Source organism: Micromonospora sp. NPDC049645, from assembly GCF_040675155.1.
Taxonomy (GTDB): domain Bacteria; phylum Actinomycetota; class Actinomycetes; order Mycobacteriales; family Micromonosporaceae; genus Micromonospora.
In genome coordinates this window covers 56,835-114,505 of sequence record NZ_JBFAOI010000008.1, presented here as the reverse complement: position 1 = coordinate 114,505, position 57,671 = coordinate 56,835, and the positions used below count along the sequence as shown (strand labels likewise).

Here is a 57,671-nt window from a genome sequence, read left to right as displayed (position 1 = left end):
TACGTGGAGCAGGGACGGGTGGTCGCCCGGGGGACCCACAGCGAGTTGTTGGCCACCGTGCCCGGCTACGTCGACCTGGTCACCGCGTACGAGCAGGCCGAGGTCGAGCGCGCGCAGGAGAGTTCGTACGGCGACGACGTGGCGCCGCTGCCGTCGGGCCTGGAAATCGAGGTGGACCGGTGAGCGCGAGGAGTGCAGCGAAGCGGAGCCCCGCAGTCGCGAACGGAAGGCAAGACCGGTGAGCGCGAGGAGTGCAGCGAAGCGGAGCCCCGCAGTCGCGAACGGAGATGGACCGGTGACGTCAACCGTTGACAGAGACGAGCAGGAGGGCCGGGAGGAGACGACCTGGCAGACCCTGCGTCGGGGTCTGGCGCTCTCGCCGGAGCTGCGGACCGGTCTGGCCGGCACGTTGGCCCTGGCGTTGGTCTACATGGTCGGTCGGGTCGCCGTGCCGGTCGCCGTGCAGCAGGGCATCGACCGGGGCATCGTCGGTGGTCTGAATCTGCACGTGGTCTGGACGGTGGTGGCGATCACCGCGGCGATCCTGACGGTCACCACGATCTGCGGCTACCTGATGATGCGCCGGCTGTTCACGGTCAGCGAGACGGCGTTGGCCAACGTCCGGACGCGGGCGTTCCGACACGTGCACGACCTGTCGATGTTGCACCAGCAGTCCGAGCGGCGCGGTTCGCTGGTCTCGCGGGTGACCAGCGACGTCGACCAGATCACCCAGTTCCTCCAGTGGGGCGGGGTGATCCTGCTGGTCAATCTGGGTCAGTTGGTGGTCACCACCGCCGTCATGTTGGCGTACTCCTGGCAGTTGACCCTTGTGGTGTTGGCCGCGTTCCTGCCGGCGGTGTTCGTCATCCGGCAGTTGCAGCGCCGCCTCGGCTCGGCGTACGCGACGGTGCGCCAACGCACCGGGACTCTGCTCGGCGCTATCGGCGAGAGCGTGGTGGGCGCGCCGGTGATCCGGGCGTACGGGATCGCGGGGCGCACGTCGCGGCGGCTGGACGAGGCGATCGACGGGCAGCGCCTGGCGCAGCAACGGGCGATCCGGATCAGCATCGTGGGCAGCTCGGTGGGGGAGTTGGCGGCGGGGCTGGCACTGGCCGGCGTGGTGGTGCTCGGGGTGGTGCTGGGCGTGGACGGCACGCTGTCGATCGGGCAGCTGACCGCGTTCCTCTTCCTGGTGACGCTCTTCATCCAGCCGGTGCAGATCGCCACCGAGGTGCTCAACGAGGCGCAGAACGCGATCGCCGGCTGGCGTCGGGTGCTGGACGTGCTGGATGTCGCCCCGGACGTGGCCGACCCGGGGGAGCAGGGGCGGCGATTGCCGGGCGGTCCGTTGGACATCCGGTTTTCCGGTGTGCGGTTCGCCTACCCGGGTGGGCCACCGGTGCTGCACGACATCGACCTGGAGATCCCGGCGAAGAGCCGGGTGGCGGTGGTCGGGGAGACCGGCAGCGGCAAGACCACGTTCGCCAAGTTGCTGACCCGGCTGATGGACCCGTCGGCCGGGGCGGTGTTGTTGTCCGGGGTGCCGCTGACCGATGTCCGGTTCGACTCGCTGCGCTCCCGCGTGGTGATGGTGCCGCAGGACGGGTTCCTCTTCGACGCGACGGTGGGGGACAACGTTCGGTTCGCCCGGCCGGAGCTGACCGACGAGCAGCTGAGTGCCGCCTTCACCGAGCTGGGCCTGTCGGACTGGCTGGAGGGGCTGCCGGCGGGCCTGGACACGCCCGTCGGGGAGCGGGGCGAGGCGCTCAGCGTCGGGGAGCGGCAGTTGGTCGCGTTGGCCCGCGCGTACGTGGCCGACCCGGATCTGCTGGTGCTCGACGAGGCGACCAGCGCGGTGGACCCGGCGACCGAGGTGCGGTTGCAACGCACCCTGGACGCGGTCACCAGAGGTCGGACCACCCTCGCGATCGCGCACCGGCTCTCCACGGCCCAGGCGGCCGACGAGGTGATCGTGGTGGACCGGGGTCGGGTGGTGCAGCGCGGCCCGCACGACGAGCTGGTCCGCGACGCGGACTCGGTCTACGGCCTGCTCTACGCCTCCTGGCTGGAGCAGACCCGGTGAGCGCCGCCAACGGTTGAATCTGTCAGTGGTGCCACCTGTGTCAACGAGTCTCGCAGTTCCGTCACCTCTGTCGGACTGTTCGTTGCGTCCCTGGTGCCCATGGTGGCCGCCCCTGTTCATGGCCGGGGCAGCCCTCGGGCCGCCCCGGCCGGTGACGGGTCAGACGGGGTCGATCGCCAGGTCGGTGACCCGGTCGTCCTTGATATCGAACACGAACGCGAAGGACAACGGCCCGCCGGGGAAATCACCGTCGCCGGAGGCCACCAGCCGGTCGCCCGCGAACGAGGTCGGCGTGATCACGATCTTGGGGTTGATCAGGTGCCGCTGGATCCAGTCGCGGATCTCGGCCTCGCCGGCGTAGGTCGTTCCGTCATCGCGCACGGTGGCCCCGTCGCCGAAGACCGCGGCCAGCGCATCCGCGTCGTGCGCGTTGGTGGCCGCGATGAACTTCCCGACAGCTTCGGGAAGGGTGGTCTGGTCCATTTGCTCTCCGGTCTTTTCGGGGCCAGGACGCGGGCGCGTCCTGGCACGTCCCTGCGGCAGCAGGCTCAGAAGTCCGCCGCGCGCGAGAGCTGCTCGTGCGCGCGCAGCTCCGCGAGTGCGTTCTCGTGCATTGCAACAACGACGTCGTAGCCAGAGCTGCCGAGCACGATCCGCCGCGGCGCAACGGGCGCGTTCATCGCGCTGAGCACGGCCTGCACTCCGCGTTCAGGGTCGCCCTCTTGCTTGCCGTCATGGTCCACGAACGCCGCCTTGACGCCCTCGACCAGTGGCACGTACGCGTCGACGCTCTCGTTGACGGGCTCGTTCCGGAAGCCGGCGTACGCCTTGGTGCGGAACGCTCCCGGCTCTACGACGAGCACGCGCACACCGAACGGCTCAACTTCATGGCGCAGTGTCTCCGACAGTCCTTCGAGCGCGAACTTCGCCGCCGAGTAGTAGCCGAATCCCTTGGCGCCGACGAGGCCCGCCACCGACGACATGTTCACGATCCAGCCGTCACCGCGTGCCCGCATACCTGGCAGGACCGCCCGCATCACCTCGACCACGGCGAACAGGTTGAGGTCGAATGTGCGGCGGATCGTCTCGTCGGGGGCCCCCTCGACCGAGCCGAACCAGCCACGGCCCGCATTGTTGACGAGCACGTCGATCCCACCGAACCGCTCCTCTGCCGTCTTGACCGCCGTACGCACCTGCTCGGCATCGGTGACGTCGACCTGGAGGACCAGCACGCGGTCGCCGTGCGGTTCAGCCCATTCCCGCAGCTCAGAGGGCCGACGAGTGGTCACCACCACCTGATCGCCCTGTTTCAGCGCAGCCTCGGCGTAGGTCAGGCCGAACCCTCCGGGCGTCCCACCGGTGATGAACCAAGTCCGCATGAGTTTCTCCTATCGCTATAGCAGCCAATGTAGCGCTACATGAGCTAATGTAGCAGACATGCAGAACGCACGGGATCGACTCCTGCTCGCCGCGGCGGAGTTGCTGGAGGGTGGCGGCACGGTGTCCACGAGGGCGGTGTGCGAACGTGCCGGGGTGCAGGCCCCGACGCTGTACCACCACTTCGGCAGCAAACAGGGCCTGATCGACGCCGTGGTGAACCACGGCTTCACCCAGTACACGGCGGTCGAGAGCTCTGGCGACCCGCTGAACGACCTGCGCGAGGGCTGGGACAGGCACGTACGGTTCGGGTTGGAGCACCCGTCGTTCTACGGGTTGCTCTACGGCCGCGCCGAGCCGGGAAAGCCCTGCGCCATCACCGCTCCCGCGCACGCCGCGCTTCGCGAGCGGCTCACCGGCGCCGCCGCCCAGGGCCTGCTCAAGGTGCCGGCGGAAGACGCCGCCGAACAGCTGCTCGCCGCCAACGTCGGCATCACGCTCACCCTGATCAGCCAGCCGGAGCCGGACTTCGGGCTGTCCGGACGCGTCCGTGAAGCCGCGATGGCCGGAGTCCTGCACACGCCCTCTGCCGACGCCCCCGCGACCCGTGCGAGCGCGGCACTGACCTTGCGTGCGCTGGTCGCCAACGACCCGGCCGGCCTCACCCCTGGCGAACGCGCGCTGCTCGGCGAGTTGCTGGACCGACTGGCCCGCTAGCCGCGACGGCCGGTGCCGCCCCGGGTGGGTGCGGCTGAGGTCCACCCGTCGTGGGTGGGGCGTCGGGTCAGGTTGGTAGCGGGCCGGTGAGGTACTGCTGGATCGTGGGGCCGATCATGGCCACCAGGGTTTCCGGGTCCGCCGAGGCGACGGGCTCCAGGCGTACCACGTGCCGCACCATGGCCAGGCCGATCATCTGGGTCGCCACCAGGGAACCCCGCAGCGGCAGCTCGGCCGGATCGACGTCGAGATTCTCCAGCACCCGGCGCAGCAGCTGGGTGGTGACGAACTCACGCAGCAGTCGCGCGGTCCACTCGTTGCTCACCGCCGAGCGCAGCAGCGCCTGGGCGGCGCTGCCGGTCGGGGAGTCCCAGATGCCGAGGAAGATGCGCACCATCCGCTCCCCGGCGGCGTCGCGGCCACCGGCGAGCACCTTCGGCACCAGCTGACCGGGGTCGACGGGAAAGTTCATCGCGGCCAGGAAGAGCTGGTCCTTGCTGCCGAAATAGTGGTGCACCAGCGCCGGATCGACCTCCGCGGTGCCGGCGATGGCCCGGATCGACGCGGCGTCGAAGCCACGCTCGGCGAACGCCGTCCGCGCCGCGTCGAGAATCGCCTCCCGGGTGCCCGGTTTGCCGGGTCGCCGGCCGGTCCGCCGCGTCATCGCCACCCTTCGTTCGTCCGCCTGGGCTCGTCGTGGGCCGGCCCGGCCCACGACGAGGTCAGCTGCCGCGCTGGCCACCGCCCCCGGCGCTGGCGGTCAGCCGCTGCGCCGACGCAGGGTGGCCGCCGCGAGCACCAGCGCCAGCACCACCGCGCCGAGCACCACCACCACGTCCCGCCACATCCGGCCGGTCGGCTCGGCGTGGGCGCCGACCTCCTGCAACGCCTCGATGGCGTACGACAGGGGGAAGGCGTCGCTGAGCGCCTGGAGCCAGCCGGCCATCTGGTCGCGGGCCACGAACAACCCGCAGAGCAGCAGTTGAGGGACGACCACGACTGGCAGGAACTGTACTGCCTGGAACTCGGTGCGCGCGAAGGCGCTGCACAGCAGCCCGAGGGCGACGCCGAGCACCGCGTCGAGCACGGCGATCCCGATCACCAACCCGATGCTGCCGGCGGTCTCCAGACCGAAGATCCAGTACGCCACGGTGGCGGCGACGGCGGCCTGGACGGCGGCGGCCAGCCCGAAGGCGATGCCGTAGCCGAAGAGCAGATCGAGCTTGCCCAGCGGTGTGGTGAGCAGCCGCTCCAGCGTGCCGGAGGTGCGTTCCCGGAGCATGGCGATGCTGGTGACCAGAAACATGATCACGAAGGGGAAGATGCCGAGCATCACCAGCGCGATGCGGTCGAAGGTGGTCGGTTGACCGGGCGGGGTCGGCTGGTCGTCGTACATGAAGTAGACCAGGGTGAGCAGGACGGCCGGCACCAGCACGAGCAGCGCGATGGTCCGCCGGTCGTGCCGGAGTTGACGCAGGATGCGGCCGGTGGTGGCGGCGAGGATTCGCGGGTTCATGCTGTCTCCCGTGCGGCTGTCGCGTCGGTGCTGGTGGGGGCCTCGCCGGCCCGGATGAGGCGCAGGAACGCCTCGTCGAGGTCGTCCACCCCGGCGGCGGCGCGGATCGCGGCGGGGCTGTCGTCGGCGATCAGCCGCCCCTGACGGATCAGCAGCAGTCGGTCGCAGCGCGCCGCCTCGTCCATGACGTGACTGGACACCAGCAGCGTGGTGCCGGCGGCGGCCATCGCGTGGAACCGGGCCCACAGGTCGGCCCGCAGCACCGGGTCCTGACCGACGGTCGGTTCGTCGAGGATGACCAGCTCCGGCTCCCCGACCAGGGCGCAGGCCAGTGAGGCGCGGCTGCGCTGACCGCCGGAGAGGGTGGCGACCAGTTGACCGGCCGCCTCGGCCAGCCCGACGTCGCGGATCGCCCGGTCGGCCTCCGCGCGCCCGCGCCCGTACAGGGCCGCGAAGTAGCGGGCGTTCTCCCGGACGGTCAGGTCGGCGTAGACGCTCGGCGCCTGGGTCAGGTAGCCCACCCGGTGTCGCAGCGCGGGGGTGCCCGCCGGTTGGCCGAGCACGGTGACCGTGCCGGCTCTGACCACCTGCACCCCGACCACCGCCCGCATGAACGTGGTCTTGCCGCTGCCGCTCGGGCCGAGCAGCCCGGTGACGGCGCCACGAGGAACCTGGCAGCTGATGCCGTCCAGCACCCGCCGTCCGCCCCGGTCGACGACCAGGTCGCGGACGGCTATCGCATCGTCCATCATGCACCTCCACAAAAACTCATCATCCGTTGAACTCAACGGTAGATGAAATACTGTTCCGGGCGCAACGGCGGTGGGCGCGGGCCGCCCGCCGACCGTGGCACGGAGCGCAAGAACGGGCAGTAGGCTCCGGACCGGACACGAAGTCCGCCAACGGGCATTGCGTACCGATCGGACGTGCGGCACGATTGCGCGGTGGGTCACGCTCCGTTACCGGATAGCGGTTTTCTCGAGGATTGGGCCGCGCGGTTGCGGCAGGCCGCCGAGCGGCCGGTCGTCGGCATCCTGTTGCGCGGCAGCCACGCCCGCCGCGCCGCCACCGCACACAGCGACGTCGACCTCGACGTGTTGGTCGGCGGCGCCCCGTACGCGGCCCGACGTGCGTACCTCGCCGAGTCGGCGGGCCAGGTCACCCACGTTTCGGTGGCCGCCCGGGACGTCCGGTCCTGGGTGCACCGACTCGGCGAACCGGCCGACTGGGCGTTCGGGCTGCCGGTCACCGCGCCGGCCCGGCTGTTGTGGGCCGACCCGCACTGGCGACCCCGAATCGACCTGCCGGTGCTCTGTCAGCCCGCCGAACCACCCCGACTCGAAGAGATGATCGCCACGCTGGGTAAGGCCGCCGCCGCCCGCGCCGCCAACGACCGACTCGGGGTCCGGCTCGCCGTCGCCGACCTGGCCCGGCTCTGCCCCTCGGTGCTGCGGCCGGCCAACCCCTCCGTGCGGGTCCACTCCCGCCGGGCGGCCTTCGCGGCGGCCCTGGAACTGCCGGTGGCCCCACCCGGCTACCGGACGGACATGCTGCTCTGCCTCGGGCTACGTCCGGGCGCCACCGGGCAGCTCTGGGCCGCCGCCGTCCGGCTGGCCGCCGGCACGTTGCCGTTGATCCGGCCGTACGCCGAGGAGATCGCCGACACGGCCGGAGCGGACCTGGCCGCCGCCCTGGTCGACGGCCGGCTGGACCGCTACGTCGCTCAGTTGGCCCGGCCGGCCCGGCCCTCGCCGCGCCCCCGGCCCTCGGAGCCACCGCAGCCCTGGGCCGCGGGTCCCGCGCCGCAGCCCTGGGCCGCGGGTCCCGCGCCGCAGACGTGGGCCGCGGGGCCTGCGCAGCAGGCGTGGGCCGCGGGTCCCGTACCGCAGACGTGGCTTGCGGGGCCCGCGCCGCAGCCCGGGCGGGAGCGGTCGGCGGTGCCCGCGCCGCGTGCGGGAGAATTGGTGACTGTGCCCGTACCTGACCCGCCGGTGACCGGCGTCCCCAGCGATCCGAACGAGCTGGCCGCGCCCGCGCCGGCCCGCCCCTCCCGGCTCGACCCGGCCATCGCGGCCCGGCTGCGCCGCACCGCCGACGGTCTGGTCGCCGCCGTGGTCCGCGCGCACGACTCCGGTGAGGTGCTGATGGTCGCCTGGATGGACGACGAGGCGTTGCACCGCACCCTCACCACCGGCCGGGCCACCTACTGGTCGCGCAGCCGACGCGAATACTGGGTCAAGGGCGCCACCTCGGGGCACCACCAGTACGTCCGGTCGGTCGCCCTGGACTGCGACGGCGACGCGCTGCTGGTCAGCGTGGACCAGGTCGGCGCCGCCTGCCACACCGGCCACCGGACGTGCTTCTTCACCGAACTGCCCGTCACCGGAACGAAAGGCGGGAACGGCCATGACTGACGGCGCCCTCAGCCCCGACCTGGCCACGTTCACCGAGCTGGCGGCCGACTGGCGGGTGGTGCCGGTGACCCGGCGGCTGCTGGCCGACGCGGAGACGCCGGTCGGCGTCTACCGGAAGCTGGCCGGCGGGCCGGGCACGTTCCTGCTGGAATCGGCCGAGCAGGGTGTCGGCTCGGCGGGCATGGCCTGGTCGCGGTACTCGTTCATCGGCGTGCGTAGCAGCGCGACCCTCATCGAGCGCGACGGTGTGGCGACCTGGCTCGGCCAGCCGCCGACCGGGCTGCCCGCCGAGGGTGACCCGGTGCGGATGCTGCGGGAGACGGTGGCGGCGCTGGCCGGCCCGGTCGGGGACCCGTCCGACGGGTTGCCCCCGTTGACCGGGGGCATGGTCGGTTTCCTCGGCTACGACCTGATCCGGCGGTTCGAGCGGCTGCCCGACCTGACCGAGGACGACCTGGGCGTTCCGGAGCTGGGCATGATGCTCGCCACCGATCTGGTGGTGCTCGACCACTACGACGGTTCGGCGATCCTGGTCGCCAACGCGGTGCTGCCGCCGATGGACGCCCCGGACCGCGCCCCGCAGGTCGCCGCCGCGTACCACCACGCGGTGGGCCGGTTGGACGCGATGACCACGGCGTTGTCCCGGCCCATCCCGCCGATGATCTCCACCGTCGAGCGTCCGCCGACGGGCGAGGTGCTCTGCCGTACGCCCGAGGGCGGCTATCCGAAGGCGGTGGAGGCTGCCAAGGAGGCGATCCGGGCCGGCGAGTGCTTCCAGATCGTTCTCTCCCAGCGGTTCGAGCGGTCGACCCACGCCGACCCGCTGGACGTCTACCGGGTGCTGCGTACCAGCAATCCCAGCCCGTACATGTACCTGCTGCGCTTCGACGGGTTCGACATCGTCGGCTCGTCCCCGGAGGCGCACCTGAAGGTCACCGGGGCGGCGGACGGGCGGCGTCGGGCGTTGCTGCACCCGATCGCCGGCACCCGGCCGCGGGGCGGCACCCCCGCCGCGGACGCCGCGCTCGCCGCCGAGCTGCTCGCCGACCCGAAGGAACGGGCCGAGCACGTGATGCTCGTCGACCTTGGCCGCAACGACCTTGGTCGGGTCTGTCAGCCCGGCAGCGTGGAGGTGCCCGAGTTCGCCACGATCGAGCGGTACAGCCACGTCATGCACATCGTCTCCACCGTCACCGGCACGCTGCGTGACGACCAGACCGCCTTCGACGCGCTCGCCGCGACCTTCCCGGCCGGCACGCTCTCCGGCGCGCCCAAGGTGCGCGCCATGGAGATCATCGAGGAGTTGGAGCCGGTCCGACGTGGCCTCTACGGCGGCACGGTCGGCTACTTCGGTTTCGGTGGCGACCTGGACATGGCGATCGCCATCCGGACCGCGCTCATGCGCGAGGGTCGTGCCTACGTACAGGCCGGGGCGGGCGTGGTGGCCGACTCGGACCCGGCCGCCGAGGACCAGGAGACGCGGAACAAGGCCGCGGCCGTGTTGGCCGCGATCGCGGCCGCCGAAACGCTCCGGCCGGCTCGGTGAGCGCGAGGAGTGCAGCGCAGCGGAGCCCCGCAGTCGCGAACGGAAGGGCAGTTCGGTGAGCGCGAGGAGTGCAGCGCAGCGGAGCCTCGCAGTCGCGAACGAAGGGTGCGGTCGGTGAGCGGCGGGGAGCGGTCCGTGGTCGGCCGGCGCGCGTTGGCGTACGCCGTGGTGCTCTGCCTGGCCGGCGCGGGTCTGGCGCTGTGGGCGGCGACGCGCGACTGGTCGGTGGAGTTGACGCTACGTCCGGCGCCGCTGCCGCCGGTGCGCGACGCCCGCAGCGGCGCGAGCCTGCTGCCCTGGCTGCCGGCGTTGGCCCTGGTGAGTTTGGCCGGGGGCGGTGCGGTGTTGGCGACCCGGGGCCGGGTGCGGCGGGTGCTCGGTGTGCTGCTCGGCGCGCTCGGTCTGGCTGTGGCGGCCGGTGGCGGGTATGGGCTGGTCGCCGAGGTGAGCGGCTCGGTGAGCCGGCAGTGGCCGGCGTTGTGCCTGCTCGGTGGTGTGCTGGCCGCGCTGGGCGGCTGGTGGACGGCGTGGCGCGGCGGCGACTGGCCGGCGATGGGCGCACGGTACGAGCGTCCGGCGCGCACTGCTCCACAGGCCCCGTCGGCCCAGGACGGCCCGGCCGGAGCGCCGACGCCGTTGGCGGGGCGGCGGACCACCGAGGCGTGGGACGCGCTGGATCGGGGCGAGGACCCGACGGCCGACTGACGCGCTCGCCGTGCCCGGCGCGGTGTCAGCCGACCGGTTGGCGATCCCGTTGGGCGCGGCGACTCGCGGCGCGGGCGGCGGTCAGCTCGGCCACCAGGCGGTTCAGCTCGGCGCGCTGGTCGGCGCGGGCCCGGTCGGCGCAGACCGCCTCCCAGGCGTTGCCCCGCGCGGTTCGCACCCGTCCCTCACCCACCACGGCCCGTTCCACGGTGTGCACCACTCCGACGGCGAGCGACGCCACCGTCCGCGAGATGGTGGTCAGTCCGATGGTCGGGTGCGGCTCGGAAATGCTCATGGTCACCTCGCACGAGGAGTTGCGACGGTCGGGGCAGGCGCGTCATCGAGTCTGCCCGAGGACGATGCTCGCCGGCCGACGTTTCGCCGCGGTGACCGCCCGGTCAACTGTCTCGCCTCGGCCGTGACCAGGGGCCGTCCGTTCGGCCTTGAGCTTGCTCACAACATCGACCGGTGTCGTTGGCGCCGGGCGCGGAGCGGCAAGTGGTGGCATGATCGATGGATCGGCCCGGTCTGACCGGGGCCGTCAGGCGCCATACCGCGTGACGGTGGTCGATACCGGAGGTGGCGCTGCGTGACAACCCGTTCACGGCAAGTCGGCCATTATGCCGCAGCCCTTTTCGTGAGCCGCGCCATACCCCCGGCATTCGGCGTCGGTCGGCTGCCCCTAGCATCGGCCCATGACGCCCGGAGAGGGGAGTCCGTTGGTGACTGCTGAGCATGCGCACGCGGAGGGGGACGACGCCGGCCAGGCAGCGTCCGTAAGCGTGCTCGACGAGATCCTGGCTGGGGTCCGTGAGGACGTGGCCCGCCGCCAGGAGCAGGTTCCGCTGGAGCGGATCCGTGAACTGGCAGCGGCGGCGCCGCCGCCCATGGACGCGTACGCGGCACTGCGCAAGCCTGGCGTGGCCGTGATCGCCGAGGTGAAGCGCTCGTCGCCGTCCAAGGGTCGGTTGGCCGAGATCGCCGACCCGGCCGACCTCGCGGTCGACTACGCGGCCGGCGGGGCGCGGGCGATCAGCGTGCTGACCGAGGGGCGCTGGTTCGGCGGGTCGCTTGACGACCTGGCGGCCGTCCGGGCCGCGGTCACCGTGCCGGTGCTGCGCAAGGACTTCGTGGTCTCCAGCTACCAGATCCACGAGGCGCGCGCGCACGGCGCCGACCTGGTTCTGCTGATCGTCGCCGCACTCGAACAGAACGTCCTGATGGGCCTGCTGGAGCGGATCGAGTCGCTGGGCATGACCGCTCTGGTCGAGGTGCACGACGAGGAAGAGGCCGACCGTGCGTTGGAGGCCGGCGCGCAGGTGATCGGGGTCAACGCCCGTGACCTGCGTACCCTGGAGGTCGACCGGTCGGTGTTCGAGCGGATCGCGCCCGGCCTGCCCAGCAGCGTCGTCAAGATCGCCGAGTCTGGCGTTCGCGGTCCGCACGACCTGATCCGGTACGCCTCCGCGGGCGCCGACGCGGTCCTCGTGGGCGAGGGCCTGGTCACCCAGAAGAGCCCCCGCGAGGCGGTCGCCGAGTTGGTCAACGCCGGCAACCACCCGGCAACGCCCCGGCCGGTGCGCTGACTCCGCGCCCGGTCCGACGTCTCCACCGAGAGGATTTCCGATGAGCGCCGACGCGCTGGCCCCGGTGGCCGGCCCGCAGCCCGACTCCGCCGGCCACTTCGGCCGCTTCGGCGGTCGGTTCGTTCCCGAGGCCCTGGTGGCCGCGCTGGACGAGCTCGACGGGGCCTGGCGCACGGCGATCGCGGACGAGTCCTTCCGGGCCGAGTTCGGTGCGCTGCTACGTGACTACGCCGGCACGCCGTCGTTGCTCTACGAGGCCCGGCGGTTCTCCGCGAAGGTCGGGGCGCGGGTGCTGCTGAAGCGGGAGGACCTCAACCACACGGGTGCGCACAAGGTACGCAACGTGCTGGGCCAGGCGCTGCTCACCAAGCGGATGGGCAAGACCCGGGTGATCGCCGAGACCGGTGCCGGCCAGCACGGTGTGGCCACCGCGACCGCCGCCGCCCTGTTCGACCTGGAGTGCGTGGTCTACATGGGCCAGGTCGACACGGAGCGGCAGGCGCTCAACGTGGCCCGGATGCGGATGCTCGGCGCCACCGTCGTCCCGGTCACCAACGGTTCGCGCACGCTCAAGGACGCGATGAACGAGGCGATGCGCGACTGGGTGGCCAACGTCGACGAGACGCACTACCTGATCGGCACGGCCGCCGGCCCGCACCCGTTCCCGGCGATGGTCCGCGACTTCGTTCGGGGCATCGGTGACGAGGCCCGCCAGCAGTGCCTGGACCTCACCGGCGAGCTGCCGGACGCGGTCACCGCCTGCGTCGGCGGTGGCTCCAACGCGCTCGGCATCTTCCACGCGTTCGTGGGTGACGAGACCGTGCGGCTGTACGGCTTCGAGGCCGGCGGCGACGGGGTGGCCACCGGTCGGCACGCGGCGAGCATCACCGGCGGGTCCACCGGGGTGCTGCACGGCACCCGCACCTTCGTGTTGCAGGACGCCGACGGGCAGACCCTGGAGTCGCACTCGATCTCCGCCGGCCTGGACTACCCGGGCGTCGGGCCGGAGCACGCGTGGCTGCACGACACCGGCCGGGCGAGCTACCTGCCGGTCACCGACGACGAGGCGATGGCCGCGTTCGAGCTGCTCTGCCGCACCGAGGGCATCATCCCGGCGATCGAGAGCGCACACGCGCTGGCCGGCACCGTCGCGCTGGCCCCGAAGCTCGCCGCGGAGCTGGGCCGGGAGCCCACCATCGTGGTCAACCTCTCCGGGCGGGGCGACAAGGACGTGCACACCGCCGGCGACTACTTCGGCATCCTCGACAAGGAGCGGTGAGATGAGCCGGATCGGGGTGGCCTTCGACAAGGCCCGCGCCGACGGACGGGCCCTGCTGGTCGGTTGCATGCCGGCCGGTTTCCCCACCGTCGAGGGCAGCATCGCCGCGATGACCGCCATGGTCGAAGCCGGCGTCGACGTCATCGAGGTGGAGATCCCCTACTCCGACCCGGTGATGGACGGGCCGGTGATCCAGCAGGCCAGTGACATCGCGCTGGCCGGGGGCGTACGCACCGCGGACACGATGCGCATCATCGAGGCGGTGGCGGCCACCGGCGCGCCGGTGGTCACCATGACCTACTGGAACCCGGTCGAGCGGTACGGCGTGGACGTGTTCGCCCGTGACCTCGCCTCCGCCGGTGGCACCGGCCTGATCACCCCGGACCTCATTCCGGACGAGGCCGACGAGTGGCTGGCCGCCTCGGACGCGCACGGGCTGGACCGCACCTTCCTGGTCTCGCCGTCGTCCACCGACGCCCGGCTGGCGATGACGGTGCGGCACTGCCGAGGTTTCGTCTACGCGACCGCGGTGATGGGGGTGACCGGTGCCCGGGCGCGTACCTCCGACGCCGCCCCGACGTTGGTCTCCCGGGCCCGCGCGGTCACCGACCTGCCGATCGGTGTGGGACTCGGCGTGGGCACCGGGGCGCAGGCCGGCACCGTCGCCGGCTACGCCGACGGTGTGATCGTGGGCAGCGCGCTGGTCCGGTGCGTGCTCGACGCGCCCACCGAGGCCGACGGGCTGGCCGCCCTGCGTACGCTCAGCGCCGAGCTGGCCGAGGGCGTCCGCAACCCCGTCCGCTGAGCCCGTCCCGCCGGCCCCTCGGCACTTACGCCGCGGTGCTCGGGGCATGTGTGTCTGTTGAGCGGTATACCTGTGGGTCATATATATGACCCACAGGTATACCGCTCACACGCACGTGTGACCTCGCGACCGAGGGTGCCCGCGGCCGTCGGCGGAGGTCGGGACCGTTCACCGCCTGCGTCAGGGGTGCAGGGACGTCTCCGCGGCCTCGCCGCGTTGCTCCGGTGGCTGCCCCGCCCCCGGGAGCAGCGGCACGCTGTCGACGGTGGTGGGCGTCCGGCGCACCTCCAGGAGGACGCCGGAACGGCTGGCGCGGGCGTCGGCGACGGCGGCCCGGGTGAGCGGGGTGACCGCCTCGGGCAGCGCGTCGGGGGCGTGCCAGGACAACCGGCAGTTCGGCGGTGGGTCGGCGGCGGGCCGAACCCCGACCCCGCGGGCCCGGAACACGTGTACGAGCACGTCCGGCAGCGGCCCGGCGCGGCCGGCCGGGGTTTCCCCCACAGGGCCGGTCAGGTGGTAGACGCCGACCAGGTCGACCACCTCGATGTCCCAGCCGGTCTCCGCGCGGATGTCCCGTAGGGCCGCCCGCACCGGGCTCTCCGCCGGGCGCAGCCGCCCGCCGGGCAACGCGTACCGGCGCGGACCCCGGCCCTGCTGGCAGAGCAGCACCCGACCGGAGTCGTCGCTGACGACGGCGGCGACCGCCCAGGTGAGCGCGCTCATGGACAAAGAGCCTACGGCGGTGCAAACCAGAAGTCATCGAGAAGCGGACTCCAACGGCCCGGGGTGCCGCTGCGGGGGTGTGCAGCGGTAGCGTGTGCACCCGTGACCCTCGCCTCGCTGTCCCCCCAGGCGGCCCTGCCCAGTCCCAGCACCGCGGTCTGGCAGCTCGGGCCGGTGCCGATCCGGGCGTACGCGCTCTGCATCATCGCCGGCATCGTGCTGGCCTGCTGGGTGACGGAGCGTCGGCTGCGGCAACGCGGCGTCGCGCCCGGCGCGACGCTCGACATCGCCGTCTGGGCGGTGCCCGCGGGCATCATCGGCGCCCGGATCTACCACGTGGTGACCTCGCCGGAGAAATACTTCGGCGCCGGCGGGGACCCGATGAAGGCGTTCGCGATCTGGGAGGGCGGCCTCGGCATCTGGGGCGCGGTCGCCGGTGGCGCAGTCGGCGCCTGGATCGCCGCCCGTCAGCTCGGCATTCCGTTGAGCGTGGTGGCCGACGCGCTGGCCCCCGGGCTGCCGCTGGCCCAGGCGGTCGGCCGGATCGGCAACTGGTTCAACAACGAGCTCTTCGGTGGCCGGACCACCCTGCCGTGGGGTCTGGAGATCCATCGGATGGACCCGGACAACCCCGGGCACGCGCTCCGCGACGACGCCGGACAGCCGATTCTCGAGCCGGGTCTCTACCAGCCGACCTTCCTCTACGAGGCGCTGTGGAACCTCGGCGTCGTCGCCCTGGTCCTCGTCCTCGACCGCCGATTCAAGCTGGGCCGGGGCCGGGCGTTCGCGCTCTACGTCATGGGCTACACCGCCGGCCGGTTCTGGATCGAGCTGATGCGCACCGACGAGGCCAACCAGATCCTCGGCGTCCGGCTCAACGTCTGGACCGCTGCCCTGGTCTTCCTCGGCGCGCTGATCTACTTCGTGCGGGTGCGTGGCCCTCGGGACTACCTGATCCCACTCGGCGCGGCGGCGACGACCCCGCCTCCCGCGTCCGACCTGTCCCAGGTCGACCTCTCCGAGCGGGAGACCCCCACGCGGGCGGCCGCGCCGGAGGGCTACCGGGTGGTCAGTGAGGAGCAGTACGCCGCCTGGCAGGACACCGGCGTCGTACCGCCGGAGCCGGCGACCGACGAGGACACCCGACCCGATGACGGCGAGCCGTCCGAGGCCGTGGCGCCCGTCGACCCCGGGTCACGCGACGACGACGAGCCGGCGGAGCAGGCATCCGCCTCCCGCACCGACCGGGCCGACGCCACGGGCGCGCGTCCCGCCGACCGGGACAGCTGAGCGGAGGCGGCACCGATGCGAAGCGCGGTGGTGGTCGGCGCAGGGGTCGGTGGCCTCGCGGTGGCCGGCGCGCTGGCCCGGTCCGGTTGGCAGGTCACCCTGTTGGAACGCGCCGAACGGGTCCGTCCCGAGCCGACCGCCGTGGTGCTCTGGCCCAACGGCGTCCGCGCGTTACAGGCCCTGGGTCTCGGCGCGGGCCTGGCCGCCATCGCCACTCCGCTGCCCGACGGCGGGGTCCGTCGTCCGGACGGGCACTGGCTCGTACAGCCCCGACCTGTTCCGGCCGACCGGATGCCGGTGGTGGTGCACCGTGAGGATCTGCACGACGCGCTGATCGCCGGCCTCGGCGACCGGGTCGAACTGCGTACCGGAGTGACCGTGCGCCACGTCCGCGTCGAGCCGGGCGAGCGGCCGGGAGTCAGCGACGGACGGCACACCATCGAGGCCGATCTGGTGGTCGCGGCCGACGGCACGGACAGCGGCATCCGCCGCCAACTCGCACCCGAGTCCCGGGTGGTCAGCTCCGGGTGCGCCGCCTGGCGGGCCGTCATTCCCTGGTACCAGGCGCCCCGACTACCGGACGACCAGCCGCTGGCCGGTGAGATCCTCGGCGCCGGCTACCGGTTCGTGGCCGCCTCGCTGGGCGAACGCGGTTCCTCGGGCGGGTCCACCCGGGGTGGCATCTACTGGGTGGCCACCGCGGCCGGCGCGCCGCGCCCGGAACCACCGGAGACGCAGCTTGCCCTGCTGCGCCGCTGGTACGCGGGTTGGCCCTCACCGATCGGCGCGCTGCTCGACGCCACCGACCCAACCGACCTGGTGCAACAGGAGGTCCGCGAGCTGCGCCCGCTGCCCCGCGCGTACGGCTTCCCGGTCGGGCCCGGCGGGGTGGTGCTGCTCGGCGACGCGGCGCACGCCATGCCGCCGCACCTCGGGCAGGGCGCCTGCCTCGCGTTCGAGGACGCCGCCACCCTCGCGTCCCTGCTCCGGGAGGCCCGGCTGCCCGACGCCGTTCAGGCGTACGACCGGGTGCGCCGCCCCCGGGCCGCGACCGTGGTCCGGCAGACCCGGCGGATGTCGGCGGTGCTGCAGACCCGGGGCCGGTTGGCGCTGCGTGCCCGCGACGCCGCACTGGGCACGATCAACGCGCGCCTGCTCTCCAGCGCCGCGGCCTCCGCCGCCCAGTGGCGCCCCCCAACCTGACCCGGGTCGGCGGACAGGTCAGGGGATGAGGGCTGCGGGTTCAGCTATGCAGGCGGTGCCGATTCGGCGGAAGCCGACCCGCAGGTAGACCCGGGCGATCTCCTCGCTGCCGGCGGAGAGGAAGACCAGGTCGGTGCCGGCCGCCAGCAGTTCCCGGGCGAGAGTGGCGGTGAGCGCGGCGCCCAGCCCGCGCCGCCGGGCGGACGGCAGCGTGGCCACGCCGGCGATCTCGGCAACGTCGTCCACCCGCATCGCCATGCCGCTGGCCAGCGCGCCCTCGGTCGGGGTGCCGGCCAGCGCGGAGATGCGTCGACCGTCGGCGATCCGGGCGCGCTCCTCGTCGAGCGCGGCCAGTTCGAGTTCGGTGACGGCGGCGTCGCGTTCGGCGGGGCCGGCCTCGCCGGGCGCGGTGCCGGCCGCGGCGAACGACACCGCCGCGACCGCCCGCCGGGCCGCCACGTCCGCGGCGAAGTCGGGGGAGTCCGCCGTCAGCACCCGCACCGCCGCGTCGGACAGCGTCGCCGGGTCGGGCAGCGCGTTCGGGTCGAGCACCATCAGCGGTGCCTCCAGCACGCTCAGCCCCGCCGAACGGGCCACCGCCAGTAGCTCGGGGGTGGTCTCGTGCACCCACTCCAAGGCTTCCGGCAGGCCCAGCTTCCGCTGCCGCTCGCGTACCGAGGTCACGTCGGCCAGCGACGGCGGCTCGGTGGCGCCGATCAGCGGACGGGCGTAGAACGGCCAGCCGACACCCTCGCGGACGAACAGCACCAGACCGCCATGCTCCTCCGCGGTGGCGCCGTCGCGGGGCACCGCGTCGTAGAAGCGTTCCAACCGGTCGAAGATGTCCTTGTTTAGCGGATCCACCGCGCGAGACTACACGTCCCAACCTGTGGACGGTGTGATCAATCTCGGGTGGCCGTGCGACCGCAGCCCTAACGTAGACTCAATAGACCCACGGGCCGACGTCGTCCCCACCATGATCCAACCTGAGTGACGACAGGAGGCCCGGTGGCTCAGCCGTACGCGGACAAGACACAGCCGTACCCGCACAGCCCACAGGCGTCCCCGACGCCCGACCCCCGCCCGTCCGCCCAGGGCCTCTACGACCCCGCGCAGGAGCACGACGCCTGTGGCGTGGCCTTCGTGGCGGACCTGCACGGCCGGCGTTCACACTCGGTCGTCGCCAATGGGCTCGGCGCGCTCTGCCGGCTGGACCACCGGGGCGCCCGCGGCGCGGAGCCGAACACCGGCGACGGCGCGGGCATCATGATCCAGGTGCCCGACGCGTTCCTGCGCGCGGTGGCCGGCGTGGCGCTTCCCCCGGCCGGTGAGTACGCCACCGGGCTGGTCTTCCTGCCCGACGACGATGCCGCGGAGGCGCGTGCCCGTCGGGTGGTCGAGAAGTACGCGCTGGTCGAGGGCGCCGATCTGCTCGGCTGGCGGGACGTGCCGATCGACCCCAGCGAGTTGGGCGAGACCGCCCTGGCGGCGATGCCCCGGGTCCGGCAGGTCTTCCTGGCCGCGCACCGACTGACCGACGCACCCGGCGGGCCGGCCGGTTCCCCGCTGCGCGGTCTCGAGCTGGACCGGGTGGCGTTCTGCCTGCGTAAGCAGGCCGAGCGGGAGACCGCCGAGCGGGGCGTGCCCGCGTACTTCCCGTCGCTGTCCAGCCGCACCATGGTCTACAAGGGCATGCTCACGCCCGACCAGTTGCCGGCGTTCTACCCGGACCTGCGCGACGAGCGGGTGGACAGCGCGATCGCGCTGGTGCACTCCCGCTTCTCCACCAACACCTTCCCGTCCTGGCCGCTGGCGCACCCGTACCGGTTCATCGCCCACAACGGCGAGATCAACACGATCCGGGGCAACCGCAACTGGATGCAGGCCCGCGAGGCGCTGCTGCGCTCGCCGAACGTGCCGGGCAACATCCGGCGGGTCTTCCCGGTCTGCACCCCGGCCGCCTCCGACTCGGCGAACTTCGACGAGGTCCTGGAGTTGCTGCACCTGGCCGGGCGGAGCCTGCCGCACGCGGTGCTCATGATGATCCCCGAGGCGTGGGAGAACGATCCCGCGATGGATCCGGCCAAGCGTGCCTTCTACCGTTTCCACGCCAGCCTGATGGAGCCGTGGGACGGTCCGGCGTCGGTGGCCTTCACCGACGGCGAGATCGTCGGCGCGGTGCTGGACCGCAACGGGCTGCGTCCGGGGCGCTGGTGGCAGACCGACGACGGGCTCGTGGTGCTCGGCTCCGAGGCGGGCGTGCTCGACCTCGACCCGGCCCACGTGGTCGCGAAGGGGCGGCTCCAGCCGGGCAAGATGTTCCTGGTCGACACCGTCGCGGGCCGGATCGTCCACGACGAGGAGATCAAGTCCGAGTTGGCCGCCGCCCAGCCGTACGGCGAGTGGCTGCACGCCGGCCTGATCGAGCTGAACGACCTGCCGGCCCGCGAGCACACCGTCTACACGCACGACTCGGTACGTCGCCGGCAGCAGACCTTCGGCTACACCGAGGAGGAGCTGAAGATCCTGCTCGCGCCGATGGCCCGTACCGGCGCCGAGCCGCTCGGCTCGATGGGCACGGACACCCCGATCGCCCCGCTGTCCACCCGGCCACGGCTGCTCTACGACTACTTCCACCAGCTCTTCGCCCAGGTCACCAACCCGCCGTTGGACGCCATCCGCGAGGAGCTGGTGACCAGCCTGGCGTCGACCATCGGCCCGGAGGGCAACCTGCTCGACCCGGGCGCCGCGAGCTGCCGACAGATCGTGCTCCCGCACCCGATCATCGACAACGACGAGCTGGCGAAGATCCTCTCCATCGACGAGGACGGCGACCTGCCCGGCTTCAAGGCGGTGCGGGTCTCCGGGCTGTACCGGATCCGGGAGGGCGCCGCCGGGATCAAGGCACGACTGACCGAGATCTGCCGGCACGTCTCCGAGGCGATCGAGGACGGCGTCCGCATCCTGGTGCTCTCCGACCGGGACTCCAACGCCGACCTGGCGCCGATCCCGTCGCTGCTGCTCACCGCCGCCGTGCACCAGCACCTCGTCCGCGAGCAGACACGTACCCAGGCGGCGCTGATCGTCGAGTCCGGCGACTGCCGGGAGGTGCACCACGCGGCGGTGCTGATCGGCTACGGCGCGGCGGCGGTCAACCCGTACCTGGCGTTCGAGTCGGTGGAGGACATGGTCGCCACGGGCGCGCTGGTGGGTGTGGAGCCGGCCGCCGCCGTGCGCAACTACGCGAAGGCGCTCGGCAAGGGCGTCCTGAAGATCATGTCCAAGATGGGCATCTCGACGGTCTCCTCGTACTGCGGAGCGCAGGTCTTCGAGGCGGTCGGCTTGGACACCCGGCTGGTCGAGCGCTACTTCCGGGGCACCCCCAGCCGGATCGGCGGAGTGGGTCTCGCGGGCGTGCACACCGAGGTGGCCGCCCGGCACGCGCTGGCCTGGCCCCCGGCCGGCACCGCCACCTCCGCCCGGTTGGAGGTCGGTGGCGAGTACCAGTGGCGCCGCGAGGGTGAGCTGCACCTGTTCAACCCGGAGACGGTCTTCCTGCTGCAACACGCGACCCGCACCCGCCAGTACGACGTCTTCCGGCAGTACACGGCCAAGGTCGACGCGCTCGCCGCGCAGGCCGGCTCGCTGCGGGGGTTGTTCACGCTGCGCACCGGGCTCCGCCCGGCGGTGCCGATCGAGGAGGTCGAGCCGGCCACCGAGATCGTCAAGCGGTTCGCCACCGGCGCCATGTCGTACGGGTCGATCTCGGCGGAGGCGCACGAGACGCTCGCCATCGCCATGAACCGTCTCGGCGGGAAGTCCAACACCGGTGAGGGTGGCGAGGACGTCGAGCGGCTGCACGACCCGGCCCGCCGTTCGGCGGTCAAGCAGATCGCCAGCGGACGGTTCGGGGTGACCAGCGAATACCTGGTCAACGCCGACGACCTCCAGATCAAGATGGCCCAGGGCGCCAAACCGGGCGAGGGTGGTCAGCTGCCCGGCAACAAGGTGTGGCCGTGGATCGCCCGGACCCGGCACGCCACCCCCGGCGTGGGTCTGATCTCGCCGCCGCCGCACCACGACATCTACTCCATCGAGGACCTCGCCCAGCTGGTGCACGACCTGAAGTGCGTCAACCCGGCGGCCCGGGTGCACGTCAAGCTGGTCAGCGAGGTCGGCGTCGGCACCGTCGCCGCCGGGGTGGCGAAGCTCAAGGCGGACGTCATCCTGATCTCCGGCCACGACGGTGGGACGGGCGCCTCCCCGATGAACTCGCTCAAGCACGCCGGCACCCCGTGGGAGCTGGGGCTGGCCGAGGCGCAGCAGACGCTGTTGCTCAACAAGCTGCGCGACCGGGTCACCGTGCAGGTCGACGGCCAGCTCAAGACCGGCCGGGACGTGCTGATCGCGGCGCTGCTCGGCGCGGAGGAGTTCGGCTTCGCGACCGCGCCGCTGATCGTCGAGGGCTGCGTGATGATGCGGGTCTGCCACCTGGACACCTGCCCGGTCGGCATCGCCACCCAGAACCCGGTGCTGCGGGAGCGTTTCACCGGCAAGCCGGAGTTCGTGGAGAACTTCTTCCTGTTCCTCGCCGAGGAGGTCCGGGGCTACCTGGCCGAGTTGGGCTTCCGGTCGATCGAGGAGGCGATCGGGCAGTCCGAGCTGCTCGACGTGGCCCCGGCGGTGACGCACTGGAAGGCGCACGGGCTGGACCTGGCGCCCGTCCTGCACCTGCCGGAGCTGCCCGCCGGCGCGGCGCGACGCGGCGTCCGCGCGCAGGATCACGGCCTGGAGCAGGCACTCGACAACGAGCTGATCGCGCTGGCCCGTCCGGCTTTATTGGACGGTGCGCCGGTGCGGGTCGAGGTGGCGGTGCGCAACGAGCACCGCAGCGTCGGCGCGATGCTCGGCGGTGAGGTGACCCGTCGCTTCGGTGGCGCCGGCCTTCCCGAGGACACCATCGAGTTCGTGCTGCACGGCACGGCTGGGCAGTCGTTCGGCGCGTTCCTGCCGCGCGGGGTGACCCTGCGCCTGCACGGCGACGCCAACGACTACGTGGGCAAGGGCCTCTCCGGCGGGCGGCTCATCGTCCGTCCGGACGCCGCCGCGCCGTTCCTCGACCCCGACGCCGAACCGGGGCAGCGGGCCGAGGATCAGATCATCGCCGGCAACACCATCCTGTACGGGGCCACGGCGGGCGAGGTCTTCCTGCGCGGCCGGGTGGGGGAGCGGTTCGCGGTCCGCAACTCCGGCGCGGTCGCCGTGGTCGAGGGCGTGGGTGACCACGGCTGCGAGTACATGACCGGCGGCACGGTGGTGGTGCTCGGCGCGACCGGCCGCAACTTCGCGGCCGGCATGTCCGGTGGCACGGCGTTCGTGCACCACCTGGACCGGGGCCGGGTCAACGCGGAGCTGGTCGACCTGGTGCCGCTGGGCGAGCAGGAGCAGTCCCTGCTGCACGAGCTGGTCCAACGGCACGTGGCCGAGACCGGGTCGGCGGTCGCCGAGGAGCTGCTCAAGCGGTGGCCGGAGGCGGTGGCCGAGTTCACCGCGGTGGTGCCCCGCGACTACCGCCGGGTGCTGGAGATCATGCGGGCCGCCGAAGCAGCCGGCCGCGACGTCGATGACGCGGTCATGACCGAACTGACCGCACCCGCTGTGCCGGCGATGCCGGTGCCGCCCGCCCCGCGGGTGGCTGCCCAGGAGGTGGCACGTGCCTGACCCGAACGGTTTCCTGCGCTACGACCGGCGGCTGCCGGCCCGCCGCCCGGTGCCGGTGCGGATCAGCGACTGGCGGGAGGTGTACCCGCCGGCCGGCGAGGAGCTCATCCGTGAGCAGGCCACCCGATGCATGGACTGCGGCATCCCGTTCTGCCATGACGGTTGCCCGCTGGGCAACCGCATCCCGGACTGGAACGACCTGGTGCGTACCGGCAACTGGGACGCCGCGGTGGAGTCGCTGCACGCCACCAACAACTTCCCGGAGTTCACCGGCCGGCTCTGCCCGGCGCCCTGCGAGGCGGCCTGCGTGCTCGGCATCTCCGGTGGTCAACCGGTGACGATCAAGCAGGTCGAGGTGGAGATCGCCGACGCCGCCGCGGCGCGCGGGTTCACCCCGCGTCCGGTGCCGGCGCCGTCGGGCCGGTCGGTCGCCGTCGTCGGCTCCGGGCCCGCCGGTCTCGCCGCCGCCCAGCAACTGGCCCGCGCCGGTCACGCGGTGACGGTGTACGAGCGCGACGACGCGATCGGTGGCCTGCTCCGGTACGGCATCCCCGACTTCAAGTTGGAGAAGCGGCACATCGACGCCCGGTTGGCCCAGCTCACCGCCGAGGGGGTGCGCTTCCGCACCGGCGTGAACGTCGGGGTGGACGTCACCGCCGAGCAGTTGCGCGCCGAGCACGACGCGGTGCTGCTGGCCTGTGGGGCGTTGCAGGGCCGGGACACGCCGGAGACCCCGGGGCGGGCGCTTCGGGGCGTACACCAGGCGATGGCGCACCTGGTCGCGGCGAATCGCGCGGTCGCCACCGCGGCCACCGATCAGGCCGGCGTGGTGGCCACCGGCGAGCGGCGGCTGGCGCGGGCGGTGTTGCCGGACGGCACCCCGATCGACGCGGCCGGCAAGCACGTGGTGATCATCGGTGGTGGCGACACGGCGGCGGACTGCCTCGGCGTCGCGCACCGCCAGGGCGCGGCGGGCGTGCACCAGCTCGACCTGTACCCGCAGCCGCCGCAGCAGCGTGACGAGGCCCGCGACCCGTGGCCGACCTGGCCGTGGATCCTGCGCAGCTACCCGGCGCACGAGGAGGGTGGCGAGCGGGTCTTCGCCGTGGCGGTGCAGGAGTTCGTGGACGACGGCACCGGCCAGGTGCGGGCGGTGCGGATCGCCGAGGTGACCGTGGAGAAGCGCGACGGCCGCCGGGTCGTCACCGTGGTGCCGGGCTCGGAGCGGGAGCTGCCGGCCGATCTGGTGCTGCTGGCGATCGGCTTCGAGGGCACCGAGCAGCAGCCGCTGCTGGCCCAGTTCGGCGTGACCCGCAACCCTCGGGGCGCCATCGACGCCCGCGACGACTGGCAGACCGACGCCGACGGGGTGTTCGTGGCCGGTGACATGCACCGGGGCGCCTCGCTGATCGTCTGGGCCATCGCCGAGGGTCGGGCGGCCGCCGCCGCCATCCACGGCTATCTGGGCGGTGTCGGCGCGCTGCCGGCTCCGGTGGGCCCGGCAGCGCAGGCCCTCGCCGCTCGCTGAGCTGGGGGCCCCCGGCACATCCGCGCGGTCGAGACGACCGGTGCGGTGAGTGGGTGGCGGTAGGCGGGCGGGGTCGGGGAGCATTTTCCCCACCAGCGCCTGTCGAGCTGCCCCAGATATGGGCCGACGACCGTGGGCGTTCGCGTCAGGCGGGCGGCGGGCCACCGGGTGCCGTCGTCGTCGCCCCACCCGTGGGGCAGCTCGACAGGACGCGTACCGCACGGTCGGCTGACCCTCGCGGCCGGAGGCACCCGCGTGCGCGTCGGGTGCCTCCGGCCGCCGCCGGTCCTAGTGCGACAGCAGGTGGTGCGATTCGCGGATCTTGGCCCAGGACTTGGGTTGCGCGGGTGGGGCGGCCTTGCGGGCGGCGGTGGCCACGTCGGGTCGGCCGGCGGTGAACAGCCAGGTGGTGAAGAGGTCGTCCAGGTCCAGCCCGGAGATTTGCTCGGCCAGGGCCTGGAACTGTTCGATGGTGCCGTTGCCGTACCGGTGCTCGGCGGTCCAGGCCGGCAGGATCTCGAAGAACGCGTCGTCGCCGACGGCCAACCGCAGCTGGTGCAGGGTCATCGCACCCCGGTCGTAGACGGCGTTGTCGAAGACCCGACCGGCGCCCGGGTCGCCGGGCAGCACCTGCCAGAACTCGTCGTCGGCCGGGTAACTGGCGTAGGTGAAGTCGAAGACCTCCTGCGCGGTGCCCTCACCCTGCTCCTCCGACCAGAGCCACTCGGCGTACGACGCGAAGCCCTCGTTGAGCCAGATGTTGCGCCATTCGGCCACCGAGACCGAGTCGCCGAACCACTGGTGGGCGTTCTCGTGCGCCACCACGTACGTGTTGGCGCCGCGTCGCCAGAAGCCCGGCCCGTACACCGGTCGGGTCTGCGTCTCCAGGGCGAAGGTGATGCCGTCCACCGGCCCGGCCACGCCGCCCTGCGCCTCGAACGGGTACGGCCCGAAGATGCCGCTCTCCCAGTCGACGATCTCGCCGGTCCGCTCGATGCTGGCCCGCGCGGCCGGCCCGAGCGCGCCCAGTGAGGTGCTGTACGCGTTGATCACCGGCTGACCGCCCGGGGTGGTGTCGGTGACGATGTCGTACTGGCCGATGGCCATGAAGGCCAGGTAGGTGGCCGTGGGGGAGGTGGTCCGCCAGATCCACCGGGTGCGGTTACCGGCCTCGGCGATCGGCGGGCGCGGCTGCACGCCGTTGCTGATCACCTCGACGCCGGTCGGCACCGACACCGAGATGTCGAAGGTGGCCTTGTCCAGCGGGTGGTCGTTGCTCGGGAACCACCACCACGCCGACTCGGGCTCGTTGACGGCGAGGGCGCCGTCGTCGGTACGCGTCCAGCCGGTGTAGCCGTCGACCAGGGCCTCCGACGGGACGCCGGTGTAACGGACGACGATGGTCAGCTGCTGGCCCCGGGTGACCGTGCGGGCCGGGGTGACCACCAACTCGTGCGCACCGGCCGTGCTGGTGCTCGCCGCCCACCCGTTGACCCGGACCGACTCGACGTCGAGCAGGAAGTCCAGATTGAACGTCGAGAGGTCCTGGGTGGCGGTGGCGAGGATCGTGGTGGTGCCGGTGAGTAGGTCGGTGGCCGGCTCGTAGCGCAGCCGGACGTCGTAGTGCTCGACGTCGTAGCCGCCGTTGCCGTAGTCGGGGAAGTAGCTGTCGCCCAGTCCGGGCGCGCCGGGTTGCGGCGCGGCGGTGACGACGGGACGGCCCCAGGTCGCCGGGGCGGCCTGGCCGGGGGTGCCGGCGAGCATGGTGCCGGCAGTGGTGAGGGTCAGGGCGGTGGTGGCCGCCGTGAGGACTCGTCGCACGGGGTGGGACTCCCTCCGTTGGGTGTTCGCCACGTCAACCTAATCGACAACTGTGAACGTCGCCGGCCCGCCACACCTAGGATCGGTCGATGGCTGCTCTGGCGTGCCTTGCGCCGCAAGGTCACACTGTGTGGATCGGAGGTGACGCGTGCGGCGGTCGGAGGTGCCCAAGCGGGAGTTGATCGGTCAGCGGCAGTCCTCCGGTGGCCGGGAGCGGCTACCGGACGGTGGGTTGGAGTTCTTCGCGCTGCTCGCCCGGTTGCTGCGGCGACCCCGCCGGGGTGACCGTCGGCTGCCGCTGCTGTGGCTGGTCCGCTCCGACACCGCGGATCTGATGGTGCCGCTGCGCCGGTTCCTCGGCCAGGGGCCCCGGCGGCGGGTTCCGCACGCCGTGCTGGACGCCGACGTGCCGCCCGGTGCCGGGGACGTGCCGGCGCTGCTGCGCGAGCTGCACCGGCAGCTCTCCCTGGAGGCGTTCGGCGCCGCCCGGCTGCGCTTCCGCCACTATCCGCTCGCCGACTGGCTGATGCAGCAGAGCCTGAGCTTCGGCGTCGACGCCGACGACAGCCGCGCCGCCCTGGTCCGCCGACTACGCGACCGCAAGGGCCCGCGTACGCCGGAGGCGCCACCCTCCGGCGGTGACGCGGTCAGCATCGTGTCGCAGGTGCTGCTCTGGCTGATCCGCCGCGCCGTGCCGGGGGTGGTCTTCCGGGCCGCCGTGTCCGGGCGGGTGCCGGTGCTGGGGCGGCACTACAACTGGTTCATGCGCCAGCAGTACCTGGCGCCCCGGCAGTCGGTCACCTTCCTCGGCTTCGCCGAGCGCCTCACCGCGGGCTGGCGCGACGGGGAGCAACCCGACCAGGTCAACAAGCTGCTGCTGCACGCGTTCCTGGAGGACCTGCGGCAGGCGTACCGGCGTCGGCCGTGGCGTCCGTCGGACTGGCGGCGCACCGCGTACCCGGCGCTGCTGCTCGATCACGTCGCACCCGGCAACGTCGGCGGGGAACTGGTCCGCCTGATCGGCGACGTGCGCACCGAGACCGGCCGCAACGACCCGCTGCTCATCGTCGCGTCCGGCGGGCAACCCCCACCGGACCTGCCCGAACCGCACCCGTTGACCGAAGCCGACGAGGCGTACGACGAGTGGGTCGAGGCGCTGCCGGAGATGCGACGGCTGCGCCGCCCGGCCACCTGGCTGGTGGCGCTGCGACCCGACGACACCGACACCGGCCCACCGTCGCGTGGCGGGCTGCGGCCGTTCTCCGCGCCCGACCCGCCGTGGTGGTCGCGGCGTTTCCTGCCGGCGGCGCTCTGTCTGGTGTTGGTGGCGGCGCTCGGGGTCTGGGTGGCCAGCCGGTGGGGGCCGGGCTGTCACCCCTCGCTCACCGGTCAGGTCTCGGTCGAGGTGGCCGCGAGCGGCGAGTGTGTCGGCTACAGCGACAGCGCCGCGCAGGTGTTCAACAACGACCCTGGCCAGGACCGGCTGCGCACCGTCCAGCGGCGCATCTTCGCGCAGAACCGCGCCGCCGAGGAGGTCTGGCAACGCAGCGACCGACGCCGGCCCTTCCTCACCCTGGTCTACCTCGGCACGCTGACCGGCAACCGGACCCGCGCGGACGAGGAGTCGTACGTCTCCGAGCGCGAGGAGCTCGAGGGCATGGCCACCGCCCAGTACGCGTTGCTGAAGGAGTCGGCGGGCGCCGACGGGGCCGCGTTGCTGCGGATCGTGGTGGCCAACGGCGGCCGACAGATGATCTACGCCGACCGGGCCGTGGCGATGCTGGCCGAGCTGGCCCGCGACGACCCCACGGTGCTCGGGGTGGTCGGGCTGGTGGAGAGCCGCACCAGCACCGCCCGCGCGCTGCGTGAGCTGAACCAGGTCGGGCTGCCGGTGCTGGCGCCCACCCTCTCCGCCGACAAGATGGACGCCAACTCCCGCCTCTACCTGCAGATCTCCGCGCCGAACACGGACCAGGTGAAGCTGATCGACGCGTACGCCCAGCAGGTGCTGAAGGTCAAGGAGGCGCACGTCTTCTACACCACACTGGAGGGCAGTTCGCTCACCGAGGACCTCTACGTGGGCACCCTCGTCGACGGGCTCCGACAACGGTTCGGCACCCGGATCACCCGCCTCGACGAGTGGCGCACCGGGCAGCGGCTGACCGACGAGTGCGGCTACCCCGGTCTGCTCTTCTACGCGGGCCGATGGTCGGAGTTCGACGGTTTCCTGCGGGCGCTGCGCGAGTGCGGCGGCAACCCGCCCCGACACCTCGTCGCCGACGACTCGGCCAACCGCTACATGGCCAACCCGGGGCTGCGCGCCGCCGCGCCCGGCAACCTGCCCGTCACGTACGTATCGAAGGCGTCCCTGGCCACCTGTGCCGCGCTGCGGGCCGCCCAGGACCGGCGCGACGCCGCGCGGGCCAGCTTCCTGGCCTGGATCCAGGCCGACGACCTGCTCGACCCGCCGCGCTGCCGGCCTGGGTCCGAGGAGCAGGTCGGCGAAAGGGTCAGCCTCGCCTACGACGCGGCGATGATGCTGGTTCGGGCGGTGGAGAGCCTCGCCGCCCGGCTGCACCACGCCGACCCGCGGCAGCGCTGGGAGCCGGATTCGGTCAACCCGGTCGCCGTGCACGCGGAGGTGCTGCGGCAGAACACCGGTCAGGGCTACCCGGGGGTGGCCGGGCTGATCCGGTTCACGCCCGACTCGGGGGAGCCGGTCGACAAACGACTGGCCCTGATGCGGGTCGAGCAGGTGCCCGACGTGGCGAGGGCGCCGGTGGAGGTGTTCCGCTGCGGGCTGGCGGACGTCTCCGGCCCGGCGGCGTGCGGCCCCGCCTGACCGGGCCGGCGTGACACGTCCTCGCAGGACTGTCCGGGTGCCACCGGTGTCCGTTAGGGTTCCTGGGACCAGGCGGCCGTCGGCGTTGGGGGCAGAGGGTGGGCAGGCTCGCGTCGGCGTACGGGCAGGCGGTCAACTCCCACCGGGCGGCTCGGGCGCATCTGGACACCGCCCGCGGCGTCCTGGGCGCGGCGCCGGTCGCCACCGCGCCGGTCGGCGGCGACGACCTGGTGGCCCGCCTCGCCCGCCTGGGTGGCGCCCTGGCCACGCCCGCGCCGGGCGTCACGCCGCTGACCGACGAGCCGGCCGCGGTGCGGATCGGCGAGGCGTCCACCTCGGACGGCGGCTTCCCGGTGCTCGTCCCGCTCGGCGGCGGCCACCACCTGGCCCTGGACGCCGACGCCCGGGACCCGCAGGTCGCCGGGCTGCTGCGGGCGCTGGTGCTGCGGCTGGTCGCCACCGCGCCGCCCGGTCGGGTCCGCGTCGCCGGCATCGACACCGCCGCGCTCGGCGCCACCTTCGGCCCGTTGCGCCCACTGCTCGACGCCGGTGTGCTCGACCCGCCGGCCACCGGTGAGGCCGAGGTGGCCGCGCTGCTGGACGCCGCCGAACAGCACGCCCGCGCCGCACAGCACGCGCTGCCCGCCGCCCGACGGCTGCTGGTGGTGGTCGCCACCGCCGCGCCGCCGCCGCGTGAGCTGGCCCGGCTCGCCGCGCTCACCCACGCCGGCCCGGCCGCCGCCGTGTGCGTGCTGCTCGCCGGCCACCCGTCCCGGCTGCCCGGCGAGACCCCGCCGCCGCTGGGCGGCACCACCGAGGTGCGGCTGCACCAGGGGTACGCGCACGTCGGCGACCCGCCCGGCACCCCGTTCAGCGTCGACGGCAGTGGCCTCGCCGCACCCGTGCTGCTCGACGGCGACCCACCGCCCGCCTCGGTCCGGGCGCTCGCCGAGCACCTCGGCACCGCCACCCGCCGCGCCGACGCGTTGCCCTTCACCGACCTGCTGCCCGAGCGGCGCTGGGCCGAGTCCGCCGGCAACGGTCTCCGCACGGTGATCGGTCGAGCCGGCGGCACCGCGGCCCTCGGCACCCCGCTGACGCTCGCCTTCGACGACGCCACCCCGCACTGGCTCGTCGGCGGGCGTACCGGCGCCGGCAAGACCGTGTTCCTCCTCGACGTCCTCTACGGGCTGGCCGCCCGCTACTCGCCGGCCGAGTTGCAGCTCTACCTGCTCGACTTCAAGGAGGGCGTGAGCTTCACCGAGTTCGTGCCCACCGGCCGGGACCCGTCCTGGCTGCCGCACGCCCGCGCCGTCGGCATCGAGTCCGACCGCGAATACGGTCTCGCGGTGCTGCGCGAGCTTCGTCGCGAGGCGCAGCGTCGGGCCACCGCGCTCAAACGGCACGGCGTCACCAAGCTCGCCGACCTGCCCCGGGACAATCCGCTGCCGCGCATCGTGACGGTCATCGACGAGTTCCACGTGCTGCTCGCCGGCAACGACACGCTGGCCCGCGAATCCGTCGACCTGCTGGAGGATCTGGCCCGCAAGGGCCGCTCGTACGGCATCCACCTGGTGCTCGCCAGCCAGAGCATGACCGGCATCGAAGCCCTCTACGGGCGGGCCGAGGCGATCTTCGGGCAGTTCGCGTTGCGGGTGGCGCTGCCCGGCGGTGGCGGGGTGCTCGATCAGCTCAACGACTCCGCCGCGGCCCTGCCGGTCGGCTCCGCCGTGGTCAACACCGCCGCCGGCGCGGTCGGCGCCGACACCGTGCTGCGTTTTCCCGACGCGCACGCCGCCGCGGCGGACCTCGCCGCGCTACGCCACGAACTGTGGCAGTCCCGCCCGCCGGGCTCGCGGGCACCCGCCGTCTTCAAGGGGTACGAAGCCGCGCGGATCGAGGACGACCCCACGTTCGCCGGGTTGCGCCCCGGTGGTCGACGCCCGATGGCCCTGGTCGGTCGAACCGTCGACGTGCACGGCACCACCGCGCTGTTCCTGATGGACACCACCCCGGGGCGGCACCTCGCCGTGGTGGGCACCGCACCGACCGGCGCGGACGTGCTGCGCGCCGCGACACTCAGCCTGGCCCGCCAGCACACCCCCGGTGACGCGCGGTTCCACCTGGCCTGTCTGGTCACCGTCGCCGAACCGGTCGCCGACGACACCGAGTCGACGCTGCGGGACGCCGGCCACCCGGTGCAGCGCCTCGACGCCGCCGGGCTGCGCGACCGGATCGCCGCGCTGGCCGCCGAGCCGAACGGCCGCGAATACCTGGTGGTGTTCGGCATGGACGCCGCAGCGCCGATCCTCGGGGCCGCCGACCCCGACACGTTCCGCTCCGGCCTGGACGACCTGCGCACCGTCCTGCGGCAGGGCCCCGGGCAGGGGGTGTACCTGCTCGGTTGGTGGCGTGGGCTCCGTCGCCTCGCCGACGACCTCGGCGGCACCCAGAACCGCGACGACGTCGCCTGCCTGGTCGCGCTCAACGTGCCCGGCGCCGAGCTGGCGATGCACCTGGGCGCGCACGACCTGACCTACACGCCCCGCGCCGACCGGGCGCTGCTGATCGACCGGCACGACCAGCGCACCCGGCTGATCGTCCCGTTCGTCGGCGACGGGCACGAACCGGACGGGGAGCGCTGACAGTGTCCTTCGAGGAGTACGCGGCACTGGCCCGACAACTCTCCGAGCAGCGCCGCGCCGGGGAGCAGCACGCCGCCACCGAATCGGCGCGTCGCCGCGACCTGCACGCCGCCGTCGACTACCTCCAGCAGCGGCTGACCGCCCAGGGGCAGCGCCTCGACCAGCTCGGCCGAGCCATCGGCATCGACCAGCCAGCTCCGGCCCCTCCTCCCACCGGAGCCGGATCGGGGGACGGGGAACCCGCCGGCGCAGCCGGCGCGCCGGGGCGGGCGGGGGTCGGGGCGTACCCCCAACTGCCGGCGGGGGAGGCGCGGCTGGCGCTGCCGACGGCGGTGAGCCCGGCGGGCGGTGTGGTGCCGACGCAGCGCGCGGCGGCGGCCGACCCGGCGGTGGAGTTGGAGTTGGCCCGGCGGATGGCCGATGAGGCCGACCGGCACGGACAGCAGGCGGAGCTGCTGGCGCAGCGGCCGGCGTTGCTGCCGACCTGGTCACCGCTGGCCCGGGCGGTCGCCGTCTACGCCGCGTGCGGCGCCGCGGCGGGCGTGCTCGTGTTGATCCTGGTGCTCGCCTCCGGGGTCGGTCTGGTGGACGGGTTCACCCTCGGCGCGTGGATCTGCGCGGGGTTGCCGGCGGTGGCGTTCTTCGCTGGGTACCTGGTGCTGGGGCGTTGGGGGAGACCCGCCATGGTCGCCGGCACCCCGCCGCGTTACCTGCCGCTCGGATTCCTGATCTGCTTCCTGTTGGTGCCGATGGCCTACTGCGCCTACCTGCTGCTGGTCCGCGGCCTGCGCTGACAGCCGCGTCTAGTCCAGGTGGTAGATGAGTTTGCCGGTGTCGCTGAACTGCTGCGTGGCGTCGCTGTTTGAGAGGCTGAAGACGCGGCAGGCAAAGCCGTCGACGGGTCGCCCGGCTGACGCTTCGGCGTAGTACCAGACCTGACCCACCCGGGCCGTGAACGTGCGACTGCTTCGGGCCGGCACCTCGACAGCGGGGTGTGGCGTGCACTGGGCGTCGAAGAGCCACAGCACGTACGGCTCACTGGCCGCCGAGGCGGTGCCACGCACCCTGTCCCCCCACCGGCCCTCCGGGATGTCCCGTTCAAAGTGGGCCACCGCCTCGTGGCCCTTCGTCTCGGCGATGCACGCGCGGCCGAGCTGCGCCAACGATTGCGGGGCCGGTCCGGGAGCGTCCGGTGTCGGCGGCGACGACGACCGGAGGCTGCCGAGAACGCTCTGCACACCACCGGTCGCGATGGAGACGACGAGCAGGAGGGCGAGCAGCCCGAGCAGCCCACCGGACAGCCCAACGGCCCAGGCCAGGTGGCCAGCACCGGCGGATCTCGTGCCTGCCTTCTGAGCCGTCAAGCCGCGTCACCCTCTCCGCCATCTGTTCGGCCCCGGCCGGGTGGACAGGGAGGTCAGAACCACTCCGCTGTCCGTGCGTGGACGTGCCGAGTCTATGAGGCCCCGCGCTCGGGCATTGTCCCCGAACTCGCGATGGTGGTCCGGACCCAGCCCGTCCACAGTGCCCTCCCGTCCCGGCGCCCGCCGCCGGTCATGATCCACTCGGTTCCAATGAAGTCGGGGTGTCCGTGCCACCGGGATACCCCGACTTCAGCTATCTCGTGTTGATCTTGGACTGGCTTGGGGTCGATCGGACTCGACTGGTGCGCCTACCCGCTGGCGATCCGCGCCGCGCGTCGTGTCGCCTGCGGCCTGTGCGGCGGCGACGAGGATCTCGTCGAGTTCGCGGTCGGTGAGACCCTCGTCTTCGAGCAGGCCGAGCAGCAGCACCGTCCGCGCGACGATCGCCGCCACGTCGTGGGGCACAGGCGGACGCTCACCGAGCGCCGCCCACACCAGCGCCTCGGCGAGCACCGGGTCGACGTCGCGCCCGGTCGCGTCGTAGCGTTCCCGAGCGGACGCCACGAACCGGATCACCGGTGCGCGATCCTGCCCCGCGACGAACCGCCGCCGTACCGCCACCAACAGCGCACCGGCGAGCAGATCCGCGTACCGCTGCCAGTCCGGCTCGGCGAATCGGCCCAGCCGCCGTTCGTGGCCGCGCAGCCGCCCGGTCAGCAGACCGCGTAACGCCGCGTGCGGGTCGGTCACCATCGTCGCTCCCTGATCATCGTGAGTGCTCTCCGGTGTGCGCGTGGTTTGGTCAGTCGGTGCCGCCTGGTCACCAGAGCGCTCGCCGTCTGACAGCCGCGAGAGATCACTTCGACGCTGCTGGCAGTGCTGGCCCTGTCGTGGGCGGCGTCGTGGTCGTGGCCGGTGGTCTGGTCGGCGTCGCGGTGACTGACGGGCCGGGGCGGCGAGGGTGGTGTCCCCGGCTCTCCGTCAGGCGCCGCCACCGTTTGGTCGATCAGGGCCGCCATCGAGCGCTCGATCCGGCAACCGCCGATCGCGAGCCGGGCGACGACCAGGTCCAACCGGGAGATCGCCGCCGCGAAATGCCGGGCCGCGACCACGTCCGCCACCTCCCGGGTACGCCGTAGCCGGTCCTCGGTCGCGCCCAACCGCCAGCGGACGCGGGCGGCCAGCGCGGCGGCCCGGTCCGCGTCGATCCGAGCAGCGTGCAGACCGGCGAACAACTCCCCGATCGAGCCTGCCGGTGAGTGCCGATCGGCGGCCAGGCCGGCGTAGACCAGGCTCAGCGCGCGCCAGCACTCCGTGACCGCGTCCTGCCAAGGCAACCGCCGGCCGGGTTGGCCTGTCCCGTGCAACTGTGCGCCCGCTCGATCGGCAGCGGAAATGGTCGCCAGCCAGGCGGCCCGTAGATCCTCCACCGCATCTGGGCTCATTCGCCCGCCTCGGCACTGGACTTGACCAGGAGAGCGAAGCGCACGTCGGTGCAGGGGTAGTCGACGCCGCACTCGCAGAGCCAGCGTCGGACCACGCGGGGCGGATGGGCGAACAGGACGTCGTCGGCGTCCTCGACGTCCTGTTCGGACACGAGGCGATGCCGTTGCTCGGGTAGGGCTGGGGCTGGTGGATCGGTGGGGGATTCGTCGGGTCGATCGGGCATCGAGGGCTCCCGTCGGGTCGTCTCCTAGCTGCTCACGGCTCTTGCCTCGGGGCGGCGTGCGGGCACGCCCCCGGCACGCCCGGTCGAACGGGGGGACCGACCGACCGGGCGCTTCCTGCGAGGTGGGAACGAACCAGCTCCGGGTTGCAGACCAGGGAGCCGGTCGATTCGAACTTTGCCACACTAGTCTGTACAAGTCAACGACAGACTAGTCCGTTCTTGTACTGACTAGTTGGGTGTGATCAAATGGCGGTGCAGACCAGGGAGACGACATGCCCGCCAAGCCCAAATGGGCGCAGCTCGCGGACCATATCCGAGAGCAGATCGCGTCCGGTGAACTCGCCCCAGGTGACAAGCTGCCATCCACCTCCCAGCTTCGTGTTGAGCACGGTGTCTCGGCTGGCGTGGTGCGGCAGGCGATTCTCGTCCTACAAACCCAAGGCCTCGTCGAAGGCGTTCACGGGCTGGGTGTCTTCGTCGCCGAGCACTGAGCAGATACGGTCCCCTTACGTGGCTCGAATTTGGGGAATCTGTTGCCGTCGTCGTGCCGAGAGTGCGATCACGCGGTCGCGCTGCGTGCGCGAATCTCGTACGCTCCCATGTGGTCTCTGCCGGTGTGCTGGTGGAGGCGATGGTCGATCACGGGGAGGTGCGCGTGAGCGCAGCACAGATCATCGCGAGGTTGGCGGCGGCGTCGCAAAAGCTGGACGAGGCGAAGGCCAAGACCGCAGCGGCAGCACAGGACGCGGCCGAGGCGCGGGCGCTCGTCGCCGGTGCGCTGGAGGGCGTGGCCGCCGGCCCGTTGGTCGGCATGATCGATTCGTATCGTCAGGCGCTGGCGCAGGCGTCTCAGGGTGGCGACCCGGCCAAGCAGCACGTGCAGGAGACGATCGCCAAGGTTCGAGCGCTGGGAAACTGACCACGGGTGGTGGCAGCGCAACCCGCCAGCCACCCGCGGCAGCAAGCGTCACCTTGCGACCTGCGATCCCAAGCCACGTGACAGCCGCTACGCCCACCGCCAGCGGTTTGTCTTCTGCGTTCCGAGATCGAAGTGCGGCCGAGGCGCCGAGCCCGACGCGCAGGGAGCGAGTGAGCCCTGAGGCCATCGCTCTTGGCGGTTCTTTTGCTTCGACGGCCTGGGCGACGTTCGTCGAGTTTCTGCCGCTCGTACCCAAGGCCATCGGCGGCGTTCTGATAGCAGGTGTGGCGACGGCGGGGGCCTACAAGGCATGGCAGGCTAAGCGTCGACAACAGGGGAGTGGCGATGAACATCGATGACCGCACGGAACAACGCGTTCGAGACACCCTTCACTGGGTGGTAAAACGTGACCTGAACAGGTTTGATGCGGCACTCAAGTCGTTCCCCGATGAGGATGCGCAGAAGGCGGCTCTTGCGCTGGTGGTCGCAGTCTCAGGCTTCGTGCTTATCGATCTGCACGGTGCGAGGCCCACACCCCAACAGGTCGATGTGCTGGCTGAGGAGATCGGCCGGATGGAGGCGTGGGCACCCGTCAGCGCGGATGAAGTAGCTACGTTCATGAACGCTGTCCTCGCGGGTCGGTCGTTGACCGAGCGGCTCACGCCCGACGACGTTGTAGTCTTGGCTTTCGTCGTTGCGGGGAGCCTGCTTGCGGCACGACCACTGCCTGAGGGCCAGTGGTGGTTCAACTACCTGGACAAGGTGGAGGCGGCCATTGAGGCAGCGGGGTGACCGGCGTGCCTGAGCCGGTCGGCCGGAACGGTGGCGAGCTGGATGGCTTCCGCATCGGCTATCTGCCGCCCGCCGTCGGCGACCTGGTTTCGGACTTCGCCTCCGAGTGGGAGGGCGTCAGTCTCGCCACCCGCGTCTGGGAGCGCCAAGTCGAGGACGGCCACCGAGTCGATCTGCGGGTACATGTGCTCCGGGGCGACCGGCTGGGCACCCTTGTCGACCTACGCGACTTCCTGGCCGAGTATCACGAGCGCGATAACGCTGACTCGGCACTCACGACTTTCAGCACGGCGAGTATCCCGGCCTCCTCGGTGCAGCCGAGGCGCTCTGGCTGGCCGCGCCTGGTGTGGCCATCAACGTGCTGGTCGATCCGGAGCGGTTCACCGCGGATGACTTGCGGGCCATCACGCAGGAAATTGCGGCAGCTGCCACAGATCCGCCAGACCGCCGGACTTAGGCGATCCGCTCGTCCGTTCGGGTCCGCAACTGCTCGACAGGGACGAGCGCGAAAGCACGAAGGCACGCTCACGCACGAGAACTAAAACAAGCACCGAAGCCCGGTGGAGGCGTCCTGTGTAATCCGCCCAGCCGCAGCTGGTCAGGTTTGCTGCTGTCGGAAATCTGTCACCGCGCGTGGTGCGGGCGGTGCAAGCCGGTGAACTTCCCTATTCTGACGTGTTCACCGCAGGCTAGCTACGTGGAGTGTCGTGGATCCTCGACAGGTACGACGTCTGGCAGAGCAATCCGCCAACTTCGGGTTCCTCAAGGAACACCCGCTACTGGTCTGGTACGGCGCGGGCGCTGAGCTGCTCGTCTATGTCGACGCGCAGGCTGCGATGTTCAAGATCCGTGCCTTCGGCGACGAAATGGCCAAGGATCTGGTTAGGCGCACCGGCGCGAAGCCGCAGAAGAACGACTTCTACCACCGGGTTCAGGCTCTGTATGGCGACGGCACGCTCGTGGCCGAGACTTACCACGCGTTCGACCGTCTCCGGGATCAGGGCAACAAGGCCGTACACGATCACCTGGGTGAGGTGCGCGCGGCGCTGGACATGCTGCGGACCTGCTTCGAGCTGGGGGTCTGGTTCCACCGGGCGCTGACCGGCGACCGCACTCCGCTCGGCTTCGTGCCACCGTCCCCGCCGCCGCAGCAAGTGTCGCAGAGCATCGCCGAGGGGCTCCAGGCCGAGATTCAGCGCTACAAGGACGAACTGGCGCAGACCAAGCTCTTGTTGGAGGGCAAGGCGTCGCTGGCGCAGGCCCAGGCGGATGCGATGGTCGCCGCAGATCGCGCCGTTCGCGATGCCGACGCTCGCCGCGATCAGGCCGCTGCCTTGGTAGCGAGTCTCACGTCGGCGGCCGAGGCTGAGCAGGCGGCGCAGGACAGCAAGGCTACTGCCAAGGTCTCGGCCGCTCGGCGCGAGGACTTCATCGCCCGCGCCCGTCGTGCCTCCCACGAACCGCTGAACGAGATCCAGACTCGAGTCGAGATCGACAAGCAGTTGGGCGCGGCCGGCTGGATCGTCCAGGACGAGAGTCAGATCAATCTCTGGGCCGGCACTGGCATCGCCGTGCGGGAAGTGACCCTGGCGACTGGCCGGGCCGACTACCTGCTCTACGTCAACCAGCGGCTGGTCGGCGTGATCGAGGCCAAGCGGGAGGGCACCGCGCCGCGTGGTGTCGAGGCGCAGCTCGACCGCTACCTCAAAGGGCTCACCGCGGAGCAGAAGCTCGCCGCATGGCGCCGGGACGATCCGCTGCCCTTCGGCTACGTCGCCACGGGCACCGAGACCGCCTTCGTCAACCGGCTTGACCCGTTCCCGCGTACCCGTGAGGTCTTTGCCTTCCACCGGCCCGAGACGTTCGCGCGGTGGATGCGGGAGGCCGACGACGACCGGTCGGCACCGACGTTGCGGGCTCGGCTGCGGCGGATGCCGGCGCTGGACCGGCTCGGTCTGAGGCCCGCCCAGGTGGACGCGGTCGACGGGCTGGAACGATCCCTCGCCGAGGACCATCCGCGGTCCCTGATCCAGATGGCCACCGGTGCCGGCAAGACGTTCACCGCGGTCACCAGTAGCTACCGGCTGCTGAAGCACGCCCGCGCCGCGCGGATCCTGTTTCTGGTCGATCGCAACAACCTCGGCAAGCAGACCCTGCGGGAGTACGCGGGCTACCAGACCCCGGACGACGGGCGGAAGTTCACCGAGTTGTACAACGTCGACCGGCTCTCCGGTGCCGGGATGCTCGACTCGTCGAACGTGGTCATCTCCACCATTCAGCGGCTCTACGGCGCGTTGCGCGGCGACGAGTTGCCGGACGTGGATCTCGATGACCGGGCCTACGACGACTACGAGTTGGATGAGCCGGCCGAGGTCGTCTACAACCGACAGCTCCCGCCGGAAGCGTTCGACCTGATCGTTGTCGACGAGTGCCACCGTTCGATCTACGGCAAGTGGCGGGGGGTCATCGAGTACTTCGACGCGTTCGTGGTCGGGCTGACCGCCACGCCGGTCAAGCAGACGCTGGGCTTTTTCCAGCAGAACCTGGTCTCCGAGTACACCTACGAGCAGGCGGTCGCCGACGGCGTCAACGTCAGCTTCGATGTGTACCGGATCAAGACGGAGATCACCGAGAACGGCGCAGACATCGAGGCCGGCACCGTCGTGCCGCTGCGCGACCGTCGTACCCGGGCCGAGCGTTACCAGGAGTTGGAGGACGATTTCACGTACGGCGGCAGTCAGGTCGGCCGGTCGGTGATCTCAAAGGGGCAGCTGAGGCTGGTGCTGGAGACGTTCCGGGAGCGGCTATTCACCGAGATCTTCCCCAGTCGGTCGACCGTGCCCAAGACGCTGATCTTCGCGAGGGACGACAACCACGCCGAGGAGATCGTGCAGATGGTCCGGCTCGTCTTCGGGCGGGGCAACGACTTCGCCGCGAAGATCACCTACGCATCCCGCAAGGTCGGCGACAACCCGGACACTCTCATCCAGGCATTCCGCAACAGCCCGGAGCTGCGCATCGCGGTGACCGTCGACATGATCGCCACCGGCACCGACGTCCGGCCTCTGGAGTGTGTGTTCTTCCTCCGGCCGGTTCGCAGCGCTACTTACTTCGAGCAGATGAAGGGTCGCGGTGCCCGCACCATCGACGCGGCGGAGTTCCAGGCCGTCACGCCCGACGCCGAGGTCAAGGACCGGTTCGTCATTGTGGATGCGGTGGGCGTCACCGAAGCGGACCTGGACGAGGCGGTGCCCCTGCAACGGCACACCGAACGGCAGATCTCGCTGCGCGACCTGCTAAAGAAGGCCGGCACGCTGACCGCCGACGCGGACGAGGTAGCTACGCTCGCCGCCCGGCTGGCCCGGTTGGAGCAGCAGCTGACCGACGACGAGCGCGCCGAACTGGCCGACCTCGCCGACCAGCCGCTGACCGGCATCGTGCGGGGCCTGGTCGACGCGGTCGCCCCCGAACAGCTCAATCCAGCCAAGGAAGCTGGCCCGGACGCCGTACGCGACCTGCTGGCCGGCGCGCTGCGCCCACTCGCCGCTAACCCGGCGCTGCGCGAGCGCATCCTGGAGATCCGGCGGGCGCATGACATCACCATTGACGAGGTGAACGCCGACAAGCTGATCTCGGCGGCCGGCGTGCCAGCCGAGGAACGCGCCCAGGTGACCGTGAAGAGCTGGCACGACTATCTGGAGGAGCACCGCGACGAGATCACGGCGTTGCAGGTCTTCTTCGAGGGGAGGGGGCGAGTCGGGTACGACCAACTCAAGGAGTTGGCGGCGCGGATTGCCCGTCCGCCGCAGGCTTGGACGCCCGAGTCGCTGTGGAAGTCGTACGTGCTGCTTGGCCGGACTGCGGAGGCACCAGGCAGCAGGGGAGTGACCGATCTTGTCAGCCTCATCCGGTATGAGTTGGGGCTCGACCAGGAACTGCGCCCGTACCGCAGTCTCGTCGAGGAGCGCTTCCGTGGGTGGCTGCTCCGGCAGGAACAGGCGGGCGCTACGTTCACTGCCGATCAGGCGTGGTGGTTGGAAAGGATCAAGGACGTGATAGCGGTCAGCGTGGAGATCACCCCGGACGACCTGGAGGGCGCGCCGTTCAGCGAGCGGGGCGGGATCGACGGGTACGCGGGCGCGTTCGGCAAGCGCGCCGAGCCGCTGCTCAACGAGCTGAACCAGGAGCTGTCCGCGTGACCCTTAATCTGACAGTAGACGAGATTATAAAAAAGGCAGAGCTGGGACGTAGTGCGGGACTTATCGCAAGACATGAGTCCTGGTCGCGTGTCCGCCTTGCGGAGATCGCGCGAGTCGAAAATGGTGCAGCTTTTTCTTCGGCCCATTTCAATAAGGTGGGCGACGGTTTGCCTTTGATTCGCATCCGTGACGTCGGCGGGGACACGCCCACGACATACTACTCGGGAGATTTTGAACCCGATTCCATTGTCCATCCCGGCGATCTGTTAATAGGAATGGATGGCGATTTCCGGGCTGCTCGATGGCGTAACGGTATTGGTCTCCTGAACCAACGAGTGTGCAGAGTTGTCGTCACGAATGAGGGTAGCTATGACCCCAATTTCTTGGCGTTTGTTCTTCAGGGCTATCTCGATAGCATCTGGCTGGAGACTTCCTCGGTGACGGTCAAGCACCTTTCGTCACGCACTGTGGAGGATATCCCGCTACCCCTCCCTCCGCGGGCGGAGCAGCGCCGAATCGTGGCTGCCCTTGAAGACCACCTTTCGCGATTAGGTGTGGCAACTCAAGAGTTGGTGAGCGGCAAGGCTAGGATCGTGAAGCTTCGGCGGGCGCTTGAGGAAAAGGCAATCGCGGGGGCGCTGCTTCCTAAAGCGGCGTCGTCCGGAACCACCAAGGTTGACCTGGCGGAAATACTCGATCGGCGCGCGGATCTTGTTGGTAAGCAACGGCGACGGCCGATTGAGCCTGCCTGGCAATTATCGAACCTTCCTAATCATTGGGCCTTGGCCTCGGTCGATCAAATTACTTGGAATATTGAGTATGGCACTTCGGCAAAAGCTGGCCCTAAGGTAGATGACTCTGATGTCGCCGTGCTTAGGATGGGCAATATTCAGGGGGGTGAGATTTCGACTCGCTCGCTCAAGTATTTGCCAGCCTCGCATCCGGATATCGAATCGCTGCTGCTTGATGAGATGGATGTGCTTTTTAATCGGACCAACAGTGCGGAGCTGGTTGGAAAGTCGGCTGCCTTCAGGGGTGAGTTGAAAGCGGCGACTTTCGCCTCCTATCTGATCCGGTGTCGCCTTCTTGATGGCGTCGAGCCGAATTGGGTAGCCCTCGTGATCAATAGTTCCGTCGGCAGATTGTACGTGCGGTCAGTCATGAGTCAGCAGGTTGGTCAGGCTAATGTAAACGGAACGAAACTTGCTGCAATGCCCATACCGCTTCCGCCTCTTGACGAGCAGCGGCAGATCCTTGCCCTTCTAGCGGAATGCCTGGCAATGCTTAAAAAAATGAGTGACGCAGCGGGTATTGCTGAGCGTAAGGCGGCTCGACTCAAGGAGTCGTTACTTGCGGAGGCCTTTGCTGGGCGTCTGGTGCCGCAGGATCCCCACGACGAGCCGGCCTCGGAGTTGTTAGCACGCATCCGGGCAGAACGGGCAGCCGCACCGCCCAAGCAGACGACCCGCTCTCGGCGTACCAAAAAGAAGCTGGCGGCTCCGCCGACCAGGGTGACCGGTGACGACTATCAGCAGGAGGCACTGCCGCTGTGAGCACTGTGGATTCGCGCCGGCTGGTGCAGAAGCTCTGGAACTACTGCGACGTACTGCGTGACGACGGTGTATCGACCATCGACTACGTGGAGCAGTTGACGTTCCTGTTGTTCCTCAAGATGGCCGACGAGCGAGCCAACCGCCCGATCCGTCCCGAGCAGATCGTGCCCGAAGGGCTGAGCTGGCAGACGCTGCTCGATGCCGAGGGCGACGCCCTGGAGGTACAGTACCGGCACATCCTCACCGGCCTGGCCCGCGAGGGCGGCACGCTGGGCACCATCTTCCGTAAGGCGCAGAACAAGATCCAGGACCCGGCGAAGCTCAAGCGGTTGATCGTCGACCTGATCGACAAGGAAAAGTGGTCGCAGGCGGGCGTCGACGTCAAGGGTGACGCCTACGAGGAGTTACTGGCCAAGGGCGCCGAGGACGCCAAGTCGGGTGCGGGGCAGTACTTCACCCCGCGTGCGCTGACCGCCGCCATGGTCGACTGCATGCGGCCCACCCCCGACGACACGATCACCGATCCGGCCTGCGGCACCGGCGGCTTCCTGCTTGCCGCGTTCGACTACATCCAGCGCCACCATGGCAGTGACCTCACGCCGGACCAGCGGCGGCGGCTCGCCAACGGCGCGATCACCGGCACCGAACTGGTCGACGGCACCGCCCGACTAGCCGCGATGAACATGCTGCTGCACGGCATCGGTACCCCGAGCGGTGAATCCCTGATCGCGATCAAAGATGCGCTGGCCAAGGAACCGGACCGGCGCTACAGCCTGGTCCTCGCGAACCCGCCGTTCGGCCGCAGCTCATCAATCCGGATGATCGGCGAGGACGGCCGCTCCACCCGCGAGGAGCGGGAAATCGAGCGGAACGACTTCTGGGCCACCACCGCCAACAAGCAGCTCAACTTCGTCCAGCACATCGCCTCGTTGCTGGAGATCGACGGCCGGGCCGCGGTCGTTCTGCCGGACAACGTGCTCTTCGAGGGTGGCGCGGGCGAGACCATTCGCCGCCGGCTGCTCAAGCAGTACGACCTGCACACCATGCTTCGTCTGCCCACAGGCATCTTCTACGCTGGCGGGGTCAAGGCCAACGTGCTGTTCTTCGAACGCAAGCGGGCTCGTGAAGAGCCGTGGACCCAGAAGCTTTGGGTGTACGACTTCCGCACCAACCAGCACTTCACACTCAAGCAGAATCCGCTGCGCCGCGAGCACCTCCAAGACTTCGTCGACTGCTACCTGCCCGACAAGGATCGCGCCGAGCGGGTCGAGACCGAGCGGTTCAGGGCCTTCTCGTACGAAGAGCTAATTGCCCGAGACAAGGTGAACCTCGACATCACCTGGCTCAAGGACGCCTCTCTCGAAGACGCGGACGCAATGTTTCCGCCCGAGGTGATCGCCCAGGAGATCGTCGAAGACCTGGAGGCGGCGCTGCGCGAATTCGCCGCCATCGCGGACGCCCTGTCAACGCGTGCCGCCCAACCCCAGGACAGCTGATAAGGCCGGAGTGCTCGCAGGGATCTCCTGCGGGCACTCCGGCGGCGGTCAGCGGGTGATGCGGACCTCGTCCTCGAAGCGCGGGTAGTCGCACCCGTTCTCGCCGCACAGCTCGAAGCCTCCGGTGGCCAGCGCCACGCCTCGGTTAAAGGCGAAGCCGCCGCCCTCGGCGTAGACCCGACCGGTGACGGCCTGCGGCGCGCCGGTGCAGCTGATCGGTGCCCAGCCCGATCCGTACGCCACCCGGTTGCCCGATCGTTGGCGCAGGATCAGCTCCGCGCCGCCGGACAGGCTGGGGTCGCAGGTCACGGTGAGGGTGAGGTCCACGGCGACGCCTCGCGCGACGAGGGTCGCGGAGGTGACCTCGACGGTGCTCGCGGCGCTGGCCGGCGTGGGGATAAGAAGGGCGAACAGGGACAGCCCGAGCAGTGTGGTGGTGGTGACGATGCGGCGCACGAGGGCCCTCCTTGGCGGAGTGAGTGCTTGGCTGCGGTCACCATAGACCTCAACGGCAGTGGCCGAGATCAATCATTCGGGGGGTTTTCCTGAGGTGCGCGTTCCACGATGACGACGGGGATCTCGCGGTCGGTGCCCTTCTGGTAGCGGGCGTACGTCGGGAAGACCTTCGTCATCACCGGCCACAGCCGGACGCGTTCCTCGGCGGTGGCCGTCCGGGCCCGACCGGTGAACCGCTCGCCGCCGACCTGGATCTCCACGGTCGGGTCGGCGCTCAGGTTGAGATACCAGGCGGGGTGCCGGTGCGCGCCTCCGTTGGACGCCACCAGCAGGTGGTCGTCGCCGTCACGGCCATACATTAGGGCCGTGCGGCGCAGTGTGCCCGACCGGCGTCCGCGGGTGGTGAGGAGCAGCGAGGGTACGCCATGGAAGGTCCCGCCGTCGGCGCCGTCGGTCTCCACGTACCGCCGGATGTGCGTCGCGACCCAGCCGACCGGGCTGTCCTCGATCGTCTCGTGCTGCTTCTGCCCTGTCACGTCATCGCCTCCGTCGTCGAGTCGGCCGGGTGCCGGATGTCCGCCGAGCGGTATACCTGTGAGGTATCAATATGACTCACAGGTATACGTCGCTCAGGGGACAGTGGCCCGGACCGCGGCGCGGCGCAGCCCTCAACGCCACCAACGGAGACGCCACAAACCTAGAGCGTCAGGCGCGCGAGCGCGGTAGGCAGCACTTCTTGTACTTGATGCCGGACCCACACCAGCAGGTGTCGTTGCGGCCGGGTGGCCAGGCGGTCACGCCGGCCTCGTCGAGGCTGTCGGCGTACTCGTCGAGGGTTTCCTCGTCGGTGGGGTCGCTGCCCGCGTCCCGCGCGAAGGCCGCCAGACCGTCGACCGTGCCGGCGACCACGCCCAGGTCGGCGCCGCCCAGCCCGGACGCGTCGACGAGGGCCCGTTCGATCTGGGCGCGGTGCTCGTCCCAGGTCGACGGGTAGCTGTCGACAAGTGCTGGCCAGCGCACCAACAGCGCGTCGAACTCCGCCATCGGCCAGAACAGCAGCGTCGCCGGGCCGTCATCGAGCCCGTTGAGGGCGTGGCTGGCCGCGTCGCGCAACCGGTCGGCGAGGTTGTCGTACTCGTCGTGGGGTAGACCCTGCTCTTCGCGCAGGTCGTGCCGCTGCCGGGCCAGGCCGTAGATCATGGCGGCGGCCTCGTCCTGGGCGTCCTCGGATTCGTGCTGTTGGGTCCGGGTCCGTTCCAGGATCGCGTCCAGTGCCCCGGTGAGCCATTCCAGCGCCAGCTCGGCGTGGCCGGACTCGGCCAGCTCGTCGGTCAGGTACGTGGCCGCGGGGTCGGTCTCCAACAGCGGACGCAGTGCGGTCAGCTCGGTCATGCCCTCGTCGCTACGCCCGAGGCGCAGCAGCAGGCCGCCGCGCATCGCTCGGGCGTACGCGTTGTCGTCCGGCTGCTCGGCGACGGCGCGGGTGGCCAGCGCGAGGGCGTCGTCCAGGTCGCCGGCCTGCTCCAGGATGTCCGCGGCGACCAGCAGGGCGTACCCGATGTCGTCGGGGTTCTCGACCCGCCCCTCGTCGACCGCGCCAACCAGTTCGGCGACGAGCGCGGCCGGGTCTGGGCTATCGGGGCCCAGCGCGCCGATCTCTTCGATGCGGTCGGCGGTCAGCAAATCGGACATGGGCGCATCCTGAGGAACGACGGACAGGGAGCGGCCAGCGTACTCCTGGAAAGGCAGCAGCCCGGGCGGCGAACCGCCCGGGCTGCGCCACGTTCCGTCAGCGGGTCGCCGGCATGGTGGCGAACTCGCCGGCTAGCTCGGACTCGACGATCGTCGCGGCGGACGGCCGGCGACCGGCCGACGCCCGCCGGGCGGACGGGACGGCGAGGGCCGCGATCGCGGCGGCGAGGGCGATCGCCGTGAGGACGAGAAACCCCGTCGTGAAGCCGGCCTCCCGGGGCAGGCCGTTGGCCTGCGGGTGGGCGGTGATCACGCCGCTGACCACGGCCGCGCCGATCGCGCCGCCGATGGTGCGGATGTTGGCGTTCATGCCGGTCGCCACACCGGTCTGGCTGGCCGGCACGCTGGCGACGATCAGGTTGGCCATCGAGGCGAACGCCAGGCCGATGCCGAGACCGACCAGGCCACCGGCGACGCAGACCTCCCAGCGGGTGTCGTGCGCGGCGGCGAGCATCGCGGACGCGGCCACGTTGAACGCGGCGCCGGTGGCGAGCTGCGCCTTGGCGCTGAACACAGCCTGGAGCCGGCCGGCGACGAGGCCGCCGACGAACATCGCGACGAGCATCGGCAGCATGAGCAGACCGGCCTGGCTGATGCTCGCCCCGAAGCCGTAACCGGCGGCGGTCGGGGTCTGCACGAACTGGGGCAGGAACGCGTACACGGAGAACATCGACGCGCCGTAGAGCAGGGCGACCAGGTTGGTGGTCCAGACGCCGGGCAGGCGCATCATCCGCATGTCGATCAGCGGGTTGCTGGACCGCAGTTCGGAGACCAGCCAGCCGACCAGCAGCACCACGGCGAGCGCCAGCAGGCCGAGCACCCGGGTGGAGGTCCAACCCCAGGCCGCGCCCTGGCTGATCGGCAGCAGCAGCGCGACCAGCCAGCCGGAGAGCAGCAGGGTGGCGCGCCAGTCGATGCGCCCGGGGGTGCGGACCGGCGACTCGGGGATGAACAGGTGGGCGGCCACGGCGGTCAGCCCGACCACGACCATCGGGATCCAGAACAGCCAGCGGTAGTCCAGCGTGCTGACGATCGGGCCGGCCAGCACGATGCCCAGCCCGCCGCCGACCGCGACGATCGCCGAGATGGCGGCCACGGCGGTGGAGACCCGCGCGGCCGGGAACTCGTCGCGGATGATGCCGAACGACAGCGGGAAGACCGCGCCGCCGATGCCCTGCACGACCCGGGCGAGGATGAGGACGCCGATATTCGGCGCGATGGCGGCGAGCAGGCAGCCGAGGGCGAGCGCGGCGAGCGAGACGACAAGCATCCGCTCCTTGCCCACCATGTCGCCGACACGGCCGAGGATCGGCGTGAAGATCGACGCGCTGAGCAGGTAGGCGGTCAGGACCCAGGTCACGGTGTTCTGCGAGGTGTGCAGGTCCTGCTGGATGGTCGGCAGCACCGGGGTGATCAGCGACTGGAGCATCGCGAAGAACCCGGCACCGGCCGCGAGCACGGTGAAGGTGAGCCGACGCGAGCCGCGTCGGGAGGTCACTGCCACGAGAGGAAACTCCCTGATTACGTACGGGAAGAGGTTTGTCGCCCGTCGTCGGCGACGGGTTGTCTGTCGGGTCCGGGCGATCGGGGTGGCCAGGCGGCGATCGGGCGGGTACCGAGGTAAGCTAACCGGAGGCAGGCCTCCGGGGATTCCGGAGGGGTGCCTCCACTAAGCTAGCGGAGGGTTCCCTCCGGATGCAACCAGGGTGAGGTGACGCACGTCATGGCCAGCGCAGGGCAGGCGCCCGAGGTCTTCGCCCAGCGGCCCAAGCGGGCCGACGCGCGGCGTAACTACGACGCCCTGATCACGGCGGCGCGCGAGGCGTTCGCCGAGAACGGGGCAGCCGCCTCGCTGGAGGACGTGGCCCGGCGGGCCGGGGTGGGCATCGGCACGCTCTACCGCAACTTCCCGAGCCGCCGGCACCTGTTCGAGGCCGTCTACGTCGAGGAGGTCCGGGAGCTGTGCCACTCCGCCGAGGGTCTGGCCGAGCTGCCGCCCTGGGACGCCCTCGTCGCCTGGCTGCACCGCTTCGTCGCGTACGTCGCCACCAAGCGGGCGCTCGCCGAGCAGTTGCTGCACGACTCGGAGATCTTCGCCAGCTGCCGGACGGAGATCTTTGCCGCCGGTGAGCCGCTGATGCGTCGCGCCCAGGCCGCCGGTGTGGTCCGGAACGACATCGGCTTCGACGACGTGGTGCGCCTGATCAGTGGCCTCACCATGGCCCAGTTCCCGTCACCCGAGCAGCGCGACCGGGTGCTGGGCGTGGCCCTGGACGGCCTGCGCCCGCCGGCCACCCCGCACTGACGCCCCAGCGGCGACCGCGCTGGCGACCCGTCCGCGACCGCGCTGACACTGACACCCCAGCCGCGACCGCGCTGGCGGCTGTCCGCGCGGCGCCCTCAGCGGTCGACCAGGAGCAGCCACTCGTCGTCGAGGCGTTCCACCGTCGTCTCCGCCGGCCAGCGATGACCGGGGTCGACCACCGCCCGGGCCTGCTCGACCTGCGGCGGCCGGCTGAACTGGGTGTCGCGGAAGCTGGCCATGCTGTGGAACCGGGCCCGGCCGAAGTTCGCGGCGTCGGTGAAGCGGGCACCGTCGAAGAGCGCCTCCGCGCCGAACACCGTCCAGCGGAACAGTGCCATCTGGGTGAAACGGGTGGAGTGGAAGCTGGCCGACCGGTCGAACTCGGTGTGCTCCATCGACAGGGCGCCGTCGAAGACGGCCTCCCGGAACGAGACGGCGTCCTCGAAGCGGGTCGCGTCGAAGCTGGTCGGCTGGCCGAAGGTCGTCCGGCGAAATGAGGTCAGGCCGGCGAAGCTGGACCGCCGGCAGGACAACCCGTCGCTGAAGACGGCACCGTCGAAGCTGGCCAGACCGCCGACGCGAACACCGTCGAGGACGACCTCGCCGTCGCCCGCGAGGCCCTCGAAGACCACGTCGCCGAAGGTCGCCGCGCCGAGCATCAGACGCCCGCGCGCCGTCGCGCCCGCGAAGGTGGTCGTGCCGGTGAACACCGCCTCGGTGAAGGTCGCGTCGACGAGCGTGCAGCCGGCGGCGTCGAAGTCGATCAACGTGGCGCCGGCCAGGTCGAGGGTCAGCTCCGGCCAGTGGACCGCGTCGTCCGCGCGCAGGTGCCGGGTGAGCACGCGCTGCGCGCTGCGCCGGACCTCCGTCTCGCGCGGCTCGCCGGTGGGCGCCGGCATCCGCAGGTACGCGCAGAGCACCGCCGCGATCGTCGGGCGCTGCCCCGGGTTGTCCTGACCGAGGCGCTCCAGCGCGTGCAGGCCGCCGAGGCGTACCGCCGCGCTGTCGTTGCCGAGCAGCTCGACCGCCCGGGTGTAGAGCTCGGTCAGTCGGCGCTCGGCCGCGTCGTGCTCCACGGCGCCGGACTGCCGATCCTGGTGGCGCTGGGCGGCCTCGGCCACCGCCTCGGCGTGCGCCTGCACCCGGTCGCGGTGCGCCTGGTCACGCGCGGCGACCGCCTCCTGGTGGCGCTGGGCGCGTTCGGCGATCCACTGACGGCGCGCGGCCAGCAGCAGCGCGAGCCCGCCCCCGGTGCCGGCGACGACGGTCAGGCCGGTGCGGATCGCGTCGATGCGCAGCGTGGCGCGGGTGTCCGGTTGGCTGGCCCGGTCGGCCTCGGTGAGCAGCAGATCCAGCACCAGCCAACCGAGGGCGACGGCGGCCAGTAGACCGATGAGGACCAGCCACCACGGCATGACCCGCAGCTCGCGTTCGGTGGGTTCGTCGACAGCCACGGCGACAGCATGCCAGTCACCGCCGGGCGTCCGATCTGGAGCGTGGCGGTTTGCCGGTTTGCGCCCCGGCCGGAACAACGGGTTACCGGCCCGTAACAAGTCATTGACGTTTCTGAATTGTTGCGGGCATGATCGTCGCACGGTCGACCGGACACCCCCACCCACCTGCCCGGTTCGCCGGGTGCCTCCCCCCGGAGGTGCAGCCGTGCTGCTCCGAAAGACCGCCCTCGTCCTGGCCCTCGCCACCGCGGCCCTGCTCGCGTCCGCCGCCACGGCGACCGCCGCCCCCACCGATCCCACCCCGGCCACCCCGGCCACCGCGGCCGTCGTCGCCGCCGCGGCCAACCCCGTCATCGTGGTCGGTGGGCTCAGCGGCGTCGCCGTCGCGTACGAGCCGATCGCCGCCCGGCTGCGCGCCGACGGCTACCGCACCTTCATCTACCAGTTGCCCGGTCTGGGGCTCGGTGACATCCCCACCTCGGCCCGCGCGTTCGCCAGCTACGTCGCGCAGGTGCGCGCCAGCACCGGCGCCGCGACGGTGGACCTCGTCGCCCACTCCGAAGGGGGCCTGGTCAGCAGGTACTACCTCAAGCGGCTCGGTGGCACCGCCAGCATCGGCCGGTACGTCAGCCTGGGCACACCGCAGTACGGCACGTACGTCGCCAACATCGTGGCGTTCCTGGGCCTGGGCAGCTGCGCCGGCGTCGTGGCCTGCCAGCAGATGACCATCGGCTCGGCGTTCCTCGCCGACCTCAACGCCGGCGACGACACCCCGGGCGCGGTGCGCTACACCACCATCCGCACCCTGCAGGACGAGTTGGTCCGGCCCACCGGGAACGCCGCCGTCAACGACGGCGCGACGAACGTGCTGGTCCAGGCGTACTGCCCGCTGCGGGTGGTGGGGCACCTCGGCCTGGTGCTCGACGGCACGGCGTACACCATCGTGCGCGGCGCCCTGGTCGACGGCCCGGTGCGACCCAACTGCCTCGCGCTCTGACCCGGACCGGTGCGGCGGTCCTGCGGGGGCCCGCCGCACCGGACCGGCGACGGATGGCCGGTGAACCCGTGCCGACCCGGGGGTGAGTGTCGGGTGCGCGACGATCCCGCGGAACGGTCTGGCAGACATCAGACGTCCTCGATAACCTGCTCCGGCTGTCCATTCCCGACAGTGGACGCCATCCTTCGTCAAGGAGCAGCGCGCATGACCGAGCCGCCCACCGTGCCGCCGGAGAGCACCCCGCCGACCGTGCCGCAGCTCGACATCCGGGCCGCCCAACCGCCGGCGGCGGACGCCCCGCCGGCCACGGGCGGGTTCGCCGACCGCCCACCGGGCTACCCCAGCGCGCTGGTCTGGCTGCGCGCCGGGATCCTGCGGGACTGGCGCGGTGTGCTCGGCGCGTTCGTCGCCACCTGGTTCTACCTGCCGGTCGCGTTGCTCCTGGCGTTCTGGGGCGGTCTCACCTTCGCCGTCGCCGGGCTGTTCGCCGTCGGGTCCGGCGCCGACGACCAGGTACCGCAGGTGCTGCGCGACGCCCCGCTGATCGGCTCCCTGATCGAGGCGTTCCTGACCCGCTCCGGCGGGGTGCTCGGTGGCGTGGCCGGCTTCGTCATCGGCTTCCTGGTCGGCTTCCTCGCCGTGCTGGCGCTGCCCTGGCTGGGCGTCGCCGACGAGCCCTTCGCGCTGATCACCGGCCTGATCGGCACGGTCATCGCGGCGGCGCTGATCGGAGTGCTCTACACGCTCTACCGGGTGCTGCTCGAACCGCGCCTGCTGGTCGTGTCCGGCGCCCGCCAACCCAGCCGTCGCGAGTACGCGCGGCTGCGCCCCGTGCTCGACGACTGCGCCCGACGACTCGGCCTGCCCAGCGTGCCCCGGCTGCTGATGGAGGACGACCCGGTCCTGAGCAACGCCCGGACGTACGCCCGGCACGTGGTGGTCACCACCGCCGTGCTGGCCGAACCGGACGACGAGGTGGCCGCGCTGCTCAGTCACGAGCTGGTGCACTGGCGTACCGGGGACGAGATCACCAGCGCCTTCGTCCGCGGTGTCGGCCTGCCGCTGACCCTCGCGCACGCCCTGCCGACCTGGCTGATGCGGACGTTCCCGCACCCGGCCACCAACTTCGTGGTCTTCGTGTTCTTCTGGCCGGTGCTGCTCACCATGCGGTATGTGGTGCTGCCGCTGCACGCCCGCGACGTGCGGGCCGCCGAGTACCGGGCCGACCTCGGCGCCGTGCTCACCGGGCACGTCGACGGGCTGCGGCGCATCCTGGAACGGCGACTGTCCTTCGAGACCGGCCGCAGCGGCTGGGACGAGGCGGTCTGCGCCACCCACCCGCCACACGAGCTCCGGCTGGACGCGCTGGAGCGGGCGTCGGTCGCCGGTGCGCCCGCCGGGGCGGCCGAGCCCGTCACCGTCGAGCGGCTGTTCAACCACTCCGGCGCGGTCGGCACCCGCCGCACCTGGCTGCTGGTCGGCGCCCTGGCGCTGGCCGCCTGCCTGGGCACCGGCGGGCTCGGCGTGGTGCAGTGGGCGTTCTTCCGTCCGCAGGCGGCTGTCGACGGATACTTCGCCGCGCTCGCCGACCGGGACAGCGACGCCGCGCTCGGCTACCTCACCGCGCAGGGCAGCGACACCGACACCAAGCTGCTCGCCCAACTCCTGCGCGGCAAGGGCTACCAACCACCGACCGACGTCGAGATCAGCTCGTTGGAGCGCGACGGTGACAGCGCCACCGCCACGGTGGCGTACCGGCTGGCCGACGCGCGGGCGACCGCCACCCTCAGCCTGGTGCGCGAGGACGAGACCACCGCCGGGCTGTTCCACGGCTGGCGGTTGAGCGGCGGGCCGACTCCGCTCAACGCGGCGGTCGCCGACCCCGGGGTACGACTCAACGGGGTGGAGCTGCCGGTCGCCACCGAGGGTCCGCCGCTGGTGCTGTTGCCCGGCGTCTACACCGCGACCGGCCCGTCCAGCGCGCTCAGCGAGACGCCGACCACGACCGTGGCGGTCGGCCCGGGGGAGAGCGCCGCCGTCCTGCAACTGGCGCCGACGCTCAAGCCGGCCGCGATCGAGGCCGTCGAGGCCCGGGTACGCGCCTGGTTGGACGAGTGTGCCAAGCAGACCGTCGCGGCCCCGCCGGGCTGCCCCTTCCGTTACTACAACAGCAGCTCCACACAGAAGGTCACCTGGAAGATCCTGGAGTACCCGAAGCTCGCCGTGGAACTGACCGGCCCGGCCACCGCCCAGGTCTCCACCCCGTACGAGACGCAGGGCAGGGTGCAGGTCAGGGGCACCACCACCTACTTCGGCACCAGCTCACCGTTCGAGGATGAGGACGCGTTCACCGTCGCGGGCGTCGCCACCGCCGACGGCGACAGCGTCGCCTTCCGACCCGCCGCCAACTGACCCGACCCGCCGCCAACTGACCGGGAGAGAGATCGTGACCGACCGTGAGGCCGCAGCCCGGCTGCCCGTGCGGCTGACCATCAACCCCCGCCAGCGGCAGCCTCCGTCGGTCGACCTGCTGACCTGGATCCACCGCCGCCCGGAGTACCGACCGGTGGTCCGAGCGGGCGGCGGCGGTGGTGGGGGCCGGCCCGGCTTCAGCGACGCGGTGATCATCGCGGTGCTGGCCCAGGGTCTGCTGCCCGGCCTGTTCAACCTGTTGCAGTCCTGGGTCGACCAGCAGCGCACCGAGGCCAGCATCCGGATCCAGGCCGGCGACACCGAGGTCGAACTCCAGGTCAGCGGACGGACCGACTCCGCTCGCCTGCTGGCCCAGGCGACCGAGGCGCTGCGGGCCGCCCGGGAGACCGGATCGGAGCCCGGTCAGGACGCCGCCGGCTGAAACCCGGATCCCAGGGTCGGACGCCGCCGGCGCAACCGGCGGCGTCCGGACCTCCGGGTCAGCTCGCCTTGGCGAGCGCCTCGAACTCGTCGTCGGTGAGCCGCACGTCGGCCGCGCCCACGTTCTCCTCCAGGTGCGCCACCGACGATGTACCGGGGATCGGCAGCATCACCGGCGAGCGGCGCAGCAGCCAGGCCAGCGCGAGCTGCGCGGGCGACGCGCCGTGCGCGGTGGAGATGGCGTCCAGCGGACCGCCGGGGCGGGCCAGCTCACCGGTGGCGATCGGGTACCACGGGATGAACGCGAGGTCGTTGCGCTCGCAGTACTCCAGCACGTCCTCGGCGCTGCGGTTGGCGAGGTTGTACAGGTTCTGCACCGAGACGATCTCGGTGATCGCCCGGGACTCCTCGATCTGCGCCACGCTCACCTCGGACAGCCCGATGTGCTGGATCTTGCCCTCCTCCCGCAGCAGCGCCAGCTCACCGAGCTGGTCGGCGAGCGGCACCTGCGGGTCGATCCGGTGCAGCTGGTACAGCGGGATGTGGTCCAGGCCGAGGTGGCGCAGGCTCAGCTCGCACTGCTGGCGCAGGTACTCCGGGCGACCCACCACCCGCCAGTCGCCCGGCCCGGAGCGGGTGAACCCACCCTTCGTCGCGATGACCAGGTCATCGGCGTACGGGTGCAGGGCCTCCCGGATCAGCAACTCCGAGACGAACGGCCCGTACGAGTCGGCGGTGTCGATGAACGTCACACCCAACTCGATCGCGCGGCGCAGCACGCGTACCGCCTCGGCCGGGTCCTTCGGGTCGCCCCAGACACCCGGGCCGGTGAGCTGCATCGCCCCGTAGCCGAGCCGGTTGACGGTGACGTCACCACCGATCCGGTACGTGCCGGACGCCTTCGCGGGTTGCTCACTGATGTTTGTCGCCATTGCGCGATCCCCAATCGTCTCGTCGTGGCGGGCGTGGACAGCGCGGGCGTGGAGAGCCCACCCGCCACCGACGGATCATCCCCCGGAACCGCAGCGGCATGCCGGCGGACCGCCGACTGTGGGCGTGGACACGTCGGGCGTGCCCCGAGGCGAGTTGCCGGGAAGCGCCCGGTACGACCCGGGTCGCCGTGCGACGCTGGCCGGAGCCGGTGCGTTCCGGCGCGACGGCGGAGGGAGCACCCATGGGAGTGCCGCAGGTCAACTTCGCGCTCGACACGTACGAGTGCATCGTGATCTATCCCGGCGCGGCCGGGCGGGCCCTGCCCGCCGAGACCGTGCAGCGGTTGCAGGCGGAGCACGCCGAGCACATGCAGGCGTTGCAGCGACGCGGCATCATCCTGGTCGCCGGCTCGGTGGACGGGCCGGCGCGCGAGCCGGAGCCGCCGATCGGCTTCGGGCTGGCCCGCACCGGCAGCGTCGACGACGTCCGCAGCGTGTTGGAGGCCGACCCGGCGGTGCAGGCCGGGCTCTACCGCATCGACGTGCTGACCTTTCTCTGCCCGGCCGGTTCCCTGGAGTTTCCGCTGGTCAAAGCGGGCAGCTGAGCGTCCGGTCCGGCGCTGGCTGTCGTGATGACGACGGCGTCCGCCCGTCCGCCGGTGCTACGGTCGCGCCCTGCGCGGGCCGCCGCCGGGGCGTACCCGGCGTCGTGGGTCGGCCCCGGTCGAGGAGTCGCCATGATCTCCGCCGCCACCCCCGATGTCGCGTCCGCCGCCGCCCGACTGCGCGCCCTGCTCGGCGAACGGCTGCACGAGCCGGGCGATCCCGGCTTCGCCACCACCACCCGGCTCTGGAACGGCGCGGTGGCCCGCACGCCCGTGCTGGTCGCCCGGTGTCGCGAAGCCGACGAGGTGGCCGAGGCGGTACGCGTCGCCGCCCGGTATCACCTGCCCGTCTCGGTCCGTTCCGGGGGACATGACTGGGCCGGTCGGGCGCTGCGCGACGGCGGCCTGGTGCTCGACCTGACCGGGCTGCGCACCGTGCGCGTCGACCCGGACGCGGCCACGGTGACCATCGGCGGCGGCGCCACGGCGGCCGAGATGCTCGCCGCCGCCCGCCCGTACGACCTGGTGGTGCCCACCGGCGTGGTCGGCGCCGTGGGCATGGCCGGGCTCACCCTCGCCGGCGGGTACGGCCCGCTGTGCGGCCGGTTCGGCCTGGCCCTGGACAACCTGCTCGGCGCGGAGGTGGTTCTCGCCGACGGCCGCCGGGCCATCGCCGACCCCCGGCACGACGCCGAGCTGTACTGGGCGCTGCGCGGCGGCGGTGGGAACCTCGGCGTCGTCACCGAGCTGCGCTTCCGTGCGCACCGGCTGCCCGGCGTGCTGGCCGGCATGATCATGTTCGCGTTGGCCGAGGCGCCGGCCGTGCTGCGCGGCTACGGCGCGCTGGTCGCTGACTCCCCGGACGAGCTGACCGTGATGGCCGGCTTCCTGCCCGGCCCGGCCGGCGAGCCGGTGATCTTCGTCTGCCCGTTCTACAGCGGCCCCGACCTCGACGCCGGGGCACCGTGGATGGACCGGCTGCGCGCGCTGGGCACCCCGCTTGTCGACCAGATCGGCCCGATGCCGTACGCGGACGCGCTGCGGATGTTCGACGGCGGGATGGTCGACGGCAACCACTACCTGCTGCGGACCCGGTGGTTACCCGCGCTCACCGACGGCGCGGTGGACCTGCTCGTCGCCGCGGCCCGGCAGGTCAGCTCGCCGTTCTCCGCGCTGGCCGTGCACCACTTCCACGGCGCGGCCACCCGGGTCCGACCCGCCGACACGGCGTTCGGACTGCGCACCGACCACCTGATGACCGAGATCATCGCGGTGTGGGCACCCGGCGACCAGGCCGGCCCGCACCGGGAGTGGGCCGAGCGGACCTCGGCGGCGCTCGCCCCGCACGCCCTGCCCGGCGGTTACCCCAACCTGCTCGCCCCGGAGGAGACCGAGCGGGTCCGGCTCGCCTACGGCGCGAACTGGGAGCGACTGCGCCACGCCAAGCGCCGCTACGACCCCCGCGACCTGCTGCACGCGGTGCCCACCCTGCCGCCCTCGGTGCACCCGGAATGAGCCCTCGCCGACCGCTCCGGGGCATTCGGAATGAGCCCTCGCCTGCCGCCGTCGGGGCACCCGCGGTGAGCCGCCCCGACAGCGCACGCCACCGGAGGCGTACGATTCCCGGCGCGCGGTCGCTGATGCCCGTCGCCACAACGTTCCCGGTGCGGTTCCGCCCGCCGGCCCGATGCGCGCCGCGCGTCGTTGGACAACTGTTCCGCAGCCTGCAAGGGGTCGGCCCCGATTCCGACCCGAAGGAGAGACTAGCCTGATGGGCGTGACACGCCGCGCGAAGATCGTCTGCACTCTTGGTCCCGCCACCTCGTCCCCGGAGCGCATCCGTGGTCTCGTCGAGGCCGGCATGAACGTGGCGAGGCTCAACTTCAGCCACGGCAGCCACGCCGACCACGAGGCGGTCTACCGACTGGTCCGGGAGGCGTCCGAGGCGGCAGGTAAGCCGGTCGCCGTCCTCGCCGACCTGCAGGGCCCCAAGATCCGGCTCGGTCGGTTCGCCGACGGCCCCCACGAGTGGCGCACCGGTGACTCGGTCGTGATCACCGGCGACGACATCGTGGGCAGCAAGGAGCGGGTCTCCTGCACCTACCGCAAGCTGCCGCAGGAGGTGAAGCCCGGTGACCGACTGCTGATCGACGACGGTCGGGTCGCCGTGGAGGTCACCGACGTCACCGGCAACGACATCCGCTGCCTCGTCACCGAGGGCGGCCCGGTCTCCAACAACAAGGGCGTGTCGCTGCCCAACGTCGCGGTCAGCGTGCCCGCCATGTCGGACAAGGACGCCGAGGATCTGCGCTTCTCCCTCGGGCTGGGCGTCGACCTGGTCGCGCTGTCCTTCGTCCGCTCGGCCGAGGACATCAAGCTCGTGCACGGGATCATGGCCGAGGAGGGCGTGTTCCGGCCGGTGCTGGCCAAGGTCGAGAAGCCGGAGGCGGTGGAGCACCTGGAGGCCATCGTGCTGGCCTTCGACGGCGTCATGGTCGCCCGCGGTGACCTCGGCGTCGAGATG

At 71.6% G+C, this 57,671-nt stretch carries 48 protein-coding genes and 1 pseudogene (2 of these 49 cut by a window edge); 30 read left to right on the top strand and 19 right to left on the bottom strand.

Annotated elements, in window-relative coordinates:
* Both AB0J33_RS19470 and AB0J33_RS19465 read left to right on the top strand, forming a co-directional pair.
* Positions 1 to 183: the 3' end of an ABC transporter ATP-binding protein gene (locus AB0J33_RS19470; RefSeq protein WP_363615410.1), read on the top strand. 1,701 nt of this gene lie to the left of the window's left edge; the window shows 183 of its 1,884 coding nt (coding positions 1,702-1,884); its start codon lies beyond the left edge, outside the window; its stop codon occupies positions 181 to 183.
* Positions 184 to 295: 112 nt separating this feature from the next.
* Positions 296 to 2,083: an ABC transporter ATP-binding protein gene (locus tag AB0J33_RS19465; RefSeq protein WP_363615409.1), complete on the top strand. Its 1,788-nt coding sequence runs from the start codon at positions 296 to 298 to the stop codon at positions 2,081 to 2,083.
* Between the two features lie 159 nt (positions 2,084 to 2,242).
* Here the strand turns inward: AB0J33_RS19465 and AB0J33_RS19460 are convergent, their stop codons facing one another.
* Together AB0J33_RS19460 and AB0J33_RS19455 are read right to left on the bottom strand one after the other, a co-directional pair.
* Positions 2,243 to 2,566, bottom strand: a complete 324-nt coding sequence (locus AB0J33_RS19460; RefSeq protein ID WP_363615408.1) for a nuclear transport factor 2 family protein — start codon at positions 2,564 to 2,566, stop codon at positions 2,243 to 2,245.
* Between the two features lie 65 nt (positions 2,567 to 2,631).
* Positions 2,632 to 3,462, bottom strand: a complete 831-nt coding sequence (locus AB0J33_RS19455) for an SDR family NAD(P)-dependent oxidoreductase (RefSeq protein WP_363615407.1) — start codon at positions 3,460 to 3,462, stop codon at positions 2,632 to 2,634.
* A 58-nt stretch (positions 3,463 to 3,520) separates the two neighbouring features.
* Here AB0J33_RS19455 and AB0J33_RS19450 point away from each other — a divergent pair, with 58 nt between their 5' ends.
* A complete protein-coding gene (locus AB0J33_RS19450; RefSeq protein ID WP_363615406.1) occupies positions 3,521 to 4,177 on the top strand; it encodes a TetR/AcrR family transcriptional regulator in 657 nt (218 codons plus the stop codon).
* Between the two features lie 67 nt (positions 4,178 to 4,244).
* Here AB0J33_RS19450 and AB0J33_RS19445 read toward each other — a convergent pair whose 3' ends face one another.
* From AB0J33_RS19445 to AB0J33_RS19435, 3 genes are all read right to left on the bottom strand, one after another.
* Positions 4,245 to 4,841 carry a TetR family transcriptional regulator gene (locus AB0J33_RS19445; protein ID WP_363615405.1) on the bottom strand — a complete coding sequence of 199 codons (597 nt, stop codon included), beginning with the start codon at positions 4,839 to 4,841 and terminating at the stop codon, positions 4,245 to 4,247.
* 96 nt (positions 4,842 to 4,937) lie between these two features.
* Positions 4,938 to 5,693: an ABC transporter permease gene (locus tag AB0J33_RS19440; RefSeq protein WP_363615404.1), complete on the bottom strand. Its 756-nt coding sequence runs from the start codon at positions 5,691 to 5,693 to the stop codon at positions 4,938 to 4,940.
* On the bottom strand, positions 5,690 to 6,442 hold the full coding sequence (locus AB0J33_RS19435) for an ABC transporter ATP-binding protein (protein WP_363615403.1): 753 nt from the start codon (positions 6,440 to 6,442) through the stop codon (positions 5,690 to 5,692). The genes AB0J33_RS19440 and AB0J33_RS19435 overlap by 4 nt, the downstream gene beginning before the upstream one ends.
* 597 nt (positions 6,443 to 7,039) lie before the next feature.
* Here AB0J33_RS19435 and AB0J33_RS19430 point away from each other — a divergent pair.
* The 4 genes and pseudogenes from AB0J33_RS19430 to AB0J33_RS19415 all read left to right on the top strand — a co-directional run.
* Positions 7,040 to 7,324 (top strand): annotated as a pseudogene (locus tag AB0J33_RS19430) (phosphoribosyl-AMP cyclohydrolase); the annotation flags it as partial.
* Positions 7,325 to 7,663: 339 nt separating this feature from the next.
* Positions 7,664 to 8,107, top strand: coding sequence for a phosphoribosyl-AMP cyclohydrolase (gene hisI, locus AB0J33_RS19425; RefSeq protein ID WP_363615565.1), 444 nt, complete (start codon positions 7,664 to 7,666; stop codon positions 8,105 to 8,107).
* Positions 8,100 to 9,653, top strand: a complete 1,554-nt coding sequence (locus AB0J33_RS19420; protein WP_363615402.1) for an anthranilate synthase component I — start codon at positions 8,100 to 8,102, stop codon at positions 9,651 to 9,653. Before hisI ends, AB0J33_RS19420 begins: the two co-directional genes overlap by 8 nt.
* Positions 9,654 to 9,767: 114 nt before the next feature.
* Positions 9,768 to 10,358 carry a Trp biosynthesis-associated membrane protein gene (locus tag AB0J33_RS19415; RefSeq protein ID WP_363615401.1) on the top strand — a complete coding sequence of 197 codons (591 nt, stop codon included), beginning with the start codon at positions 9,768 to 9,770 and terminating at the stop codon, positions 10,356 to 10,358.
* Positions 10,359 to 10,383: 25 nt separating this feature from the next.
* Here the strand turns inward: AB0J33_RS19415 and AB0J33_RS19410 are convergent, their stop codons facing one another.
* The gene (locus AB0J33_RS19410; RefSeq protein ID WP_363615399.1) at positions 10,384 to 10,653 is read right to left on the bottom strand and encodes a hypothetical protein; all 270 of its coding nucleotides are present in this window, start codon (positions 10,651 to 10,653) and stop codon (positions 10,384 to 10,386) included.
* 487 nt (positions 10,654 to 11,140) lie between these two features.
* Between AB0J33_RS19410 and trpC the strand changes: the two genes are divergently transcribed.
* Genes trpC through trpA form a run of 3 tightly spaced genes read left to right on the top strand, consistent with a single transcriptional unit; the run spans position 11,141 to position 14,028 of the window.
* Entirely contained in the window at positions 11,141 to 11,944 is an 804-nt protein-coding gene (trpC, locus tag AB0J33_RS19405; RefSeq protein ID WP_030334428.1) for an indole-3-glycerol phosphate synthase TrpC, read from the top strand.
* A 40-nt stretch (positions 11,945 to 11,984) separates the two neighbouring features.
* Positions 11,985 to 13,223 (top strand): tryptophan synthase subunit beta, encoded by a 1,239-nt coding sequence (trpB, locus tag AB0J33_RS19400; protein ID WP_363615397.1) that lies wholly within the window; start codon positions 11,985 to 11,987, stop codon positions 13,221 to 13,223.
* Between the two features lies 1 nt (position 13,224).
* Positions 13,225 to 14,028: a tryptophan synthase subunit alpha gene (gene trpA / locus AB0J33_RS19395; protein ID WP_363615395.1), complete on the top strand. Its 804-nt coding sequence runs from the start codon at positions 13,225 to 13,227 to the stop codon at positions 14,026 to 14,028.
* A 180-nt stretch (positions 14,029 to 14,208) separates the two neighbouring features.
* On the opposite strand, the gene AB0J33_RS19390 is transcribed toward trpA, so the two are convergent.
* Entirely contained in the window at positions 14,209 to 14,751 is a 543-nt protein-coding gene (locus tag AB0J33_RS19390) for an NUDIX hydrolase (protein ID WP_363615393.1), read from the bottom strand.
* 102 nt (positions 14,752 to 14,853) lie between these two features.
* Here AB0J33_RS19390 and lgt point away from each other — a divergent pair, with 102 nt between their 5' ends.
* A complete protein-coding gene (lgt, locus tag AB0J33_RS19385; RefSeq protein WP_363615391.1) occupies positions 14,854 to 16,041 on the top strand; it encodes a prolipoprotein diacylglyceryl transferase in 1,188 nt (395 codons plus the stop codon).
* Between the two features lie 15 nt (positions 16,042 to 16,056).
* Positions 16,057 to 17,244 carry an NAD(P)/FAD-dependent oxidoreductase gene (locus AB0J33_RS19380; RefSeq protein WP_363615389.1) on the top strand — a complete coding sequence of 396 codons (1,188 nt, stop codon included), beginning with the start codon at positions 16,057 to 16,059 and terminating at the stop codon, positions 17,242 to 17,244.
* Positions 17,245 to 17,262: 18 nt separating this feature from the next.
* Here AB0J33_RS19380 and AB0J33_RS19375 read toward each other — a convergent pair whose 3' ends face one another.
* Positions 17,263 to 18,108 carry a GNAT family N-acetyltransferase gene (locus AB0J33_RS19375; protein ID WP_363615387.1) on the bottom strand — a complete coding sequence of 282 codons (846 nt, stop codon included), beginning with the start codon at positions 18,106 to 18,108 and terminating at the stop codon, positions 17,263 to 17,265.
* A 144-nt stretch (positions 18,109 to 18,252) separates the two neighbouring features.
* On the opposite strand from AB0J33_RS19375, the gene gltB reads away from it, so the two are divergent.
* Both gltB and AB0J33_RS19365 read left to right on the top strand, forming a co-directional pair.
* A complete protein-coding gene (gene gltB, locus AB0J33_RS19370; protein ID WP_363615385.1) occupies positions 18,253 to 22,965 on the top strand; it encodes a glutamate synthase large subunit in 4,713 nt (1,570 codons plus the stop codon).
* Positions 22,958 to 24,493 (top strand): glutamate synthase subunit beta, encoded by a 1,536-nt coding sequence (locus AB0J33_RS19365; RefSeq protein WP_363615383.1) that lies wholly within the window; start codon positions 22,958 to 22,960, stop codon positions 24,491 to 24,493. Before gltB ends, AB0J33_RS19365 begins: the two co-directional genes overlap by 8 nt.
* A gap of 288 nt (positions 24,494 to 24,781) precedes the next feature.
* Here the strand turns inward: AB0J33_RS19365 and AB0J33_RS19360 are convergent, their stop codons facing one another.
* Positions 24,782 to 26,314, bottom strand: a complete 1,533-nt coding sequence (locus AB0J33_RS19360) for a M1 family metallopeptidase (RefSeq protein ID WP_363615381.1) — start codon at positions 26,312 to 26,314, stop codon at positions 24,782 to 24,784.
* A gap of 148 nt (positions 26,315 to 26,462) precedes the next feature.
* On the opposite strand from AB0J33_RS19360, the gene AB0J33_RS19355 reads away from it, so the two are divergent.
* The 3 genes from AB0J33_RS19355 to AB0J33_RS19345 all read left to right on the top strand — a co-directional run bounded on the left by AB0J33_RS19355 (position 26,463) and on the right by AB0J33_RS19345 (position 32,595).
* A complete protein-coding gene (locus AB0J33_RS19355; RefSeq protein ID WP_363615379.1) occupies positions 26,463 to 29,156 on the top strand; it encodes a hypothetical protein in 2,694 nt (897 codons plus the stop codon).
* A 98-nt stretch (positions 29,157 to 29,254) separates the two neighbouring features.
* Entirely contained in the window at positions 29,255 to 31,801 is a 2,547-nt protein-coding gene (locus AB0J33_RS19350) for an FtsK/SpoIIIE domain-containing protein (protein ID WP_363615377.1), read from the top strand.
* Between the two features lie 2 nt (positions 31,802 to 31,803).
* Positions 31,804 to 32,595: a hypothetical protein gene (locus tag AB0J33_RS19345; RefSeq protein ID WP_363615375.1), complete on the top strand. Its 792-nt coding sequence runs from the start codon at positions 31,804 to 31,806 to the stop codon at positions 32,593 to 32,595.
* Between the two features lie 9 nt (positions 32,596 to 32,604).
* On the opposite strand, the gene AB0J33_RS19340 is transcribed toward AB0J33_RS19345, so the two are convergent.
* The 4 genes from AB0J33_RS19340 to AB0J33_RS19325 all read right to left on the bottom strand — a co-directional run bounded on the left by AB0J33_RS19340 (position 32,605) and on the right by AB0J33_RS19325 (position 34,762).
* Positions 32,605 to 33,165, bottom strand: coding sequence for a hypothetical protein (locus tag AB0J33_RS19340; RefSeq protein WP_363615373.1), 561 nt, complete (start codon positions 33,163 to 33,165; stop codon positions 32,605 to 32,607).
* A gap of 249 nt (positions 33,166 to 33,414) precedes the next feature.
* The gene (locus AB0J33_RS19335; protein WP_363615371.1) at positions 33,415 to 33,918 is read right to left on the bottom strand and encodes a hypothetical protein; all 504 of its coding nucleotides are present in this window, start codon (positions 33,916 to 33,918) and stop codon (positions 33,415 to 33,417) included.
* The gene (locus AB0J33_RS19330) at positions 33,912 to 34,610 is read right to left on the bottom strand and encodes a hypothetical protein (RefSeq protein ID WP_363615369.1); all 699 of its coding nucleotides are present in this window, start codon (positions 34,608 to 34,610) and stop codon (positions 33,912 to 33,914) included. The genes AB0J33_RS19335 and AB0J33_RS19330 overlap by 7 nt, the downstream gene beginning before the upstream one ends.
* Positions 34,607 to 34,762: a hypothetical protein gene (locus AB0J33_RS19325; RefSeq protein WP_363615367.1), complete on the bottom strand. Its 156-nt coding sequence runs from the start codon at positions 34,760 to 34,762 to the stop codon at positions 34,607 to 34,609. Before AB0J33_RS19325 ends, AB0J33_RS19330 begins: the two co-directional genes overlap by 4 nt.
* A gap of 344 nt (positions 34,763 to 35,106) precedes the next feature.
* Between AB0J33_RS19325 and AB0J33_RS19320 the strand changes: the two genes are divergently transcribed.
* The 6 genes from AB0J33_RS19320 (at position 35,107) to AB0J33_RS19295 (ending at position 43,793) form a co-directional block, all read left to right on the top strand.
* On the top strand, positions 35,107 to 35,325 hold the full coding sequence (locus tag AB0J33_RS19320) for a winged helix-turn-helix domain-containing protein (RefSeq protein ID WP_363615365.1): 219 nt from the start codon (positions 35,107 to 35,109) through the stop codon (positions 35,323 to 35,325).
* A 110-nt stretch (positions 35,326 to 35,435) separates the two neighbouring features.
* Complete coding sequence (locus AB0J33_RS19315) at positions 35,436 to 35,753, top strand: DUF6244 family protein (RefSeq protein WP_363615363.1); 318 nt, start codon at positions 35,436 to 35,438, stop codon at positions 35,751 to 35,753.
* A gap of 345 nt (positions 35,754 to 36,098) precedes the next feature.
* Entirely contained in the window at positions 36,099 to 36,545 is a 447-nt protein-coding gene (locus tag AB0J33_RS19310) for a hypothetical protein (RefSeq protein ID WP_363615361.1), read from the top strand.
* 707 nt (positions 36,546 to 37,252) lie between these two features.
* Positions 37,253 to 40,744, top strand: coding sequence for a DEAD/DEAH box helicase family protein (locus AB0J33_RS19305; RefSeq protein WP_363615359.1), 3,492 nt, complete (start codon positions 37,253 to 37,255; stop codon positions 40,742 to 40,744).
* Positions 40,741 to 42,297 carry a restriction endonuclease subunit S gene (locus tag AB0J33_RS19300; protein ID WP_363615357.1) on the top strand — a complete coding sequence of 519 codons (1,557 nt, stop codon included), beginning with the start codon at positions 40,741 to 40,743 and terminating at the stop codon, positions 42,295 to 42,297. Before AB0J33_RS19305 ends, AB0J33_RS19300 begins: the two co-directional genes overlap by 4 nt.
* Complete coding sequence (locus tag AB0J33_RS19295; protein ID WP_363615355.1) at positions 42,294 to 43,793, top strand: class I SAM-dependent DNA methyltransferase; 1,500 nt, start codon at positions 42,294 to 42,296, stop codon at positions 43,791 to 43,793. Before AB0J33_RS19300 ends, AB0J33_RS19295 begins: the two co-directional genes overlap by 4 nt.
* 48 nt (positions 43,794 to 43,841) lie before the next feature.
* Here AB0J33_RS19295 and AB0J33_RS19290 read toward each other — a convergent pair whose 3' ends face one another.
* From AB0J33_RS19290 to AB0J33_RS19275, 4 genes are all read right to left on the bottom strand, one after another.
* Entirely contained in the window at positions 43,842 to 44,249 is a 408-nt protein-coding gene (locus AB0J33_RS19290) for a hypothetical protein (protein ID WP_363615353.1), read from the bottom strand.
* Between the two features lie 68 nt (positions 44,250 to 44,317).
* Positions 44,318 to 44,785 (bottom strand): nitroreductase family deazaflavin-dependent oxidoreductase, encoded by a 468-nt coding sequence (locus AB0J33_RS19285; protein WP_363615351.1) that lies wholly within the window; start codon positions 44,783 to 44,785, stop codon positions 44,318 to 44,320.
* A 169-nt stretch (positions 44,786 to 44,954) separates the two neighbouring features.
* Positions 44,955 to 45,941, bottom strand: a complete 987-nt coding sequence (locus AB0J33_RS19280; protein WP_363615349.1) for an SEC-C domain-containing protein — start codon at positions 45,939 to 45,941, stop codon at positions 44,955 to 44,957.
* Positions 45,942 to 46,038: 97 nt separating this feature from the next.
* On the bottom strand, positions 46,039 to 47,505 hold the full coding sequence (locus tag AB0J33_RS19275) for an MFS transporter (RefSeq protein ID WP_363615347.1): 1,467 nt from the start codon (positions 47,503 to 47,505) through the stop codon (positions 46,039 to 46,041).
* Between the two features lie 219 nt (positions 47,506 to 47,724).
* On the opposite strand from AB0J33_RS19275, the gene AB0J33_RS19270 reads away from it, so the two are divergent.
* Positions 47,725 to 48,306 (top strand): helix-turn-helix domain-containing protein, encoded by a 582-nt coding sequence (locus tag AB0J33_RS19270; RefSeq protein ID WP_363615345.1) that lies wholly within the window; start codon positions 47,725 to 47,727, stop codon positions 48,304 to 48,306.
* A 95-nt stretch (positions 48,307 to 48,401) separates the two neighbouring features.
* On the opposite strand, the gene AB0J33_RS19265 is transcribed toward AB0J33_RS19270, so the two are convergent.
* Entirely contained in the window at positions 48,402 to 49,760 is a 1,359-nt protein-coding gene (locus AB0J33_RS19265) for a pentapeptide repeat-containing protein (RefSeq protein ID WP_363615343.1), read from the bottom strand.
* 205 nt (positions 49,761 to 49,965) lie between these two features.
* Here AB0J33_RS19265 and AB0J33_RS19260 point away from each other — a divergent pair, with 205 nt between their 5' ends.
* The 3 genes from AB0J33_RS19260 (at position 49,966) to AB0J33_RS19250 (ending at position 53,611) form a co-directional block, all read left to right on the top strand.
* Positions 49,966 to 50,757 carry an alpha/beta fold hydrolase gene (locus AB0J33_RS19260; RefSeq protein ID WP_363615341.1) on the top strand — a complete coding sequence of 264 codons (792 nt, stop codon included), beginning with the start codon at positions 49,966 to 49,968 and terminating at the stop codon, positions 50,755 to 50,757.
* Positions 50,758 to 50,961: 204 nt separating this feature from the next.
* Positions 50,962 to 53,169: a M48 family metalloprotease gene (locus tag AB0J33_RS19255; protein WP_363615339.1), complete on the top strand. Its 2,208-nt coding sequence runs from the start codon at positions 50,962 to 50,964 to the stop codon at positions 53,167 to 53,169.
* Positions 53,170 to 53,203: 34 nt separating this feature from the next.
* Complete coding sequence (locus AB0J33_RS19250; protein ID WP_363615337.1) at positions 53,204 to 53,611, top strand: hypothetical protein; 408 nt, start codon at positions 53,204 to 53,206, stop codon at positions 53,609 to 53,611.
* A gap of 58 nt (positions 53,612 to 53,669) precedes the next feature.
* Here AB0J33_RS19250 and AB0J33_RS19245 read toward each other — a convergent pair whose 3' ends face one another.
* Positions 53,670 to 54,542, bottom strand: a complete 873-nt coding sequence (locus AB0J33_RS19245) for an aldo/keto reductase (protein WP_363615335.1) — start codon at positions 54,540 to 54,542, stop codon at positions 53,670 to 53,672.
* A 242-nt stretch (positions 54,543 to 54,784) separates the two neighbouring features.
* Here AB0J33_RS19245 and AB0J33_RS19240 point away from each other — a divergent pair, with 242 nt between their 5' ends.
* From AB0J33_RS19240 to pyk, 3 genes are all read left to right on the top strand, one after another.
* Positions 54,785 to 55,147, top strand: a complete 363-nt coding sequence (locus tag AB0J33_RS19240) for a YciI family protein (protein ID WP_363615333.1) — start codon at positions 54,785 to 54,787, stop codon at positions 55,145 to 55,147.
* 132 nt (positions 55,148 to 55,279) lie between these two features.
* On the top strand, positions 55,280 to 56,662 hold the full coding sequence (locus AB0J33_RS19235; protein ID WP_363615331.1) for an FAD-binding protein: 1,383 nt from the start codon (positions 55,280 to 55,282) through the stop codon (positions 56,660 to 56,662).
* Between the two features lie 256 nt (positions 56,663 to 56,918).
* Positions 56,919 to 57,671, top strand: partial view of a pyruvate kinase gene (pyk, locus tag AB0J33_RS19230; protein WP_363615329.1) — the 5' portion only. Its footprint extends 696 nt past the window's final position; the window shows 753 of its 1,449 coding nt (coding positions 1-753); its start codon is at positions 56,919 to 56,921; the stop codon falls past the right edge of the window.

Bases quoted from the DNA above. Each gene is read 5' to 3' on its own strand.
- trpB (WP_363615397.1), top strand. From the start codon at position 11,985: ATGAGCGCCGACGCGCTGGCCCCGGTGGCCGGCCCGCAGCCCGACTCC.
- AB0J33_RS19380 (WP_363615389.1), top strand. From the start codon at position 16,057: ATGCGAAGCGCGGTGGTGGTCGGCGCAGGGGTCGGTGGCCTCGCGGTG.
- AB0J33_RS19450 (WP_363615406.1), top strand. From the start codon at position 3,521: ATGCAGAACGCACGGGATCGACTCCTGCTCGCCGCGGCGGAGTTGCTG.
- AB0J33_RS19330 (WP_363615369.1), bottom strand. From the start codon at position 34,610: ATGAGCCCAGATGCGGTGGAGGATCTACGGGCCGCCTGGCTGGCGACC.
- AB0J33_RS19410 (WP_363615399.1), bottom strand. From the start codon at position 10,653: ATGAGCATTTCCGAGCCGCACCCGACCATCGGACTGACCACCATCTCG.
- AB0J33_RS19310 (WP_363615361.1), top strand. From the start codon at position 36,099: ATGAACATCGATGACCGCACGGAACAACGCGTTCGAGACACCCTTCAC.
- AB0J33_RS19240 (WP_363615333.1), top strand. From the start codon at position 54,785: ATGGGAGTGCCGCAGGTCAACTTCGCGCTCGACACGTACGAGTGCATC.
- AB0J33_RS19255 (WP_363615339.1), top strand. From the start codon at position 50,962: ATGACCGAGCCGCCCACCGTGCCGCCGGAGAGCACCCCGCCGACCGTG.
- AB0J33_RS19280 (WP_363615349.1), bottom strand. From the start codon at position 45,941: ATGTCCGATTTGCTGACCGCCGACCGCATCGAAGAGATCGGCGCGCTG.
- AB0J33_RS19390 (WP_363615393.1), bottom strand. From the start codon at position 14,751: ATGAGCGCGCTCACCTGGGCGGTCGCCGCCGTCGTCAGCGACGACTCC.
- AB0J33_RS19440 (WP_363615404.1), bottom strand. From the start codon at position 5,693: ATGAACCCGCGAATCCTCGCCGCCACCACCGGCCGCATCCTGCGTCAA.
- trpA (WP_363615395.1), top strand. From the start codon at position 13,225: ATGAGCCGGATCGGGGTGGCCTTCGACAAGGCCCGCGCCGACGGACGG.
- AB0J33_RS19455 (WP_363615407.1), bottom strand. From the start codon at position 3,462: ATGCGGACTTGGTTCATCACCGGTGGGACGCCCGGAGGGTTCGGCCTG.
- AB0J33_RS19320 (WP_363615365.1), top strand. From the start codon at position 35,107: ATGCCCGCCAAGCCCAAATGGGCGCAGCTCGCGGACCATATCCGAGAG.
- AB0J33_RS19445 (WP_363615405.1), bottom strand. From the start codon at position 4,841: ATGACGCGGCGGACCGGCCGGCGACCCGGCAAACCGGGCACCCGGGAG.
- AB0J33_RS19270 (WP_363615345.1), top strand. From the start codon at position 47,725: ATGGCCAGCGCAGGGCAGGCGCCCGAGGTCTTCGCCCAGCGGCCCAAG.
- AB0J33_RS19435 (WP_363615403.1), bottom strand. From the start codon at position 6,442: ATGGACGATGCGATAGCCGTCCGCGACCTGGTCGTCGACCGGGGCGGA.
- AB0J33_RS19335 (WP_363615371.1), bottom strand. From the start codon at position 33,918: ATGGTGACCGACCCGCACGCGGCGTTACGCGGTCTGCTGACCGGGCGG.
- AB0J33_RS19245 (WP_363615335.1), bottom strand. From the start codon at position 54,542: ATGGCGACAAACATCAGTGAGCAACCCGCGAAGGCGTCCGGCACGTAC.
- AB0J33_RS19235 (WP_363615331.1), top strand. From the start codon at position 55,280: ATGATCTCCGCCGCCACCCCCGATGTCGCGTCCGCCGCCGCCCGACTG.
- AB0J33_RS19420 (WP_363615402.1), top strand. From the start codon at position 8,100: ATGACTGACGGCGCCCTCAGCCCCGACCTGGCCACGTTCACCGAGCTG.
- AB0J33_RS19460 (WP_363615408.1), bottom strand. From the start codon at position 2,566: ATGGACCAGACCACCCTTCCCGAAGCTGTCGGGAAGTTCATCGCGGCC.